Raw genomic sequence first — 57671 nt, forward strand, 5'->3', positions numbered from 1 at the left:
ATTTTGGGCATCCTTTTGACTGTTTGTGTTGGTTGTTTAATGATACACAAATTACTGAATTTTAGTAATATGCAGCGAGGATGCCCCTTATTATTTTAAATTAACTTTTTAAACATACCTTCTCATAATTAATAATTGATGCCACAGCTAATTACTACCTTGCTTTCCCCCCTGTGATAACAGTATATTTCGAGTCTTAATTTTTTTATTTTTTGATATTGGGATGTATAGCTTTGAGAAGATTGTTATCTATAATCTCACTGACATTTTTGGTTTTATCGTGGGGAGTGAATGGTCAGGCTAATTTTACATCTGCGGGCGGAGGTGCATACCGCGATGGTGACCTTGATTACCTTGAGCAGTCACAAACCCGCAGGATAATTCCCCTTACAGGGAAGTGGAGTGTACGCTTTGCTGATGAGCCTTCGGGTTCCACCAGTCAGGTTGACATACCTTCTTCATTTGAATCTGAATCTGAACTCGTTTTTGAGAGAACGCTTCCATTTACACCGGGAGGCGACAAAAACTACAAACTTACATTTCTTGGCGTATCCAACAAAGCAGAGATTTCGTTAAACGGAAGAATGATTTACCGTCACCTTGGCGGAACATTTCCTTTCTCATTCCTTCTGCCGAGAGATATTTTAAAGAAAGACGGAAACAATGTAATCTCCGTTAAAGTGGATGGAAACCTTGATAAAAAGGAGACATTTCCATTCAAAATGAGCTTCCTTTATCCTTACAACAACAAAGGGATATTCCGGGAGGTTTTCATTCAGGAGCTGCCAAACATCTTCATTGGTGATTATTCAGTGAATTATAAAGTATCACCAAACGGCAACCGTGTCGAGCTAAATCTTTCCGCTTCGATAAGCAACCGGAACTACGGAAAAGTGATAAACGACAGTCTCGGAAACAAGTTCGATCTTACTGTTACCATCAGAAAAAGGGAGAGTGATGGTGAAAAGGCTGCCTCGTCGGTTGAAAAATTTACGATTGCTGCGGGCAAGGACAGGGAGTCGGTGCTCAATATGGTGCTTAACGACCCTAACTTGTGGACGCCGCAGTCACCCGATCTGTATGATGTTACTTTTTCACTTCATTCCGGTTCAGTTCTGGTTGATGAGGCGGTAATTCCCGTCGGCTTCTTCCTGTTTAAAAGTGGAGACAACACATTCAATTTAAACAACAACAAGTTTTCTCTTCGCGGTGTAACATATGTTCCTTCTCTTTCAAAAACCGGTGGAATGCTTACTTATGAAGAGATGACCCGGGATATCCGCATAATCAAAGCTGCCGGATTTAATGCAGTCCGTTTTGAAAGAAGCATACCCCATCCCTTTCTGCTTCACTTGTGTGCAAAAGAGGGGCTTCTCGCATTTGTTGAGACACCCATAGCGAATCTTCCTGCCTCTTTCGCCGATGATCCTCTCCTTACCGAGAATCTGATAAGTTTCTCGAAGCTTTACTTGAAAGGGTACAAGAATTTTTCAACCGTGGCTGCTTTCGGTCTTGGCACCGGGTACCTTGGGAATACCAAAAATTCTATTGATCTACTGAAAAAACTAGCTGCTGAGGTGAAAAAAACTACGAGCAAGATGGTATACGCTTCATTTGCCAAGATGCCGGTGGAACCAATCGAAGGAATAGATGCCTATGGCCTTGAGTTTGTAAACAGATCGTCGGAAGAGGTGGTCAGAGTATACCAGCAGGCTGCAAAAAAGATTGGGACCGGAAGGGTGATGATTGCTGGCGCCGGCTACATTATCGATCCTGAAAAAGGGAAGACGGGAGGGAAGCATTCAGCAGAGGCTCAGGCAAAATTCTTTGAAGATCTTTTGATGTACGCCGGAGACAATCCCGGATTTTCTTTCTTCTTTACAACAATGTTCGACTACAAGAGCAACTATCAGTCGATAGTTTCGGGAGCCCAAAGTGAGAAACTTGTCTATCTCGGTTTATTACCCGAAGACAGACGGGCGGGCAGGTTGTCATATAAAGTGGTGGATGCCCTGTTAAACGGCAGGGAACGGGTTACCATTTCTCTCGGCTTTGATGGCGATGACGCACCGATGATTTTTATACTTTTTGGATTGGGACTTGCGCTTCTTTCTGCGATGCTTCTTAATACCGGAAAGAAATTTAAAGAAGATGCACTTCGCGCCATGCTGAGGCCCTACAACTTCTATCAGGATGTGAGAGACTACAACCAGTTGTCTCCGTTTTTGACCACATATGTCGGACTCCTGATTTGCGCCGTAATGGCACTTCTGACTTCGAGTCTCCTTTTTTACTGGAGATATGATCCCTTCCTTGAAAGGATTCTTTTAAGTTTTGGATTCGAAAATCTACTTTCGTTTGTCAGTTATCTGAGCTGGAATCCGGTCGAATCCCTGTTTATCCTGACTGCCGTCAACTTTTTGCTCGCACTTTTTTCCACACTGCTTGTGAAATTTGGTTCGCTGTTCGTTGTGAACAGGGTGACCATTGTGAAAAGTTATCTTGTGGTAATGTGGGCTTCACTTCCATATATAGTGGCACTTCCCGGAGCGATACTTCTGTACCGTATTTTGAATTCCGGTGTTGCGAATGAGATTATTTATGTGATTTTAGGAATATTTTTTGTCTGGAACCTGCATCGTCTTCTCAAGGGGATGTATGTCGTCTATGATGTGCCGGCATTCAAAGTTTACTTTTTTTCGATTCTGCTGGTCTTGGTGGTTACCGCTTCGTGGTTGTTCTATTATCAGATGACCAATTTCAGTGTTGAGCAGATAATTCAGGTTTACCTGGAAAGCAAAGCCGGGTAATAAATTGTACTTATCGAAGCTCGAGATATTAGGATTTAAATCGTTCGCTCAAAAGACTGTAATCCACTTTAACAAGGGGATTACGGCGATAGTTGGACCGAACGGTTGCGGGAAGACTAATATAGTCGATGCTTTACGCTGGTGCATTGGGGAACAGAAATCCTCAGTTCTCCGCTCCGACAAGATGGAGAATGTTATTTTCAACGGCACTTCTGCCCGAAAACCGCTCGGAATGTCGGAGGTGGCTCTCACAATTCAGAATGACAAGGGGATTCTTCCTGTCGATTACACAGAAGTGATCATTACACGAAGAATTTTCCGTTCGGGAGAGAGTGAATATCTTTTAAATAAAAACATCGCCCGTTTGAAGGATATAACCAGTCTTTTCATGGATACCGGCATGGGGGCAAATGCTTATTCAGTCATCGAATTAAAGATGGTTGAATCGATTCTCAGCAACAAGGCTGATGAACGAAGAACTATGTTTGAGGAGGCTGCCGGGGTAAACAAGTACAAAATCAGAAGAAAACTTACTTTAAAAAAGCTTGAAGAGGTAAGATCAGACCTCTCAAGAGCGAATGATCTTATTTCTGAAATCGAGAAAAAAGTAAATTCACTTGAGAGACAGGCGAAGAAAGCTGAAAAATATCAGCAGCTCGCAAACCGGTTAAAAGAAATAGATATGAAATCGGCAGCCTGCGACCTCTTCGTGATGCTAAATGAACAGGCGGTTTGGCAGCAACAGCATTTCGACGCCACAATTCAAAAAAATGAAATTGAGATAACTCTCAGCAGGCTGGACGAGATTTTTGCGGGAATTCGTGAGAAAACCTATATCACCGAAAATGAGCTTAAAGAAACAAGAAAAAAAATCAGTGCTCAGACCGAATTGATTTACAAATCAGAGCGAAATATCTCAGTGGCACAGGAGTCACGCCGTTCGCTCGAGAATAATATTAAAAGGTTTGAGTCGGAGATTACCGAATTCGAAAATCAGATTGAGGAATCAGAGGGAAGCCTTGAGGATTTAAACTTCGATCTGGATGAGAAGAATCTTGAAGAAGAGAAGCTGGTTGCAGAGATTGCCGCGGTTAAGAATGAAGTGGAAGAGAAAAGGGGAAAACTCTCGGAAGCAAGGGAAAGCATAAAGCTGTTTTCTGCATCTGTTCTTTCGAAGGTACAGGGCTCGGCAGAGCGGAAGAACGAGTTGAGCAACCTCGAGAAATCGCTCATCAGAACCGGACAGACATCTCAGAAGAACGCCGGTAGATTGAACATTCTAAATGAATCGATTTCCAAAAACTCGGCATTTCTTTCAGAGATTAATTCTGAAATTGCCGAGACTTCCGATAATCTCAGGAATGCTGAAACCGTTTTTAATGAGACCACTCTGAAAAAAGAAGCTCTCGAGAAGGAACTCGACAATCTCAGGGAAGAGGAATTTGAAATAAAATCATCCATTAATGATTTGAAAACCAGAATCGACTTCCTCAACGATCTGATTAACAATCTCGAAGGTTTTTCGCTGGCTTCAAAAAAGCTAATGGAAGACAAGTCATGGTCGGGTGAAGAAAAGAGATTGATATCTGATTTCGGAGAACCCGTTGATGAATTTAAGTTTGCTGTCGAGGCTGCTCTAAAAGCTAACTTTAACAGTTTCATTGTCTCCGAAGTATCCGAGGTTGAGGCAGGCATCAATCTTCTTCTTTCATCGAACAGCGGAAAAGCCTCTTTCATCGTAAAACTGGATACGACTGAAAGAGCAAAATCACTGGTTGATAAAATTGCCAGGTTTGCAAGCAAAAGAATAGTAAAACGGCTTGCAAATGAAGAGGGATTTGTAGATTTTGCTCACAGACTGGTGAATGTGCCCGTGGCATACGAACCATTTTTCGAACTGCTGCTGGCAAATGTTGTGGTTGTAAAAAATCTTTCGGCTGCACTTCGACTCGCAGGCAGATATTCAGGTTTCAGATTCATTACACCTGACGGGGATATTGTCGGTGACAACGGGTCAGTGGAAGCGGGTTCCCGCCTTAAGGATGAGGATACTCTGTTCGGAAAGAAGACTCAGCTTGAGAACCTGAGGAAGGGAATAAAACCGCTCGAGGATCAGCTTGGAGCATTGAAGCAGAAGATATATTCAGTGGAATATGATCTTCATCTTATCGATCTGAAAGATATGGGAGATGCGATAAGGATATATCAGAATGACCTGATGCAGTTGGAGAAACAGGCTGCGCAGCTCGAGTTTGAAGTGAAAAAGGCTTCGGAAGAAAAATCACTTCTTGATTCAGAGGCGACCACACTCAATGACCAGATGTCACAGCTTGAGAGTGAGATATCCCGGCTAAGAACTGAAACCGCTGAGGACGACAAGCACAAAGAAGAAACTGCTGCAAAACAGAGAGAACTTGAAACGGTCACGCTCGAAACAGAGAAGGAATTCAATGTTTCATCGCGTGAGTACAATCAAAAAATACTGGATCTCGAAAGAGTAAAAGGGGAGAAGAAGAACTTCGTCAACTCAATCGAACGGGTAAGTCAGTCGCTTATTTCATTGAAGAACTCGATCGAGAGAAGAAGAAGGGAAATTGAAACAGCCCGGACGGAAATAGAGATTCTGACGGGAACAATTGAAGACGGCGAATTTGATCTTGAGGAGCTTAAGCAGGCAAGGGAGATTCTTCGGGGGAAAGAGAAAGAGATAGAAACCGTTTATTTGCAGGAGCGGGAAGAACTCGATAATCTTGAGAAGGAAAAAACCTCCATCAGGAAAAATCGTGATAAAATAAGTGAAGATCTGCATCGATCGGAACTCAAGTATAACGAATATACTATCAACATAAAAAACCTCAAAAGAAGGATAAACGAGAAATATGAACTTGAGGTCAGTCCGGTTGAGCCAACAGAGGAGGAACTCGAACAGCTTGACGGGTGGCGTGCCGAAGTAAGGGAAATTGAACACCAGCTTCATCAAATCGGTCCTGTTAACCTTCTCGCGTTTGAGGAGTATGATGAAGAGAAAAAGAGATTTGATTTTTTTGCCGGACAAAGAAGCGACCTTATACAGTCGGAAAAAGATCTGATCAAAACAATAGACGAAATAAACACAACCGCCCAGAATCTCTTTTTTGAGACATTCGAAGCAATCAGGGAAAATTTTCAGAAAATATTCAGAAGTCTGTTCAGGCAGGAAGATGAAGCCGACCTTCGACTCGAAGAGGGGGTTGACCCGTTGGAAGCCAGAATAGAAATTATTGCCAAACCCCGGGGGAAAAGACCTACATCCATAGAGCTGCTTTCAGGTGGTGAGAAAACACTTACTGCAATTGCACTTCTTTTTGCTATCTACTTGGTGAAACCGTCGCCATTCTGCATACTTGATGAGATTGATGCTCCTCTTGACGATGCGAACATCGACAGATTCACGAAGATCATCAGAGAATTTAGCGAAAACACGCAATTTATAGTGGTTACTCACAACAAACGAACAATGGAAGCTGCGGATACGATGTATGGTGTCACCATGCAGGAAGAAGGCGTCTCAAAACTTGTGAGCGTCAGATTTAACGAAGATTTCAACATCGTAGCGTAGGAGAAATTTCACTATGAGACCACTAACAACGATTTTTATAATCTGCATTCTCTTTTCAGGATTTAGAGCGGATGCACAATGGAATCCCGACCCCAACTCGCCGAAACAGATTGTTACTGCATCCGTATCGCCACAGAATATCTATCCTGTAAAGAACGGAAGTGAAGGGTTTTTTCTCGTCTGGGAAGACAAACCTGCAAACGGGAAATCACGCATTCTCTTCAATCATTACAACTTAAGGGGAGAAGTGGCGAGAACTGCAAACGGGGTTGAGACTGAAGGAGTGATAAATTCGCAGACATCTCCGAAAGTTACCCAGTCGATTTCCGGCAGAATTTCCGTAATATGGTCTGAAGAAACCGAGCCCGGGAAAACTGCGTTGCTCATGCAACAGGTTAATTCACGGATAAATTTTTTGTGGACTGACAGAAGCGGCAAGGAAATAACCACGGCAGCAGCCGGCAACATTTCCGAATATTCCGTGGCACTCGACAGGAGAATGAATACACAGATTGCATGGATCGAGAAGAGCAGCAATCCTTCGGGTTATTCTGTAATGGTGCAGCGGGTCGATAAAAACGGGAATTTGAGCTACGGTGACGGCATTAAAGTTGAGAAGGGAAGCTATCAAAAATCATCCCTCAAAATTCTGACCGGCTCAAATGGCGGAGCCTCGGTCTGCTGGATTGATGCACAGGGGGGAAGCTCTCTGATAAAATTTGCAACAATCGACTCCACCGGGAAAATGCAGGGTGATGTTTCAGTGCTTGCGAGTGTTGAGGGTATACTCAAGACGATGGATATAGTAACCCTTTCCTCGGGCGATCACTATCTCGTTTGGGAAACTGCAGGAAAAACGAGAGAAATTTTTCATCTGCTTGTTAATGCAAAAGGTGATGCAAAATGGGGCAAAGGCGGAAGACAGGCTGTCTCAAATCAGGGGGTTAATTCATCACCCGTTGCAGTTGAGGGGGGTGACTCGACAATAGTAATATCCTGGATTAATGAACTTAACGGTGACGAAAACATTTTCCTTCAAAAATTTGACAGGAAGGGAACTGCTGTTTGGGGTATCAACGGCGTTACGATCGGGAGTATAAAAGGGAGACAGTTTGCTCAGGCACTCGACTCTGACAAGTCTGGAGGAATTTATATAACCTGGCTCGACAGAAGGAGTGGCAAAGCAGAGATTTATGCTCAAAAGCTAAGTCCGGCAGGCAAGGAAGAGTGGGATGAAGAGGGTGTGCCGGTATCCAAAACCCAAAGCCCTGAAAAGAGTTACCTGGATATTTTCTTCGACTCGAAAGATGGTGCCATCCTGATCTTCAAAGAGAAAAATAAAAAGGACGAGGGCATTTTTGGGCAAAGACTTGCGGGAGTTAGACCAAAGGTTCAGGGAATCGTGGAGGCATGGCTCTCAAATAATGAGGATGAAGTAAAGATCAGTTGGACAGCGACGAACGAGAAAAATGTAATCAGCTATTTCATTCACAGAATGGAACCTCGCGGGAAGGATACTGCGTGGACAGAGATTGATAATGTGGTCGCACATCCAAATGCACAAGGCTCTTACTATACATTTGATGCTCCTGATAATGAAGGGAAACTCGTATATAGAATTACACAGATATCGAAAGATAACAAAGTCGTCTCCCAAAAAATGGTGGAAGGTGAATTTACAAGGAAAACCAGTCAAAAAATCTATGTTTCACAAAACATTCCGAATCCTTTCTCGGGAGAGACAACCATTGCTTATAATGTGACTGGTGTCCCTGTTGTTAAATTCGAATTTTTTGATTCAAATTTTAAACTTGTGAAAGAGGAATCGATAAAAGTAGTGAAAGAAGGCAAGAGTGCATATGTCTTCAAAGCCGAAGGGCTTAAACCCGGCATCTACTTCTACCGTTTCACTGCAGGCACATATGTTGAAGTAAAAAAGATGGCGATTATTTAGGGTGTCAGCCGATATGGATTTGGAACTCATCAGGAGTAAAAACAGGCTTGAGACCGGTGGTATTGCCGGTGATTCCATTGAAAACCGGATTGATCCTTCCCTCGTAAAGGTGTTCATCGACTTCGACGGAACAATTTCGTTAAAGGATGTCGGAGCAAATATCTTTATTGAATTTGGGGAGAAAGAGAAGGCTTACGAGATTATTTACGGTTTCAGAGACGGGAAATATACTGCAACCGAGACATGGGATGAGCTCCTGAAAACCCTTACTGTAACTGATGAGGAGAAAATCAGGGAATATACAGCGTCGTTTGCGATGGATGATCATTTTCCTGAATTCATCTCTTTTCTGAGGCAGCAGAGCATTGAGCACTATATAATTAGTGACGGATTCAGATTCTACATCGAATCCATTCTGGAAAGAGAGGGGCTTGAAATTCCGTTTTTCGCCAACAATCTCGTCTTTACGGATGGAGAAGTAAAAATGGATTTCCCTTATACCGATGAACACTGTATCAAATGTGCGAACTGTAAACGGAATCATGTCGTTTCCCTTAGCGCCGATCATGAATATTCTATATACATCGGAAACGGGAATTCGGATATCTGTGCCGCACTTCACTGCGACTACATTTTTGCGAAGGATTCACTGTTGAAGTATTGCGAGTTAAACCGGGTTTCCTATTACCCGTTCAAAGATTTCAGGGATGTGCAGACAAGAATTTCGGAACTGCTCGGCAAAAAAAGGCTTAAAAAAAGGCATCAGGCAGAATTGAACAGACGCAAACTTTACATGCAAGGCTGACCGGGCGATATGGGCAGAAATTTTCTGATAATTGCAGGTGAGGCGAGCGGAGACCTTCACGGTGCTTCACTTGTAAAAGCAATTCGCAGGGCAGAACCGGATATCGGGCTGTTTGGTGTGGGTGGGGAAAGAATGAAAGCCGAGGGTTTCGAAACGCTTTTTCATATAAATCAGATGGCATTTCTTGGGTTCGGGGAAGTGGTAAAACATATTCCATATATACTGAGAGTCCAGAAAAAGTTGTTGAGCGAGGCAAAAGCAAGAAATATCGATGCCGTGGTTCTGATAGATTATCCGGGTTTCAACCTTAATATCGCAAAGAAATTCAAGAAGCTTGGAATCAGGGTAATATATTACATAGCTCCGCAGATTTGGGCTTGGGGGCAGAAGCGGGTGAAAAAATTGAAGGAAAGGACTGATACAGTACTTGCCGTTTTCCCTTTTGAAGAAAAGTTTTTCAGAGAGAAGGGGGTGAATGTAAAGTTTGTGGGGAATCCACTGGCGGAGAGAATCAGTGAATACAGTTTCATATCTGAAGAGGATTTCAGGGAAAAGTGGGGACTGGACAGCAAAAAGGAGATACTTGCAGTGCTGCCCGGGAGCAGAAAACATGAAGTGGAGCTTTTGCTAAAACCGGCACTCGAAGCTGCTTTCAAGATTGCAGAGAAATTCGGATTTCAAATTGTTGTCGGATGTGCCGGAACCATAGGTGAAGATTTGATAAGAGAGATTTCCCCCGGTTCCGGTTATACCATTATCAAGGGATATGAGTTTGAGATAAAGAAATATTCAAGGTTTGGAATTGTAAAATCGGGGACTTCTACCATGGAGTCGGCGCTTCTCGGAATGCCAATGGTGATCATCTATAAAACTTCATCCTTGACTTATCAAATAGGGAAAAGGCTGATCAAAATCGGTAATCTGGGGATGGTGAACATTATCGCAGGTGAAACGATATCTCCCGAACTGATTCAGGATGAAGTGACTGGAGAGAGAATAGCCTCCGAAGTTTCAAAGGTGCTTGAATCGCCCGATTTGCTCGAAAAACAACTCAGGGGATTTGCGCGGATTAAGGAAAATCTTGGAAGACACAAGGCTTCTGTGACGGCAGCCCGGATGATTTTGAATGAAACTGAGTGAGAAAAACAAGGAACGGTTGAGGAAAGCAGGATTTGTACTCTTGAATCCTCTTCTCTCATTTGTTTGTTTCTCGCTCATAAAGAAGATCAAAAATTACGAGTCCCTGAAGCAACTGGATGCGGACGGGAAAAAATATGTAGTCGCCTTCTGGCATGGAAAAATGCTGTTCGGCTGGTATTATTTTAAGAAAAAAGGTTTTGCAGGTCTGACAAGCCAAAGCAAGGATGGGGACATACTGGCGTCAGTTCTCGAGAAATGGGGGTACAGTGTTGTGAGAGGTTCCAGTTCAAAAGGGGGAAGTGAAGCCCTGAACAGGATAGTTGATGAGATAAACTCAGGGAAGTGTGCGAGCATGACACCTGACGGTCCAAAGGGGCCCCCTCATGAAATGAAAGCCGGTGCCGCAGTGGCAGCAAAAAAAACGGGCGTCCCGCTCATTTTGATGGGAATCAGTTACAAAAGAAAAACACGGTTGAAAAGCTGGGACAGATTCGAGATTCCACATCCTTTCAGTTTTGTAAAGGTGGTGTTTTCCGATCCTCAGTACTTCGATCCCTCACTTCAGAAAGAGGAGTTGTCGGCAATGTTGCCGGATATAGAAAAGGAATTCCACAGGGTACAAAAAGAAGCTGACAAACCGTTTTTCAGATAGAACCGGCAGCGATGAAAGAATTTGGGTATCAAATCCCGTTTAGCAGAGTTATTGAGTAAATAGAGAACAGATGAAATCTTTAGACATTTTAAGAGTTTTTATGTTGCCGGTTGTGCCGCTGTATGCTGTTGCCATGTGGCTGCGCAACAAACTCTTCGATCTTAAGATTTTTAAGAGTGACAAGGTAAGCAGACCGGTCGTTTCAGTCGGTAATTTGACAGTAGGCGGATCAGGAAAGACTCCCCTCGTCATGTATCTTGCAGATCTGTTTAAGAAATGCGGTCTCGAACCGGGGGTTGTAAGTCGCGGATATGGGAGGGAGACCAGCGGTTATCTGCTCGTTGCTGACAGCACGGGTGCAATAAGAACTCCCGAAGAGAGCGGTGACGAAATTTATCAAACAGCAGTCGAGTGTGGTGTTCCGGCAGCAGTGGGTGAGAAAAGAGTGGAGGCAGCGGCAAATCTGATTAAGGAAACCGGGGTGAAAACGATAATCCTCGATGATGCGTATCAGCACAGGTGGATTTATCGTGATGTGAACCTGCTGATAATCGCCCAAAGGTTTCTGGTGGATGAGAATCCATTAAGACGGTCACTTTTTCCGACGGGTAATTTGAGGGAATTCTTTAACGGAGCCGACAGGTCTGATGCTGTCATCATCAACCGGAAGTTCACTGAAAAAAAAGATATCCCTTCAAAGCTGATAAAACATTTTTCACACAAGCCGGTATTCCACGCTTATTATGAACCACTCTATTTCGTGGATGTGAAAACAGGGAAACATTATGATTATAAAGATTTTACAGGTCAAAAAAGTTTGTGTGTGAGTGGTATCGCCAACCCATTCTCTTTTTTCTCTGCTCTCGAACAGTTGAAAATAGATACAGGAAACAGGCTGATATTCATCGATCACAAATCGTATTCCGGTAAGGAAGTGGAGAAGATGAGAAAGCTCTTTTATTCCACGAATGCCTACTCGGTAATTACAACACAGAAGGATGCCGTAAAACTCGTGAAATTTTCGCGGGAGCTGGACGACATCGACATCTATTATCTAAAGATTCGCTTGAGACTCGATGAAGAGAAAAAATTTGAACAGTTCATACTGAACAGACTTAAAGCGACAAATCCAAAAAAATCCTAAAACAGGAGGAAGAATAAAATGGCAAAGAAGGACATAAAATATGTCTATTTCTTCGGCGGTAAAAAAGCCGACGGTGATGCAAAGATGAAAAACCTCCTCGGCGGAAAAGGTGCCAACCTCGCCGAGATGATCAATATGGGATTGCCTGTTCCTGCAGGTTTCACCATAACCACTGAAGTATGTACATACTACTATGCCAATGGAAGAGAATATCCAAAACAGTTGGCAAAACAGGTAAAAGAAGCCATCAAGAAGATGGAAGAGGCAATGGGAAAGAAATTTGGCGATGCCAAAGACCCGCTCCTTCTTTCGGTCCGTTCGGGTGCCAGAGCTTCAATGCCCGGCATGATGGATACGGTTTTGAATCTTGGACTCAATGACAAAGCTGCAGAGGCACTTGTAAAGATTACCAACAACCCCAGATTTGTTTACGATTCATACAGAAGATTCGTTCAGATGTACGGTGATGTGGTTCTCGACCTGAAACCAAGAGATAAAAAAGATCACGATCCGTTTGAAGTGATTATCGATGCAAAGAAAAAAGCAAAAGGCGTTGAATTCGATACGGACCTTACTGCTGACGATCTGAAAGAACTCGTGGCAGAGTTCAAAGCTGCAATTAAAGAAAAAACCGGAAATGATTTCCCTGACGATCCTGAAGAACAGCTTTGGGGATCAGTTGGTGCCGTTTTCAATTCATGGATGAACGAAAGAGCCATTGTTTACAGAAAACTTAACAACATTCCTGAAGAATGGGGTACTGCTGTGAATGTTCAGGCGATGGTGTTCGGTAACATGGGTGACGATTCAGGTACCGGTGTTGCTTTTACCCGCGACCCTGCTACTGGCGAGAATGTTTTCTATGGTGAATATCTCTTCAATGCACAGGGAGAAGATGTGGTTGCAGGTATCAGAACCCCGCACCCTATCAGCAAACTTCGTGAAGAAGCTCCAACAATGTACGAACAGCTTGACAAGATTCGTCACAAACTCGAAAAAGAGTACAAGGACATGCTTGATGTCGAGTTTACAATTCAACAGGGAAAACTCTGGATGCTCCAGTGCCGTGTGGGTAAAAGAACCGGTCTTGCAGCAGTAAGAAACGCCGTTGAAATGTATAACGAAGGACTTATTGACAAGAAAACCGCTCTCATGAGAGTTGAACCAAATCAGTTGAATCAGCTTTTAAGACCAATTTTCGATCTCGATGAGAAGAGAAAAGCCATCGCAGAAGGCAAACTTCTTGCAAAAGGTTTGAATGCCGGTCCCGGTGCTGCAACAGGTAAAGTTGCGTTCTCTGCACATGATGCCGAGGAAATGGCTAAAACTGGCGAACCTGTTATTCTCGTCAGAATTGAGACTTCACCTGAAGATATTAAAGGTATGAATGCCGCAGAAGGTATCCTTACTGCCCGTGGCGGTATGACCTCACACGCTGCTCTCGTTGCCCGTCAAATGGGTAAAGTTTGCGTTGCAGGTTGTGGAAAACTCCTCATTGACTACCATGCCGGTACGATGAAAGTTGAAGGAAGACCCGAATTCCTCGTAAAAGAAGGTGACTACATTTCAATCGATGGTACCACCGGTGAAGTAATTGTTGGCAAGATTCAGACCAGACCTTCAGAGGTTATCGAAGTTCTTCTCAACAAGACAAGAAAACCTGAAGATTCACCAATGTATCAGATCTACAACACACTGATGACATGGTCGGATGAATTCAGAAAAATGAACATCAGAACCAATGCAGATCAGCCTGATCAGGCATCGAATGCCATTCAGTTTGGTGCAGAAGGTATTGGACTTTGCCGTACAGAGCACATGTTCTTCGGTGAAAACAAGATCAAGTCGATGAGAAAAATGATTCTTGCTGATACAGAAGCTGAAAGAAAAGCAGCTTTGGCAGAACTTCTCCCGCTTCAGAGAGAGGATTTCGCTGGAATCTTCAAAGCAATGAAGGGCTTCCCTGTTACAGTAAGAACACTTGATCCACCACTTCACGAGTTCCTTCCGAAGAAAGAATCGGAGATCAAAGAACTCGCGGCTGAGATCGGTGTTCCCGTTAAAAGTGTGAAAGACAAGATCGCCAGCCTTCATGAAGAAAATCCGATGCTCGGATTCAGAGGCTGCCGCCTTGGTATCGAATTCCCCGAAATCACTGAAATGCAAGCCCGTGCAATACTCGAAGCTGCTGTTGATGTGAAAAAAGAGGGTTATGAAGTTCACCCTGAGATCATGATTCCACTCGTAGGTCATGTAAACGAATTAAAGCTTCAGGAAGGAATCGTAAGAAGAGTTGCTGAAGAAGTATTCGCTGAAAAAGGTCTTAGAGTTGACTACATGGTTGGAACAATGATCGAGCTCCCAAGAGCCGCTCTCGTTGCTGACAAGATTGCTACCGTTGCCGAATTCTTCAGCTTTGGTACAAACGATCTTACACAGACAACATTCGGTCTCTCAAGAGATGATGCCGGTAAATTCCTTCCAAACTATGTTGCAAAAGAAGTTCTGCCATCAGATCCTTTTGAAACCATTGATCAGGAAGGTGTTGGTCAGCTCGTGGAGATCGGTGTTCAGAGAGGCAGAAGTGTAAAACCAAAACTTAAAGTTGGTATCTGCGGCGAACATGGTGGCGAGCCTGCATCAGTTGAATTCTGTTACAGAACAGGACTTGACTATGTAAGTTGCTCACCTTTCAGAGTGCCGATAGCGAGACTTGCAGCCGCACAGGCAGCACTTCGCGAAAAACTTGCTAAAGAAGCAAAGAAAAAAGCTAAAAAAAGCGCTAAATAAATCGAAATCGATTAAATAACGATTACATTGCAAATATTTCCGCCTGTGGTTGTGAAATGCCGCAGGCAGGGAATATTTTGATTACAAAGGACACGAGGTGAACATTAGATGAAATTATCTGATTTCAATTACAATCTCCCCAAAGGACAGGTAGCTAAATATCCTTACCAGAAAAGGGATGAAGCCAGGCTGATGGTTTTGAACCGGGAGACAAAGAGCATTGAGCATAAACAATTCAAAGATGTGACCTCATTGCTGAACAAGGGTGACATTCTTGTGGTTAACGAATCAAAGGTTTTCCAGGCAAGGCTCCTGGGGAACAAAGAAAAAACCCAGGCTAAAATTGAAGTTTTCCTTTTAAGAGAGCTGAACTCCAAGGAAGCCATCTGGGATGTTATAGTTGATCCCGCAAGAAAAGTCAGAATCGGAAACAAAATCTATTTTTCTGACGATCTCTGGTGTGAAGTTATTGATAACACCACTTCCCGCGGAAGAACAGTTAAATTCAACCAGGTCGGGAATATCTACAGAGCGGTGGAAAATATCGGTTTGACGCCACTTCCTCCGTACATTAAAAGAAATGCAGAACCACAGGATAAAGAGTATTATCAGACTGTATATGCAAGAGTGGATGGTTCAGTAGCTGCACCAACCGCCGGACTTCATTTCACCCCTGAACTCATCGATGAGTTAAAGAAAAAAGGTGTGATTGTGGTTCCTGTCATTTTGCATATTGGTTTGGGTACTTTCAGGCAGGTGGAGGTGGAAGACCTGACAAAACACAGGATGGATTCGGAATACTACGAGATAACAACTGCTGTTGCCGAACAGATAAACAAAGCCCTTGAAGCAGGTGGTAAACTCACGGCTGTCGGAACCAGTACGGTTCGTGCACTTGAGTCGAGTGTCACGGCTGAAGGATTCATACGGGCACAGAAGGGGTGGACTGACAAGTTTATCTACCCTTCATACGGTTTCCGCATAGTTAAACAAATGATCACAAATTTCCATATGCCTCAGTCGACCCTGATAATGCTGGTGTCAGCGTTTGCTGAAACTGAATTCGTGATGAAGGCATATAAAGTTGCAGTAAAAGAAAATTACAAGTTTCTCAGTTATGGCGATGCAATGATGATCTTATGAGAACGGTTGCCATAATTCCTGCAGCAGGGTCCGGTTCCAGAACGGGGAGTGAAATCCCGAAACAATTTATTCGATTTAACGGCAAAGAGCTAATAGCTTACACTCTTGAAGTGTTTCAGAGGTCTGCACTTGTCGATGAAATTGTGGTTGCAACTTCAGGATCCGGATTTGAACAGCTTGAAGAGATCAAAACGAAATATGGAATTTCAAAAATCTCAACGGTTGTTCAGGGCGGGAAGGAAAGGCAGGACTCTGTAAGAGCCGCACTAAAGGCGGCGAAAATGTCTTTTGATGACCTTGCCGCAGTGCACGATGCGGCAAGGGCTCTTTTACCGGTTGAAGTGCTCAACAAGGCGATACTCACAGCCTCTGAAAAGGGGAGTGCTCTTGTGTGCACTCGTGCAAAAGATACAATCGCATTTATTGATGACAATCAACTTGACTATATCGACAGGAGTAAAATCCTGATCGTGCAAACTCCGCAGATTTTCAAGTATGGTGAGCTGATGCATGCCTTCGATGAGGCATATTCCGAAAACTTTTATGGTACAGATGAGTCATCACTGATGAGGCGGGCGGGTTTCCCGGTAGTGATTTCCGACGGCTCTGCATACAACTTTAAGGTGACTACAAAAGAAGATTGTGAACTGGTCGAACGGTTGATTGCGGTTAATCGTTTTGAACAAGAGGGACTGTAAAAGTAAAACTCGTCCCCTCACCGGGTCTGCTCGTAACAGAGATTGTACCTCCACCTCTTTCAACAAATTCCTTACAGATCAGCAAACCAAGTCCCGTTCCCTTTTCGTTTTTGGTGCCGTCCTTCGAGAAAACCACTTCTTTTTTGAAAAGTTTTTCAGTCTCCTCACCGGTCATTCCTTTCCCGGAATCGCTGATGGTTATGGATGCGAGATTTTCGTGAACGGAAGTGGAAATGGAGATCATTCCTTCTTCTTCTGAAAATTTAATGGCATTTGAGAGCAGGTTTTGGAGGATTGTCTGGAGCATTACACGATCTGCGAAGACCTCTGTCTCTTCCTGAATTTCCACGATGAGCTCAATTTTTTTAGCCTTCAGGTTTGCTTCAAGTATTGCCTGGGTTTCCCGAACAGAGGGGAACAATCCGGTTGGAACAGGGTCGTAGTTTACTCTGCCCATTTCAATCCTGAACCAGTTTAGTACATTATCAATTGTAGCAAAGAGGCTTTTGGAGACGGCATAAAGACTTGAGAGATAGAAGTTTCTTTCTTCCCTGTTGAGATCATCAATATCCTCATTAAGAATCTGAAGGTAGCCAAGAATGGCGGTGAACGGACTTCTTACATCGTGTGCGAACATCGAGAAGAATCTGTTTTTTGAAGCGTTGGTTTCTTGAAGTTCCAGGTTGTTTCGTTCAAGTTCATCCTTTTTCAACTCGAGTTGTTTCGTGCGGCTCTCCACGATTCGTTCCAGCTCTTCATTTCGTTTCCGGATTCCCTCCGTTTTCCTTTTGTAGCCAATATAAATCAAGGAAAACAGCAGTATGGTAGCTGAGACCCGGAACCACCAGGTTTTCCAAAAAGGAGGATTTATGATGATATACAGTTCGGCAACATTTTTGGATCTGGAACCGTCCCGGTTTATCGTAGCCACCATAAATTTGTATGACCCGTGATCTAGATTTGTGTAGATTGCCTTTCTCGACGATGCAGGGGCAGACCACTCTTTCTCAAATCCCTCCAGAATAAATGAGTATCTTGTGCTGGAACTTACATTGTAGTTGAGTGCGGTAAACTCGAGAGAAAGACTGTTTTCATCATAATCGAGAGTAATCACTTTTTTTAGATGGATAGCTGAATCGAGGATTATCCTGTCGTTATATTCACCAACGGGAATCTCTCTCGAGAAGAGGCTCATACTTGTAACAGCGAGGTTGGGGTTGAGTGAATCGCCGGCAACTGTTTCAGGATTAAAGATGGAGAACCCCTTTACACCTCCAAAAATCATGTTCCCGTCTCTTAGTTTCAGGTATGCTTTGGAGTTGAATTCATTTCCCGATAGCCCTTCACTTTCAGTATAGTTAAAAAACTTCCCGGTGTGGGGATCGAATCTTGAAACTCCGAGATTGGTGGAAAGCCACAGTTTCCCTGAATTGTCTTCCAATACCGAGTAAACGAGATCATTGGGTAATCCGTCAGACATTGTATAGGTTTTAAGTTTGTTCCTTTTGGTGTCGTAAATGCAAAATCCTGAATTGGTTGCGATGTAACAGGTATCATCATTCTTGAAGAGGAGTGCTCTAATATCGTTTGACGGGAGAGAACTTGTGGTGGTTCCCGAAGATAAAAAGGAAGAAAAATCCCCCGTACGGGGATTGAACTTCACGATACCGTTTCTTTCGGTACTTAAATACATTGACCCTGAATGCTCATCGATATCGTAAATGACTCCGAAAGAAACGACAGAATCGGTTCCGATTGCGGGAGGGAAATATTTAAGAAAATTTGTTTTTGTATCGAGTGAATGGAGCCCTCTTTCAGTGGCAATATAAAGCAGGCTGTCACTTCCCCAAAAGAGGGAGCTTACAAATCCACCCCGTAAAAAATCACCTTTTGTGTTGAGATCATTGAAAGATTTGATTTTTTTCGTTTCGAGAGAGTAAATGAAGAGTCCACCACCTTCACTTCCCACCCACAATAAATTGTTTGGTTCCTGCCTGTCTTCGGCAATTGAATAGACAGATAATGTCAGACCGACAATTTTATCGATGATTCCGCTGTTCAGGTTCTCTATGGAATAGTCGGAACGCACACGACTGAATCCCCGGTAACCGGAAAGGATTACTGATCCGTCCCTGAGTTGAATCATGGAGCGGATGCTTTTCAGACTTGGGCTGAAATTGGTAAATCTTTTGAAGAGGTTATTGTGCGGGCTGATGGATTGTATACCCCAGCCGTTCGATCCACACCAAAGAGTGCTGGATCTGTCGATAAACAAAGAGATAAAATCGAATTTTTGATCGAGGGTGTCAGTTGCGGTTGCGTCCCTTAAATAAATACCCGAGTCATTTTTAAATGAATATTTCATCAGTCCCTTGCCAAGATATGCAATATACACTTCCCCTTTTGACGCTTTGATTATGGTTGTCGGGATAGTGCTTGCCTCATCGTTTTTTACATTCTTCAATTTCATGCCGTTCTCATCAAAGGCGTAAATGAAATAGAAGTCGGCAATGAAGATTTGTCCCTCTCCGTCATCGGCAATCGATGTGACCGGCAAGACTTTCCGGTTGTCTTCGGAACTGTATGAAACGAATATGTTTCTCGTTAGGTTTTTTACCGGCTCGTGGATGAAAAGTCCTTCACCGCCTGTGCCAATCCAGATATCTCCTTTTACTGATTCAAACAGGGTTCTGATACTTCTTTCGTTTACAGAGAGGTCTGCCTTAAGTTCAAAAACCAGGCTGTTGGTTTTGGTCTCCGGGTAGTATTTGATCATACCGGCTTTAGTTGCATAATAGAAAAAATCTTTTTGATTCCGGGGGACGAGAATGCTGGTGACAGATCTAAACCCTTTATCGGGGGAGTTGGAGTTATAGATCGGAATTCGTGAGAAAGTCTGCGTTACGGGGTCGAAAATATTCAGACCGTCGTTTGTTGCAATCAGAAGTTTCCCGTCGTGCGATTCTTTTATGTCGTTTATGATATTGTTGGATATCGAATTGGGGTTGTCACTCTTGCGTCTGAAAACAAGGAAAGAGTATCCATCGTACCTGTTGAGCCCGTCGGCAGTACCAAACCAGAGGAAATTCGATTTATCCTGAATAATTCTGGTAACGCGTCCCTGGGAGAGCCCGTCCACAGTATTCAGCGAACTAAATGAGTATGTCTCGATTTTCTGTGCCAAAACCGGATGACATAGAAGCAGAATGATTAAAATCGATAATAGTTTCAGAATTTTTGGCATGGATTATATAATCGAATATTTATTACTTTAAATTACGAATTATTTAATTTTATTTGGTGGTGAAATAAATAAAAACCCGTGAAAATCGAATAAACACAAATTTATTGTGATTTTTGATTCATTGTTTGGTAAGTGTTTTTATTTATCTTAACGAAGTGTAATAATTTAATTTTTGAATAGCTGCAATACTGTCCGTCACACGGTTTTTTTTGACGAGTCAAAACACAAGTAACCATTAGTTTACAGGAAATTGAGATGTTAGCTTTAGCTGCAATTTTAGTTCTCTCATATTTAGTAGGAGCCATTCCCTTTGGAATAATAGTTTCAAGGCGAAAGGGAGTTGATATCAAGTCACACGGCAGTGGTAACACAGGTGGCACGAATGTCTTCAGAACGCTTGGTCCGAAATACGGACTTACAGTAATCGCACTCGATGCCATAAAAGGTGTGGTTGCCGTGGTGTTTATCACCCAGCTTTACTATCTGAATCCTGTTGTACTTAATAACCGGACACCATTTGAAGATATCACAATTATCAGAATTATGGCAGGAATATTTGCCATAATTGGTCATATATGGAGCGTGTTCGCATCATTTAAGGGTGGAAAAGGAATCGCTACAGCCCTTGGTATGATGCTTTCTATCACCACAATTGACATGCTTGTGGCTCTTGGCATATTCATACTGTTTGTTGGCATTTTTAAGTATGTCTCGCTTGGTTCCATTATGGCATCAATAGCTGTGCCTCTGACACTTTTTATTCGTCAGAACATTTTTCATGCCGAAGTTCAGGGCTACGGGACACTGCTTCCCTTCGTTGCTGGAGTTTCAATATTGTTGATTTACACTCACCGTTCAAATATTAAAAGGCTTTTAACAGGGAGCGAGAACAAGATATCCTTCGGTAAAAAGAAGTAATTTTTATGAAGATATCTGTGTTGGGTGCAGGTGCCTGGGGCACCACCCTGGCTATTTTACTGAGCGACAATGGTCACGAGGTTACTCTCTGGGAGTATAACGAAACCTACGCCAATCTCCTTGAGGAGAAGCGGGAAAATATCATATACCTTCCCGGGATACCGTTTCCGCCTGCATTAAAAGTCTCGAAAGACCTTCTCGAAGCGAGCAGGAACAAGGAAATAATCGTTACTGCAATTCCAACCCAGTTCACCAGGAATTCCCTGCAAAAAATTCCGTTCGAAAATGTAAAAAACACAATATTTGTCTCGGTTTCAAAAGGTATTGAAAAGGGACATCTTCTCACCGTCAGTCAGATCTACAAGGATGTATTTCCCGGGCTTTCTGATCATCAGACAGGTGTGCTTTCCGGTCCGAGCCACGCCGAGGAAGTCAGCAAAAAAATTCCAACCACGGTTGTCGCAGCCTGCAGAGATCACGATACATCAAAAATAATTCAGAATGCGTTCATCAACAGATATTTCCGTGTTTATTCATCCACTGATGTTGTTGGTGTCGAGTTAGGTGGAGCATTCAAGAATGTTATTGCAATCGGAGCCGGAATTCTTGACGGGATGGGAATGGGCGACAACACCAAAGCTGCAATCATGACGAGAGGAACCGCTGAAATTACCCGTCTGGGTCTTGCAATGGGCGCCCAGCCGCACACTTTCTCAGGGCTTTCCGGCATGGGTGACCTGATAGTAACATGCATGAGCCGTCACAGCCGGAACAGGTATGTGGGTGAAAAAATCGGTAGCGGTATGAAATTGAGTGAAGTACTCTCTCATATGACAGCTGTAGCCGAGGGAGTGGAAACCTCAAATTCCGCGATGCAGCTCGCCATAAAATATGGTGTTGAAGTGCCGATAACGACTGAAGTTTACAAAATTCTCTTCGAAGACAAAGAACCTGCGCAGGCAATTCATGATCTCATGACCAGAGACAGGAAAGAGGAGTACAGAGTTTAGTTATGAGTTGTGAGTTATGAATTATTAGTTGTATGTCTATCTTCCGTAGTTCTTAAGTTCCCGCCAAAAGAGAAATTTACCACTTAAACAATAATCCCGCCCGAATACCAACATATTTTGCAATTTGCACAATTCATTTACAAAAGGTTAAAGAATGTCAGAAATTGTCAGCAGCAGTAATTTAACAAAGATATATTCCGGAAAATTCAAGGTGAGAGCACTCGAAGATTTTTCCATTTCTGTGATGCCTGGACAGGTTTTTGGACTTCTTGGGCAGAACGGTGCAGGGAAAACCACATTCATAAAAATCCTGCTGGGTGTAACCAAACTTACATCAGGCACTTACTCTCTTTTTGGTTCAAATGAGTATAATCATCTTTTGAAACAAAGAATCGGATATCTTCCCGAGAATGTACAGTTTCCCGAAGTTTTCTCGGCGAAACAATCGATGGAGGCATTCGCAAGGTTTTATGAAATGGAGTCGTCACTGGTAAAAAAGAGGACAGATGAACTGTTCGAACGGCTGGGACTTTCGAAGATTGCCAACAGAAAGGCAAAAACTTTCTCCAAAGGACAAAACCAGCGACTCGGGCTTGCTCGTGCCCTGCTTCACGATCCTGATCTGATAATTCTTGATGAACCTACTGACGGTATAGATCCGGTGGGAAGAAAAGAGATCCGTTCTCTTCTGCTTGACCTGAAAAGTCAGGGTAAGACCATTTTCCTGAACAGTCATATTCTCTCAGAAGTTGAGATGGTAACCGATTCAGTTGCCATACTGCATAAAGGAAAACTCCTTAGATCCGGTACACTTGATGAACTTACTCACGAGAACACCAATTATGAACTTAGGATTTCGCGACCGCTCAGACAGGAAGAGGAAAACAGCATTATTTATCTTGAGAAAAAAGAGGATAACATCTACCGGTATAATGGTTCCGACCTCGAGAAGCTCAACAAAATAATTGACAAAGTCAGGATACTCGATATTTTTATCGAAGAGATTTCCCTGAAGCGCTCGAATCTTGAAGAACTGTTTATTAATACAATCACCGCTGACGACAGGGGGAACAAATGAAAGGCATAACACAATCGGTTTCATTCTTTTTTGATCATATCTGGAGAAGCAAGTCAATCTGGGTGACGGTCGCCGGTGTACTGGTGATGATAGCCATCTCTGCACTGGTGTCATATACAGTTTTCGGCAACATTGAACCCGGGACAGCGAAAGCAAAAATAGAGCAAAGCTACGATTTTACGCTGATAAACCTGTTGAATAGCACAGTGCAATTGATGGTCTTTATCGGTTTGTTTACTGTAGCCATATCTGTAAACTCAATTTTGAAAAGGGGCGTGTTCGATCTCTTTTTGTCGTTGCCGGTAAAGCGCTGGCAAATATTGACAGGCGCATTCATTAGCGGGATCCTGTTTCAGGCTGCCGTACTTTTCGCGCTTATAATGGGAGTCTGGCTCACGCACTCTGCTATTTTCGGAATCTTTTATGGTGAAGTGCTGGTGTGGGGTTTCCTTAGCCTGCTCGGTTTCATCATAATGTTTCATTTTGTCCTTTTTGTTTCATTCAGTTTTAGATCGCCGATAGCCGGATTACTGACAGCGATAGCTTACAGTGTTGTGGTATCATCGATCCTGTTCGTATTCCATGAGATGGTTCAGACCTCCACAAATGTATGGTTGAGGGAGACGGTTAATGTAATCTACTGGATATTGCCAAAAAGCACGGAGTTCTCAAGTTCCTTCTTCCTGGCGGATCAGGCGCTTCCTGAAGGTCAACTGTTAAAACTGATTATTAGCACTGTTTTGTTTATTTTTACCGTTTTCGGTTCTACAATTATTATTTTTGAGAAAAAAGACTATTAAAAGACTGAAAAAACGGTGAATATGCGCCAAAAACGATTGGCATCATAATTGCTTGTAAATAAGTGCAAATTGTTTTACTAAGGAATGGACAGATGCAGGAAGACAATATAAACATTGATGAAATACTAAAAAGATCGGTTTTGTCGGAATCTTTTGATTCTATAAACCGTGTTGGAATTATTGGTGCCGGCGTTATGGGCCAGGGCATTGCTCAGGCTATTGCTGCAAACGGCATTGAAGTCATTATCGTGGAAAAGACTACTGACAGGATTGATTATGCCAAAGCAAGTTTGTCTGACAGCATCGATAATGAAATAAAAAGATGGGCGATGACTGCATCCGAGAAAAAAGCAATCACCAGCAGAATAAGCTGGGTGACCGACATGAAACTCGTTGCAGGATGCGACCTCATTGTGGAAGCAGTCGATGAAGAATTCGATCTGAAGAAAAAAATCTTCATGGATATCGACAAGATTGCAAAGAAGGAGACAATTTTTGTTTCCAACACTTCCACTTTAAGTTTGACGAAGCTCGCAGAATGTACAGGGCGACCTGACAAGGTTATCGGGATGCACTTCCTGAATCCTGTGCCAAAGAGACCCCTGGTAGAGGTTATTAAATGTCTGCACACATCTGCGTCAACTTTGAAGATAATAAAGGAATTCGCCAACCGGCTGGGCAAGACTTCCATTGAAGTTTATGAATATCCGGGATATGTGACCACAAGAGCCATTGTTCCTCTTTTGAATGAAGCGATGCACATCCTTCTCGAGGGAATAGCTTCTGCAAAGGATATAGACACCGCAATGAAAATCGGGTTCAATTTTCAGCATGGTCCGCTTGAAATGGCAGACATGATGGGGTTGGATGAAGTGCTTGCATGGATGGATACACTTTGGAAGACTCTCGGAGAACCAAGGTATAGAGCATGCCCTATTCTCAGGAAACTTGTACGCGAGCAGAAGCTTGGAAGAAAAACGGGTCAGGGCTTTTATGTTTATGACTCAAATGGTAAAATAATCTCGTAGGCGAAAATGAAAGTATTAGTATTAAATTGCGGCAGCTCGTCGATCAAGTATCAATTCTATGATACTGTTCAAAGGGTTGCACTCGCAAAAGGTCTGGTTGACAGAATCGGAATGTCGGGAGCTGTGCTCACTCACATCAGGTATGATGGTGACAAGATTAACATAGTTGGCGAGATTCTCGATCATGCAATCGGTATAGAGTATGTTCTTGCTGTTCTTCTCTCCAAAAATCACGGAGTGATAGAAGATAAAAGTGAAATAGACGCCGTCGGACACAGAGTTGTGCACGGTGGTGAGACCTTTGCAGGTTCTGTTCTTATTACGCAGGAAGTAATTAAGGTTTTACAGGATAATGTCGGTCTGGCACCACTTCACAATCCACCAAACATCAAAGGTATTCAGGCTGTCACGAGAGTGCTTCCGAATATACCACAAGTTGGTGTTTTTGATACTGCTTTCCATTCCAAGATGGAGCCAAAAGCATATCTGTACGGAATCCCGTATGAGCTTTACAAGAGTCATCAGATTCGCCGGTATGGTTTTCACGGTACTTCGCACAGGTTTGTAGCGGGCAGGGCAGCAAAAAAGCTCGGGAAACCATTGAATGAGTTGAAGGTGGTAACTGCTCACCTCGGAAACGGATGCAGCATGGCTGCAGTCGATCATGGCACTTCGGTTGATACCTCAATGGGATTTACTCCCCTTGAAGGACTTCTTATGGGTACAAGATGCGGTGATATTGATACATCAATCATCCTGCATATCATGGGTAAGGAAGGATTACAGCTTTCTGAAGCCAACACCCTTCTCAACAAACACAGCGGTCTCGTTGGTATCAGCGGTGAGTCATCCGACATGCGTGAAATTATCTCGGCAATGAAAGATGGTCACAAACGCTCGAAGTATGCTTTTGATGTCTTCTGTTACAGAATCACAAAATATGTCGGTGCCTATGCAGCGGCAATGGGTGGAATTGACGCCCTCGTATTTACGGGTGGTATCGGAGAGAACTCTCCGGATGTCCGTTCCGCAGTCTGTAAAAGTCTGAAGTTCATGGGTATGGATATTGACGAAGCAAAAAATGCCGCCGGTGATGAAGATATCTCTCCCGAGGGCTCGAAAGTGAAAGTTTTCAGAATCCCCACAAATGAGGAACTTGTAATTGCTCTCGATACAGAAGTAATTATCAAGGGAATCGAAGTGGATATCTGATAATTTTCTTAAGAATTGAAAAAAGCTGTCGCTGATCATTCGGTGACAGCTTTTTTTGTGGCTAAATGGACTCATGAATAAGATGATTTAATAACTTAATGTCTTGAGAAACCAAGTTTTAATTCGAGAAGTCCATATAGTAATTTTCATCATCAATTTTGTAAAAGGTCACATTATCCCTGCCGTATCTTTTAAGGTCTGCATTTTGGATGAATGCACCTGAGGCAACCCCAAGCCTGTTTCGAAAGTACTCTCCTAACAAGCTGTTGTTATGGGGTGTATGAATAGCTGCACCCCAATTGTTCTTTTGAGCCCGTGTGCAGATAAGTGTTTTGCCATCGTCAGTGATAACAGTGAAATGAGTGCCTCTTATTGGGAAGAATTCACTTTTATAAACTTCAGGCGGAAGTTGGATGTAGGCTTGATTGTGATTCCGCCCACTTCTTTGTCCCCAATTCAATCCACCAACCTTTTGGATAATACCGGATTTCGGGATTAATGAAATAGTAATATTCTCAAGACTTTGATTACTGTAATCTGATACCTTCGCTACGGGTAACTTATCCCTCTTTCTTTTTTGTTTCGGTATTGTGCGCGATGAATCAGTATAAATTAAGACAGAAGTTTCCACATCAGGATGATCACAATAGATAGAGTTTTTTTCTAAATCATTAAAATAGTCAAGTGCAATATCCCTGTCACATCCTGCAAGTATCTCCATCTGTTTTAATCCATTAAAAGCCTTCTGTGTGTAATTTGCAGATCCCAAATAGCTCTGAACAGGTCTGCCGTCTTTAAGCCATATATACAATTTGGAATGGACCGGGGGTAAATTTTGAAGATAGCTACACTGGAAGCAATCTTTGAAAATATCCCCCATTATTTTTTTGAAGCCTTTATGTCCGGTTAATGAGATTCCCTCTTGAGGAGTCATTCCGACAATTAGATTTACCTTAATATTAAGATTCATATCTGATAGAACACTTAAATGTCTAAATGCCATAGCTGGTGTTGCGTATCCGGAAACAATCCTTAGTTCGTCTGATATTTGAGCCGGCTTAATCAGTACCTCTTCAAATAGTGCTGTCGTAATCATATAACCTCGCAAAATGTTTAAACTATATTAATTTGATCAAAGAGGTTCAATTCCACATCTTTGGAAAACCTTAATCCGAAAAATCTTTTTTTATGGTTATCATGGATGAGAGGATTAATGTTATTTGGTACCCAGTCATATTCGACACCTGCAAAACTTTTGAGAATTGCTTCAAATATTACTTGTGCTCCTCTTGCAGGAACTGCCATTCCGATTTGTTTCCGCACACTTTCCTTCGATCCAATAAAAACAAAATCATCAGGAAAAGTCTGTATTCGAGCCCTTTCTCTATTTGTTAGAGCACGGTCTTCCTGCCAATGGTAAACATGTGTTCCCCCTCCACCACTCCCGGTAATCGTATAACTCGGTTTGTCAGGGACCAATCTTTTATAAATTTGACTTATTTGGGCGGCTTTCACATTAAGCCGGAGATTTTCCGGAATATTGGCTGTAAATGCATTTTCACCAGGTTTTATATGCTTTAATCTTTCAATTACTTGTTGAGATTGCCGGGTAAGCTCATTATTGGTGGCATCAAGTTGAATAGGTGGATTTTCTATAGCATTCTTAACGGATATATCAATTTTTCTAAAAGGCCGGGTTGATGGGACACGATACACGACATCTAAGTCTTTTCTTATACCTATAATAAGAATTCTTTGCCGATTTTGAGGAACACCATATTCATTAAATTTATACAAGTGTGGATAAACGGAATAACCCATATCGTAAAATGTGGAAAGAATTTTTTTGAATGCATCACCTTCATTGGCATTTTTTAATCCAGCAACATTTTCCGCTAGAAACCATTTAGGTTGAAATATCTCCATGGTTTTTGCGCCGTATGAATAGAGTGGCCCATAAACACCATCCATTCCTTTTTGCTCACCCACTATACTAAAATCATTGCATGGGAAACCAAATCCTAGGGCATCTATTTCGGAAATTTTGCGAAGAGAGGCGATGTCTAATTGTCGAATATCTTTACATACAACACTCTTCGGATTTTCGGGACAAATATTATATGTATAAGTCAGGCATGAATCACGATCATAATCGGTTGACCAGGCATGCTCAATACTGAATTCCTCGTTGTTATGAGACAATTTAGCAGACTTTGCAGCCAATCCTAGTCCACCAGGACCGCAAAACAACTCACCGAATTTAAATTTCATAAAAAACTTTCAAATTGAATACCGAATCTAAAAAAAATGTCCGTAACTATCAATGTTAGAATTACTGCCGAGAAACTAATGTATCATTTCTCTGCAATCGAATGAGTAGAACCCTGATCAATCTATCATTCGATACAATGCATTTGCAATTACCAAAATCGAAAGACCAAAAGGTTCTATACTTATGATACGACATATCAAACTGATTAAATATGCACAAATAATATATTTTAAAATACATTATTTATACCATTTTGTCGAAATAAGATAAAATTTAAGATTTTATGAGATTATTTTGGGTGTTTTTTTTTTTTTTCGGTTTGTTTTTGTCGGAATGAAACTCAATGTTATTGATTAAAAATTTTCAGAACAATGAACTTATATTCTCCGGGTTCAATCCCGGGAAGATCACTTCAAAGAGATTAAATCTGGCAGTGTCTGAATTATCTTAAAAATTCAGAAGCCTGCAGAGTAGGCAAACAGGGAAGCAGGCACAAACTTAAGATTCAGCCCTCCTGATTCATTCGCACCGGTTTTGTCGATTGTGGTGACGAGAGCTTCATTTAGATTATTTTTTTTGCAAAACAGTGACAAACTTTTCAATTCAGACGGGTTGTTGAAATACCGGTTACTCCATTTGATTTCAATTGCGAATTTTGGTTTTAGCTTAAAGTCATCAAGCAAAACCAGATCCACCTCGCCGTTGCTCCTGCCCTGACTCCACCTTGCATAATAAGGTTTGATCCCGTCCTTATAAAACAACTGTGACATGACAGCAGTTTCAACCATGTTGCCGAACGAATCATCCATTTGTGATACTGGTGTGAAAAGGGCACTTCTCAAAGAGGGGTTCGTAAGATAAATCTTATAGAAGGTTGCCCTCCTGAATTTTTTCCCTGAATCATCAACTCTGTTTAAAATTCTGATGAGAAATGCAGCTTCAAGATACTCGAGGTATCTCTTGAGGAGATTTTTATCGACGCCACTTGTTGAGCTGAGACTTTCCAAAGAAAGTTCATTTCCTGAATTGTAGGCGAGTGTTGTGAAAAAAGAGTTAAGTTCCTGAACATCCCTTATGCCATAGAGACCCGGCAAGTCACGGAGCAGGACTTTATCGATAATATCGCTTTTAATATATCTTCCCGGGTCAGACTGAATCCTTTTACTGAAAATGGCTTCAGGATAACCGCCGAAATTTATGTAGTTTATAAACTGCCGGTTTAGTTCACCTAAATTGGGCGAGGTGAATCCGGTGTTTGGAAATGCAAGACTGTCGTCACTAATTTTTTCAACCAGATAATCAAGATTCAGAAGGGTAAGGTACTCCCGGAAAGAGAGTGGGGGGAGCTTAAAATCAGTGAATCTGCCGGCACCGCTTTCCATGCTTTTTAACTTAAGGGCAGCTGAAGCTGAGCCGGAGACAATGAATTTTGTTTGAGGATAGCTGTCGACCAACGATTTTAAATGGACTTCCCAGTCTTTCAGGTACTGAATCTCATCGAAAAAGATGAGGCATCCTTTCGGTTCTTTTCTGCCGCTTGCTTTGAGAGAGAGATGAAACAACTCTTCAAGCCCTCGATAGTTGTATATCGGGTTTTCAATGCTAATATAGAAAATTTGATTGGGGGGTATTCGTTGTCTCAGCAATTCACTTATTGACTGGTGCATCAAAACTGTTTTCCCAACCCGCCGGGGTCCCATAAGGATAACCGCTCTTCTGACAGAAGTTTCTTCAACCAAAGCCTGGAAATCAGAGAAATGAAGCCGTTTATCAAAAGTGACAAAGAATTCGGAGGGTCGCCCGGTTGTCCACCACGGATTTTCGAATTGAAGTCGTTGAATAATCAACTCTTCAGATACCAGATTAAATCGGATTTTTTTATTCATAACACTGCAAATATACAAATAATATATTTTAAAATACATTATTTATACCATTTTGTCGAAATAAGGTAAAATTTAAGATTTTATAAGATTATTTTGGGTGTCATTTCTATCGAGTCGAGTTGGTGTCATTTCTATTGTGTTCTTACTGTAAAAAATGTGACGAGGGAAAAAATTGTGAAAGAAGGAGTTCTTTATTATATTACCTCGTGGTTTCAAAGATAATTTGAGACCGGTTTCGCTAACTTCAAATATGAAAGAGAATAAAAATGGCTTCAATTCAAAAAGGTTCACTCGTGACGATGCATTATACCGGCACCTTTGCAGACGGCGAAGAATTTGAGACATCGTACGGTAAAGAACCACTCGTTTTCAGGGTTGGTAACAATGAAATCATCCCCGGATTGGAGCTTGCAGTCCTTGGGATGGAAGTTGGTGAGAAAAAGGATGTGGCAGTTCCCCCTGAGCTTGGTTACGGTGAATATCGTGACGCTCTGGTGGTGGAGGTGCAGAGAGCCCAGTTGCCCGATATGGAGGTGGAACTTGGAGACCGGTTGGAACTCGATGGAGAAAATGGTGAAAACATAATCATGACAGTAATAGAATTGAATGATGAAACCATTACTCTTGATGCCAACCATGACCTTGCAGGAGAAATCCTGAACTTCGCAATAGAAATTGTGGAAGTTAAGTAGGAATTTATCATCTAATGTCCCGGGCGTCCGCAGGTGGACCCCCGAAAATTAAACCGGGAGGAAAACGCCATGCTTTTCAAGTATTTGAGTTTTATAAACATTTTCGTAGTATCTTTGCTTTGGGCACAAACAAACCCTGTAACCTTTTATCCGGCAAGTGATACACTAAACCACAGGTCCGGCGAGATAGTTGCTTTAACCGGCAATCAGTATTTGGCACTTCATTCGGAACATTTCTATCCCGGCAGGGTTCAATATTTCCTTTCGAAAAGCAGCAATTCAGGAACTACCTGGGGCACTCCTTCACTTCTCTTTGATACAACAGTTTCAACCCTGTCAGCGGAAGACAGTCTTTCGGTTCCGTTTCTTGTAAAAACTGCAAACAACCGGATGCTGGCAATTTTCAGAGTCGGAGGAGGAGTTTATAAATATAAAATCTCTGATGATGGAGGAAACAACTGGGGAATCAGCAGATATTTGAAACTCTATAATGGAATATCCGTCGAAAGTCAGCTTAAAATTACATCGGCGATTTACAACGGTGGCAATGAGATAGTGCTCGGGATATCACAGAATCAGAATTCAATCGGGTTTTCAAAAAGTACGGATAATGGAATCACTTTTTCCCAGTATCAGGTTCTGACAACAGGCGGGTTTTCCAATCCGACACTTCTTCCGTCGGGTAACGGTGACATGATTCTTGCTTGTCAGGAAAAAAATGTGGCGAACAGGAAAATAATGTTGATGAAATACACTGCTTCCACAGGTCAGTGGAAGGACACCACCACTGCACTCTCCTCAGTTGATGAGATCAGAAATCCAAAATTTTATAAAGACTCGCAGGGGAATCTCCACATCTTTTACCGTCAGGTCAGGTACACGATCGGTGCATTCAGAAATTCTGATTTTTTCAGGATTTCAAGTACCGATAACGGGGTTAGCTGGCAGTCACCCGTTCAATTGACAAAATATGCCGGTGATGATGCTAATCTGAACATCAATCCTCAATCTGTGTCGCCTGACATTGTTTTTTCCAGTTTGAGGTCGTCCCCGACAGGGAAAACAAGACTTTGGTGGGGGAACGGTCTGACAATGGGTGATAATGAAGCACCTCCTGTAATCTTCTCAACGAAAATGCTGCCTGCCGTGCCTGCCCTTGGTGATTCGATATTTTTCCTCGTGTATGCCGGTTATCATCTTTCGGGTCTGAACGGGAAAATAAGGGGCACACTAAACGAAGTACCTGTGGAATTTAACCTTTATGATGACGGACTTCATAACGATTCCACAGCCGGTGACGGTATTTTCAGAGGATTTGTAAAAGTTGCTTCACCCGGGGATTTCGGCAGGTTGAGTGTCCTGATGAACGGCGGGACTAATTATCTTTCATCTGCTGATTTTACATTTGCCTTTTTGATTGATGGAGTAAAGGTAATGGACAGTTTTACAACGGGAGCTTTGTGGGTACCTTTTGACAGAAATGGCGTAATCGGAGATGTCAGCATAGACGGTAAATCTTCGATCAGATATGATTCGATCCCCATCATTTTTTCGAATGGTTTTTCACTTTCGGGATTCAAAGACGGGGCAGTCTGGTCTGCGAGTGTGATGTCCGCATCGAGAATTGACGATTATCAAACAGGACCTGTGGGTTCACAACCGGAAGATCCCCGAAATGGAATTTACCGGGTGGCAGCAGAGGATTCGGCATTCGGGGCAAGCTGGCAGGTTTGGAAGTATGCGGTTCAGTCAGGTGCAAGATACTGGGACGGAAATCAAAACGGGATATATGATCCAATTGATCTGAACAATAACGGAATTTGGGAACCAAACGAGGACATGCCCGAGATTTTGGGTGAAATCTCATATTATTGTGTCTATAACGATGCTGTCCCGAGAGATCGGAGAAGATTCTCAGAATATCCTTCGGGGATAGAAGTGAGACAGACTGTTTACGCGTTTCCAAATTCCCCTTCGTATGCAGTTAGGGATGCAATATTTATCCGGTATGAAATTGTAAACAAAGGGACTGTTACGCCGAATATTCCCGGAGCAATTTTTTCTGCATGGAGCGACACCGATTTGGGTGATTATGTGGATGATCTTTTCGGAACTGATACGATAAGAAACAGCAGTTATATCTGGAACGAGGGACCTGACGGCTCTTTCGGTGTGAATCCTCCCGCCGTCTTTCAGACAATATTGTTTGGTCAGCCTGTATTTATTCCCGGGATATCATTTCAGGATATGAACGGAAACAATATTTATGATCCGGGTTTGGATATTCCTCTTGATACCGCCATTGTTCCGATGGGGAGACCCTTCCAAAATAAAAGAATCCCGGGAGCTTCGAATCTGGGAATGACATCATCACAGCATTATATCGGGTCGCACCCGACTCACGGGGATCCGACTTACTCCTCTGAACTGCGAAACTACCAGAAGGGAAGACAAAAGACCGGTTCCGTGATCGATCCCTGCACATGGCCCTTCGGGCAGTTTTATGGCGGGGTTCCCTGCAGCACCGCTTCAAAGATATTTATATACTCGGGTGAGCCTGTGACAAACACGGGGTGGTTGAACAATACTCCCACCGATCAGAGAAGCTTAGCCAATTCGGGACCATTCGACCTGAGAGCAGGTGATACCATAACTTTTCACAATGCAATAGTTGCAGGCAGGGGAACGGATCATTTAAATTCGATCACGGTAACCAGGGCAAGAATCGATCAGATATTCCAGCATTTTGGTGCGAAATACCACTATTACCCGACAGGTATTGAGAAAGATGAGACTTCTGTGCCCGGGGAATTCAGGTTGTGGCAAAATTATCCCAATCCCTTTAATCCTGAAACAGTGATAAAATTTTCGCTGAAAGAAAAGAGCATCGTTTCTTTGTCGGTTTATAACATCGCCGGTCAGAGGGTTACAGAACTGTTATCGGGCGAAATGGAAAAGGGTTTTCACGAAAAAAGATTTGACGGTTCAAAGTTTTCGTCCGGCGTTTACATATTCAGGCTAAATGTGCAATCACCGGAAAATGGGAACACAGTTTACACTCAGACGGTGAAATCAGTGTTGTTGAAGTAGTTTTTTTTAGTTGTCAGTTATCAGATTTGATTTATTAGTTGAGGAGAAGAAAATAATTTAAAATTATTTCACTTGACTGCTTGCATTTAAATTAAAAAAATCTTACTTTAGAAGTCCCTTTCAGAAAAATTCTGGAACGGAATCGATAGTTGGGCGGACGCCGAAGTTGGAGAGTCGGGGCGGACTGTAAATCCGTTGGCTTACGCCTTTGGGGGTTCGAATCCCTCGCCGCCCACAAAAGGATGGAGAATTGCGGGAGTAACTCAGTGGTAGAGTCACAGCCTTCCAAGCTGTTGGTCGCGGGTTCGAGTCCCGTCTCCCGCTCTGAGACAAAGCAATGAAAGTGAGCCATTGGCTGCTTTCATTTTTTTTATGTTTAATTAAGCTGACGTAGCTCAGTTGGTAGAGCACATCCTTGGTAAGGATGAGGTCATCGGTTCAATCCCGATCGTCAGCTCAACTTTTTATTTAAGGTAGAGATATGAGAGACATAATCACCCTGGAATGTACTGAATGTAAGAGAAGAAATTACTCTACAACGAAGAACAAAAGATTACATCCTGCCAGAGTAGAATATAAAAAATATTGCCGCTGGTGTAACAAGCCGGTAGTTCACAAAGAGACTAAATAATCCAATACGCTGGTAGCTTAATTGGCAGAGCAGCGGTCTCCAAAACCGCAGGTTGGGGGTTCGATTCCCTCCCAGCGTGCTTAAACAGTCCGAAAGTCCACAATGAAACAGAAAATAATTAAGCTATACGAAGATATCATCAAAGAGATGAAAAAAGTAACCTGGCCGACCCGGGAAGAGCTGAAGAGTTCCACTCAGGTAGTCGTAGCCTCGTCGCTTGTTTTTGCCGGTTTATGTTTCGTTATTGATAAAGGAATATCATTCCTTTTCAGCTTTTTGTATTAAGGAGCAAAATGGAACACAGATGGTATGTATTGCAGACCCTTTCAGGTCATGAAGCCAAAGTAAAAGGCTTGATTGAGCTGGGAGTCCGTGATAATACAAAACTTGGTGAGAAGATATCTGAAGTATTGCTTCCCCAGGAAAAGGTTTACGAGGTAAAGGACGGTAAAAAGAAAAGCAAAATCAGAAGCTTTTTACCGGGCTATATTCTTATTTGTGTAGATCTCGACGCTCAGGTTAAGGATTTTATAAACAACACACAGTCGGTTATAGGATTTTTAGGCGGTAAAAACCCCGCTCCTCTTCGCGATGATGAAGTAAAAAGAATTGTCGGCAGAGTGAAGCAGGAAGAGGATCTCGAAAGATTGGATACTGTATTCAGAACGGGAGATACAGTTAAGATTATTGATGGCCCGTTCAACAACTTCTCGGGTTCAGTGGAAGAAGTAAATGAGGAGAGGATGAAAATAAAAGTTCTCGTCTCAATCTTCGGAAGAAAAACCCCGGTCGAAATCGATTTTGTGCAAGCAGAATTGGTACATTAAAAAAAAACTTTATAATTAACAGGTCTATAAAATGGCAAAAAAGATAACCGGATATATAAAACTCCAGATTCCCGCAGGAAAGGCAAACCCGTCTCCACCGGTAGGGCCAGCCTTAGGTCAAAAGGGCGTGAACATAATGGAGTTTTGTAAACAATTTAACGCCAGAACAGCCGGCCAGGATGGATTGATCATACCAGTTGTGATTACTGTCTTTTCCGACAAGTCGTTTACATTCATTACCAAAACCCCTCCGGCTGCAGTTCTTTTAATAAAAGCTGCAGGCTTAAAGGGAGGATCAGCCGAACCCAACAGAACCAAAGTAGCAAAAGTTACCAGGAAACAGGTTGAGGAAATCGCTCAATTAAAAATGCCCGATCTTAATGCTAACACACTCGAAGCAGCCGCATCAATGGTTGCCGGTACTGCCCGTAGCATGGGCATCACGGTTGAAGGATAAGGAAGCTGAAAATGAAAATATCAAAAAGATACAAATCAGTATTGGCGAAAGTCAATGTAGATAAAGAATACACAGTTGCTCAGGCAATTGATGTTCTTAAAGGTGCATCAAATGTAAAATTTGTTGAATCACTTGAATGTGCACTCCGTCTCGGTGTCGATCCAAGACACGCAGACCAGATGGTTAGAGGCACCGTATCACTTCCGCACGGAACAGGTAAAACTGTGAAGGTGCTTGTTGTGGCACAAGGTCCAAAGATTCAGGAGGCACTTGATGCAGGTGCCGAGTATGCAGGTTTCCAGGAATACCTCACAGCGATCGAGAAAAATGAAGTTCCCGATGTTGATGTGGTAATCGCTACCCCTGATGTTATGGGACAGCTTGGAAAATTCGGTAAGATACTCGGACCAAAAGGTCTCATGCCTAACCCAAAAAGCGGTACAGTTACCATGGATGTAGCAAAAGCCGTAAAGGAAGTGAAGGCAGGAAAGATCGATTTCAGAGTTAACAAACAGGGTATCATTCATGCTGCGGTTGGAAAATTAAATTTTACCACCGAACAACTTGAAGAAAATGCCAAAGCACTGATCAATCAGGTTAACAAACTGAAACCTGCAGCAGCCAAAGGTACCTACATGAAGAGTGTATTTCTCTCTTCAACGATGGGTCCCGGCTTAAAGATAGCAAAAGAAGAACTTAATTAAAGTTTATTACGCACAAACAAAACGAACTGCTTCTATACCGACGAGGTATAAACAAACTGATTCGGGAGTTAAATGAACAGAGAACAAAAAGGTGAAGTCATTGCGGAAATCGTAGAGCTTCTAAACGATTCTACCGCTATATATCTTACTGACTACACCGGAGTTGATGTGGCTCAGATCTCCAAACTCAGAAATGAGTTCAGGAAAGAGGGCGTTGTATATAAGGTTATTAAAAACACCTTGTTCAAACGCGCTCTTGTAGAGTCAGGAAAATATCCCAAACTTGCTGAGAACATGGTCGGAATGACAGGATTTGTATTCGCTTTCGATAATCCTGTAGCACCTGCCAAGATCATCAAAAAATTCAATGATGATACTCAGAAATTCGGGTTAAAAGCCTGTTACATCGAGACACAGTACTATTCCGGCGAACAGTTGGATGTGTTGGCAAAACTGCCGACAAAGGCAGAAATTATAGCAGGTATTCTTGGCAGCATCAATGCGCCTGCTTCAGGTATCGTTGGCACACTCAATGCGGTCATGAGAGACCTCGTTAGCGTTATCGATGAAATTGCCAAAAAGAAAGCTGCATAATTTTTTAGAAAAAATTTAAAAATGGAGAACTAAAGATGTCAGAGAAAGTATCTCAGTTAGTAGAATTAATCAAAGCTTTAACCCTTGTTGAAGCTGCTGAATTGAAGAAAGCACTCGAAGATGAATTCGGTGTTACCGCTGCCGCCCCTGTAGTTATGGGTGCTGCTGCTCCAGCCGAAGCCGCTGCTGTGGTTGAAGAGAAAACAGAATTCGATGTTATTCTTGCAGAAGCAGGCGCTAACAAGATTGGTGTTATCAAAGTTGTTAGAGCTCACACAGGATTAGGTTTGAAAGAAGCTAAAGACCTCGTGGAAGCAGCTCCAAAGCCGGTTAAAGAACAGGTTTCAAAAGACGAAGCTGAAAAAGTCAAAAAAGAGCTTGAAGAAGCCGGTGCAAAGGTAGAATTAAAGTAATTTATCAATTTACTTTTATTCCTTAACCTGATTTTTGAGTGATAAGACGATAATCATCGTCTTATCGCTTTTTATTATTTATGTTCAGATCATGATTGCTAGCAGACGATTTGACAAAACAACTTTGAGGTTATTCAATTGAACAATGACAGAATTACCTTCGGTAATATAAATTCCGTACTGGAAATTCCGGATCTCCTTAGCGTTCAAAAGGAGTCCTTTTTTGATTTTTTACAGATGGATGTTGCCCCCTCCGAACGAGAGAACAAGGGCTTACAGCAAGTTTTTACAAGTAATTTTCCCATCCTGGACAATCCCGACAATCACAAGGCAAAATACCGCCTCGATTACAACGAATATTATATAGAGAAACCAAGATATTCCATCCAGGAGTGCAGAGAAAAAGGTTTAACCTACTCGGCGAGCATTAAAGCAAAGCTGACTTTATCATCCAAGGATCCTGACACAGGCGAGTGGGTAAATTCAGTGCAGCAGACGGTTTACCTCGGTACACTTCCATTTATGTCAGATCAGGCAACTTTTATCATCAATGGTGCGGAGAGAGTTGTGGTTTCACAGCTTCACCGTTCACCCGGCGTTGCTTTTTCACAGACGGTTCACCCCAACGGAACCCCGTTATATTCAGCAAGGATTATTCCTCTGAAGGGGTCATGGGTCGAGTTTACCACTGACATTAATTATGTACTCAATGTCTATATCGACAGAAGAAAAAAATTCCCCTCAACCACACTTCTAAGAGCTCTCGGTTACGAAATCGATGACGAAATCTTAAGCATATTTGAATTATATGAAACCATTGACCTGAACGAAACCGATCCAGAATCGCTTCTTTCAAGGAAAGTGGCAACTGAAGTGTTTGATACCAATACCGGTGAAATCTTCCTTAACCGTAACGATATTATCGATGAGGAAGCAGTTGAGATGATCAGAAATTCGGGTGTTGAGTCGATCAATTTGATCAGAACCGACCTGAACCTCGATCAGAATCTTATTTTAAATACTCTGGAAAAAGATACTACCCACAGCAAGGATGAAGCTCTTCTTTCAATCTACAGACAGTTGAGAACAGGTGAAGCACCTGATGTTGAAACTGCTGCCGGACTGCTTGAGAAGACCTTCTTCAATGACAAGAGATATGATCTCGGCGAAGTGGGCAGACACCGTATGAATGACAAGTTGAATCTTAAGGGTATTATCCCTGACGATTTGACAGTTTTGCACATTCAGGATTTCATTGAAATTATGAAATATATCATCAAGATGAAAGATGAAAACGCTGCATCGGACGATATAGATCATCTTGGAAACAGAAGAGTAAGAACCGTGGGTGAGCAGCTTCAAATGCAGTTCAACACAGGTCTTGCAAGAATGGCAAGAACAATTAAAGACAGAATGTCGATCAGAGATGCAGAAGGATTTGCACCTCAGGATCTTGTAAATGCCAGAACCATCAGCAGTGTAATTACATCGTTCTTCGGAACAAACCAGCTCTCACAGTTTATGGATCAGACAAATCCACTCTCGGAGTTAACTCACAAGAGAAGAATGTCTGCTTTGGGACCAGGCGGTCTTACCAGAGAGAGAGCAGGGTTTGAAGTTCGAGATGTGCACTATACTCATTATGGTCGTCTCTGCCCGATTGAAACCCCTGAAGGTCCAAACATCGGTCTTATTTCCTCACTCACGATTTTTTCGAGAGTAAACAAATTCGGATTTTTGGAAACTCCATACCGTGTTGTAAAAGACGGCATAGTTTCTTCAGATGTGGTATATCTTACTGCAGAGCAGGAAGACATGTACACCATCGCTCAGGCAAATGCTCCGATCGACGGGAACGGAAAGTTCGTAAGAGAAAGAGTTAAATGCCGCAGAAAAGGTGATTTCCCGATTGTGCATCCACAGGAAGTCGAGTTCATGGATGTGGCGCCAGCGCAGATTGTAAGTGCTGCTGCAGCTTTGATTCCATTCCTCGAGCATGACGATGCCAACCGTGCTCTCATGGGTTCGAACATGCAACGCCAGGCTGTTCCTCTGATAAAACCTGAAGCTCCACTCGTAGGAACAGGTCTCGAAGGAAGGGTAGCCCGGGATACAAGATCGGTAATAGTGGCTCAGGAAGATGGAGAAGTGGTTTATGTTGATGCCGATAAAATAGTTGTCGACTATAACATCGATCCTCTCTCATTTGAGGCTCTTACCGAGTTCAACGAAGTAAAGACTGTAACCTACAAGCTTATTAAATTCTCCGGTACCAACCAGGAAACCAGCATCACTCAGAGACCCATTGTTAAAATCGGACAAAAAGTGAAAAAAGGTGATGTTCTCGCAGATGGATTTGCCACAGATCAAGGTGAACTTGCTCTCGGCAGAAACATTCTGGTGGCATTCATGCCCTGGAGAGGTTACAATTTTGAGGATGCTATCATCCTCTCTGAAAAACTCGTTATGAACGATGTTTTCTCGTCGATACACATCGAGGAATTCGAACTTCAGGTTCGTGAGACCAAGAGAGGTGACGAGGAGCTTACCCGTGAAATCCCTAATGTTAGTGAAGAAACTGTAAAAAACCTCGACGAAAACGGTATCATCAGAATTGGTGCCGAAGTCAAGGAAAGTGATATCCTCATTGGTAAACTGACTCCGAAAGGGGAATCTGATCCAACACCTGAGGAGAAACTACTAAGAGCTATCTTCGGTGAAAAAGCCGGTGAAGTAAAAGACGCTTCACTTCGCGCAACTCCCGGACTAAGAGGAACGGTTATCAAGACCAGACTCTTCAGCCGCAGAAGGAAAGACGCCGAATCCAAAAAACTCGAGAAAAAACTTTCCGAGGAACTGGAAATTAAATATTCGAGAGAGAAAATCGCGCTTCGCGACAAGATGATTGACAGACTTGCCAAAATCTGCGAAGGAAAGAAAACTCTCGGTGTAAAAGATGAACACGGAATCACGGTTATCAAGTCAGGCACTGTCATCGACCGCTCTGTTTTGGAGACCGTTGATACAATCGAGAGACTTGATGACAAGCTTGGCTGGTTTGAAGATGAGAGATCGAATGAGTTCGTAAGGGCTCTGATGAAAAATTATCTCAGAAAGCTTGCCGATGTTGATGAAGATTACAAACGCGAAAAGCAAAAAATACAGATTGGTGATGAACTTCCACCGGGAATCATTCAACTGGCAAAAGTTTATGTTGCCAAAAAGAGAAAGATTTCCGTGGGTGACAAGATGGCGGGAAGACACGGAAACAAAGGTGTCGTTGCCAAAATTGTTCCTCAGGAAGACATGCCCTTCCTCCCGGATGGCACTCAGGTTGAAATGATCCTGAATCCTCTCGGCGTACCTTCCCGTATGAACCTTGGTCAGTTGTATGAAACTGCACTGGGGTGGGTTGGCAAGAAACTTGGTGTCAAGTTTGCCACACCGGTATTTGACGGTGCCGAAGTGAAAGATGTGGATGGTTACCTCGAAAAAGCCGGTCTGCCTGTCGGTTGTAAAACCGAATTGCATGATGGCAGAACAGGTGAGCCTTTCGATCAAAAAGTTACATGTGGATATATCTACATGCTTAAATTGAGTCACCTTGTCGATGATAAACTTCACGCAAGGTCTATCGGACCATACTCGCTTATTACACAGCAGCCACTCGGGGGTAAAGCCCAGTTTGGTGGTCAGAGATTTGGAGAAATGGAAGTGTGGGCTCTCGAGGCTTACGGTGCTTCACATATTCTTCAGGAAATTCTCACAGTAAAAAGTGATGATGTAGCCGGCAGAACCAAAGTGTATGAGTCGATTGTTAAAGGTGAAAATATTCAAGAACCGAATGTGCCCGAAGCATTTAATGTACTCATTAAAGAACTTCAAGGTTTAGGCCTTGATGTCGACATTGAGTAGTTAAATAATTTGCAAACAGATACTCGGAAGGAGTTTTTTATATGTCATTAAGATTGCCGGAAAATGTAATAAAAGATGTTAATTCTATTACTATTACATTGGCGAGCCCCGATGATATACTTGATAGATCCCATGGCGAGGTAACGAAACCTGAAACCATAAATTATAGATCGTTCAGACCTGAAAAGGACGGGCTTTTCTGTGAGAAAATTTTCGGGCCCACGCGTGACTGGGAGTGTTACTGTGGCAAGTATAAAAGGATCAGATACAAAGGTATCATCTGCGACAGATGCGGTGTTGAGGTTACTCAGAAGAGTGTACGAAGAGAAAGAATGGGCCATATAGGTCTTGCCGTTCCCGTAGTACATATCTGGTTCTTCAAATCGCTGCCATCGAAAATTGGAAATCTTTTGGGCTTCAGCTCAAAGGAACTTGAAAAAATAGTTTATTATGAGTCTTATGTAGTTATGAATCCGGGACCAACAGGTCTCAGGGTAAACGATCTCATAACCGAGGATCAGTATTCAGAAATCCAGAAATCATTACCTGTTGGAAATGATAAACTGGCTGATAATGACCCGAATAAATTTTATGCCAAAATAGGCGGGGAAGCAATCCGCGAGCTTCTGAAGAACCTCAATGTAGAGGAGAAATTCTATGAACTCAAAGATCAGCTCAGCCGCGAAGGCTCACAGCAGAAAAAAGAAGAATTACTTAAGAGACTTAGAGTAATTGAAGCTTTCCGTACGAAGGAAGACAAACTTGAGAACAAACCTGAATGGATGGTTCTCAACTACATTCCTGTGATTCCACCCGAGTTGCGACCTTTGGTTCCCCTCGAAGGTGGAAGGTTTGCCACAAGTGATCTCAACGATCTCTACAGAAGAGTAATCATTCGTAACAACCGTCTCAAGAGATTGATTGACATTAAGGCTCCCGAAGTAATTCTCAGAAATGAGAAAAGAATGCTTCAGGAAGCTGTTGATGCCCTCTTCGACAACTCAAGACGCGGTTCTGCGGTAAGAAGTGATAACAACAGACCGTTAAAATCGTTGAGCGACATGCTCAAAGGTAAACAGGGTCGTTTCCGCCAGAACCTCCTCGGAAAAAGAGTTGACTACTCCGGCAGATCGGTTATCGTTGTGGGTCCTGAACTGAAACTTCATCAGTGCGGTCTCCCTAAAGACATGGCGTACGAACTTTTCAAACCTCTTATCATCAGGAAGCTGATCGAGAGAGGGCACAACAAAACCGTTAAGAGTGCCAAGAAGGTAGTCGAGAGAAAAGATCCAATTATTTGGGAAATTCTCGAAAAAATTATCGACGGACATCCAGTGATGCTGAACCGTGCTCCCACGCTTCACCGTCTTGGTATCCAGGCATTCCAGCCAAAACTCATCGATGAGAAAGCCATCAGGCTCCATCCGATGGTTTGTACCGCTTTTAACGCGGATTTTGACGGTGATCAGATGGCTGTGCATGTGCCTCTTTCAGATGAAGCCAAGCTTGAAGCACAACTTCTTATGCTTTCGAGCCACAACATCCTTTCTCCACAGAACGGAAGCCCGATTGTTGTTCCTACACAGGATATCGTATTGGGTGTTTACTATCTGACCAAAAAGAAAGATGGCGATCTCGGCGAAGGAATGGTTTTCAGCAATGATGAAGAGGTGGAAATAGCCTATAACAACAAAGTAGTCGGTCTCCATGCCAAGATCAAGGTAAGAATTGACGGCAAAATGATCGAAACCACTGTTGGAAGGGTTATCTTCAACAAAATTGTTCCCAAAGAAATGGGATTCTATAACCAGTTGCTCGTGAAGAAATCATTCGGTGCATTCGTAAACCTTATGTTCATGAGGCTTGGAAATAAAGTAACTGCCAGGTTCCTCGATGATTTGAAAGATCTCGGTTTCACATTCGCCATGAAGGGTGGACTTTCCATCTCCTTTAGTGATCTTGTGGTTCCCGCAGAAAAAGAATCGATTATCGGCGAAGCCAACAGAAAAGTTGAGCAGGTACTTAACGAACATGAAAACGGTTTTATCACAGATACCGAGAGATACAACAAGATCATCGATATCTGGACACACGCAACCAATGATGTTGGCAAGGTTCTTATGGAGAAACTCAGAGAATCGAACCAGGGATTCAACCCCATTCACATGATGGTTGACTCGGGTGCGAGAGGTTCTTCGGAACAGGTTCGCCAGCTTGCAGGTATGCGTGGTCTTATGATGAAACCTCAGAAATCACTTACCGGTCAGGCAGGTGAAATTATCGAGAACCCGATCATAGCCAACTTCAAAGAAGGTCTTTCGGTACTCGAATACTTCATCTCCACTCACGGTGCCCGTAAAGGTCTTGCAGATACAGCTCTTAAAACAGCAGATGCCGGTTACCTTACGAGAAGGCTCGTGGATGTTGCCCAGGATGTGATTATCACCCAGATTGACTGCGGTACCATTCTTGGTATCGAAATCTCCGCTCTTAAAGAAGCCGGAGAAGAACGCGAACCGCTCACCGAGAGAATTGTCGGTAGAGTTGCCCAGGGCGATATTTACGATCCAAGAACCGATGAACTGATTTGTGAAAACGGTTTAATGATTACAGAAGAAATCGCCGCCGTCATCGAAGACGCCGGACTCGATTCTGTCTATATCAGAACAGTACTTACATGTGAAGCTAAACATGGTGTCTGCGCCCATTGTTATGGAAGAAACCTTACAAACGGCAAACTCGTTGAAATTGGTGAAGCTGTGGGCGTTATTGCTGCACAGTCAATCGGTGAACCGGGTACACAGCTTACACTCAGAACTTTCCACCTTGGTGGTACCTCTGCCCGTATTGCGACACAATCACAGGTTGATACACCTGTTGAAGGTATTGTAAGATACAACAGAGTAACATTTGTTGAGAAAGATTCAATCTTCGGAAAAGTAAAAGTGGTTACCGGACGAAGAGGAATCGTTGAAATAGTTGACAATAATGAAATTCTTCTCAGGAAGTTTGATGTTCCCTACGGTGCAGAACTGCTCGTGGATGAAAATCAAAAGGTAAGGAAAAAACAACCCCTTTACTACCATGATCCTTATAATGCTCTGATTCTTTCAGATATCACCGGTGTAATCAAGTTTGTCGATCTTATCGATAAATTTACATACGAGCAGATTACTGATGATCAGACAGGCCATGTTCAGAAGGTTGTGATCGAACCTAAGGACAAATCTCTCTCACCATCCATCGTTGTAGAAAACGCTGATGGCGAAAAGAGATCGTTCAACATCCCTGCAAAAGCCTTCCTCTCTGTCGAAGAGGGTCAGGAAATACCTGCAGGTACAATTCTTGCCAAGATAGCCAAGCAGGCTTCGAAGACACGGGATATCACCGGTGGTCTTCCAAGAGTAACCGAGCTGTTTGAAGCAAGAAATCCGCAGGATCCTGCAATCATCGCAGATATCGAAGGTGTTGTATCGTTCGGTGCGAAGAGAAAAGGTACCCGTGAGATTATCGTAACCGCTGTTGACAAGTCTGACGAGAAGAAATACAATGTACAGATTAGTAAACACACACTCGTGCAGGAAGGTGATGAAATACCTGCCGGCGAGAAGATTATAGATGGTCCGGTTGATCCGCATGACATCTTGAGAATCAAAGGTACAAACGCAGTACAGGAATACCTCGTAAACGAAATACAGGAAGTGTATCGTTTGCAGGGTGTTAAGATCAACGACAAGCATATCGAGGTAATTGTGCGTCAGATGCTTCAGAAGATCAAAGTTGTGCAGCCGGGTGACACCAGATTCCTCGAGGAGGATGTTGTTGACAAAGCCGAGTTTATGGAAGAGAACGAAAAAATGATCGAGTCAGTTATTGTAACCGACGCCGGTGGTTCTATTCTTAAACCCGGACAGCTCATCTCCAGAAAGAAGTTGTCTGAGATTAATCTGGAACTCAAAAAGAGAAGCAAACCGGAAATTCAGTATCGTGACGCTGAACAGGCTACTTTCGATCACATGTTGCTCGGAATTACCAGAGCCGCGCTCGAAACTGAAAGTTTTATCTCTGCCGCTTCATTCCAGGAAACCACAAAAGTACTGGCAAACGCAGCGATTCAGGCGAAGAGAGACACCCTTAGAGGATTAAAAGAGAATGTTGTAATGGGTCGTCTTATTCCGGCCGGAACAGGATTGAGAAAATACCGTTCACTCATCGTAAGAGATGAGGATGAAATGGCAATGGAAGCTTTGGAGAACGAAGCAGCCAAAATACCTTCAATCTGACATATTTTTAAGGGTCCCCGGAATGGATCGGGGACTCCCTCCTTTACTGATACCCCTCGGAATGGATCGAGGGTGTTGCTTCTGAGCAATTCAGAAGCCATAAAATAGTTTTATTTTTTAAAGTCAAGTGAAAAACCTTGACAATTAATTTATTTTATCCTATATTTGAAGTCTGAATTTTTTTAAGTTTTGGACAAAATCAGGAGTTCATTTTGCCTACAATCAATCAGTTGGTGAGGAAAGGTCGTAAGATCGTGCTTTCAAAAAATAAAGCACCGGCCCTTTCTGCCTGTCCTCAAAAAAGAGGGGTTTGCACCAGAGTTTACACAACAACTCCGAAGAAACCAAACTCGGCATTACGCAAAGTTGCGAGAGTTAGACTAACTAACCACATAGAAGTCTCAGCCTATATACCCGGCGAAGGCCACAATTTGCAAGAGCACTCGATCGTTTTGATCAGGGGCGGCAGGGTTAAAGACCTTCCCGGTGTCAGGTATCACATCATTAGAGGAACGCTCGATTCCAATGGTGTATCTGACAGAAAACAGGGAAGATCCAAGTACGGAGCCAAGAGGCCCAAACAACAAAAAGGCAAGTAATCAGTTATGAGAAAAAAGAGAGCACCAAAAAGATATATAAAACCAGATCCAAGATTCGGTGATCATTCGCTGGCTAAATTCATAAATGCAATTATGGAAGATGGTCACAAGGAAACCGCAAGAACTCTGGTATATGATGCTTTTACAATAGTTGAAGAAAAAACTTCGAAACCGGGAATTGAAATCTTCAAAAAGGCGATTCAGAATTGCCAGCCCGTAATTGAAGTGCGCAGCCGCAGAGTCGGTGGAGCTACCTATCAGGTTCCGATGGAAGTCCGCCCTGAAAGAAGAATGGCTCTTGCTATCAGATGGATAAAAAAATATGCAACTGACAGAAAAGACAAATCGATGGCAACAAAGCTCGCAAACGAGTTTATTGATGCATCGAACAATCAGGGCAACGCAATAAAGAAAAAAGATGATACCCACAGAATGGCCGAAGCCAACAAGGCTTTCGCTCACTTCAAGTGGTAGTGATTAAAAAGTAACAGAATAGATAATGAGCAAAAAGACACCTATAGATAGAGTTCGTAATATCGGAATCATGGCACACATTGATGCCGGTAAAACGACAACGACTGAAAGGATACTGTATTATACAGGCCGTTTGCACCGGATCGGCGAAGTACATGATGGTGCTGCGACTATGGACTGGATGGAACAGGAAAAGGAAAGAGGCATTACCATCACAAGTGCTGCAACCACATGTTTATGGAATGACCACCAAATAAATATTATTGATACCCCCGGGCATGTCGACTTCACAGTTGAAGTTGAGAGATCGCTCAGAGTACTTGATGGAGCAATAGCTCTGTTTTGTGCTGTAGGCGGAGTTGAACCACAGTCTGAGACTGTGTGGAGACAAGCTGATAAATATGGTGTTCCAAGAATCGCATTCATCAACAAGATGGACAGAATTGGCGCCGATTTTTACAACGCACTCGAAATGATTCGTGAACGGCTCGGAGCAAACGCCATTCCACTGGCTCTGCCTATCGGTGCCGGAGATATCTTCGCAGGGGTAATTGATCTTATTGAATTCAAAGCCATAATGTATCATGATGATTCACTTGGAAAAGAATTCGATATCATCGAGATTCCTAAAGATCTTATAGAGATTGCACAGAAATACAGAACCGAGATGCTTGAGGCTGTCTCTGATGTCGATGATACCCTTTTGGTTAAATACCTTGACGGGGAAGAGATATCAGCCGCTGAAATAAGAACGGTTCTCAGAAAAGCTACAATTGATAATGTTATTATACCGGTTTTGTGCGGTGCCTCCTTCAAGAACAAAGGCATTCAGATGCTTCTTGATTCGGTAATCGATTTTCTGCCGTCACCAAAAGATGCAGCCAAGATTGAAGCCCACCACATCGGCATTAATGACCAGGTAACAAGAAATGTTACCGAAGACGAGAAGTTTACAGCGCTTGCATTCAAGATCATGAACGATCCTTATGTAGGAAAGCTGACCTTCTTCAGAGTTTATACAGGTAAACTTGAAGCCGGATCGTATGTTTATAACTCCGTATCCGGGAAAAAAGAAAGAATCAGCCGTTTGTTGCAGATGCATGCCAACCACCGTGAGGAAATTACACAGGTAAGGGCAGGCGACATTGGAGCAGCAGTCGGGCTTAAGTTTACAAGAACCGGTGATACCCTTTGCAGTGAAGATGATCCTGTGGTTCTTGAAAGAATGGTATTCCCTGAACCTGTAATTCAGATTGCCATTGAGCCCAAAACAAAAGCTGATCAGGATAGACTTTCTGAATCTCTTTCAAAACTCGCTGATGAAGATCCGACCTTCAGAGTCCATGTTGACGAAGAAACAGGACAGACCATCATCGCCGGCATGGGTGAGCTCCATTTGGAGATTATCGTTGACCGTCTTAGAAGAGAATTCAAAGTTGACGCAAATGTAGGCAAGCCACAAGTGGCTTACAGAGAGACTATTACTGAAAGTGTTGAAGCTGAAGGTAAATTTGTTAAGCAGTCCGGTGGTAGAGGTAAATTCGGTCATGTATGGCTCGAAGTCAGCCCCAACGAACCCGGCAAAGGTTTCGAATTTATCAACGGTATCGTCGGTGGAGTTGTTCCTAAAGAGTATATCCCTGCAGTTTCTGCCGGTGTTCAGGAAGCAATGCGTAATGGTGTTGTCGCCGGATATCCAATGGTAGATATAAAGGTGAGACTTTTTGACGGCTCATATCACGATGTCGATTCCGATGAAATATCATTCAAGGTAGCCGGTTCGATGGGCTTCCAGATTGCAGCTAAAAAAGCCAAACCTGTTATATTGGAACCAATAGTAGCGGTTGAAGTGGTTTCTCCCGAAGAATATCTCGGAGATGTCATGGGCGATCTGAACTCGAGAAGGGGAAGAATCGAAGGATTCTCAGCCAGAAAAGATGCTCAGGTAATCAAGGCTAAAGTTCCTCTTTCGGAAATGTTCGGCTATGCAACAGTTCTCAGGTCGATGACCCAGGGACGCGCAATATACACTATGCAGTTCTCGCACTATTCTGATGTGCCTAAATCAATTGCTGAAGAGATATCGGAAAAATCTTCCGGTAGAAGATCAGCTTCAACTGTCTGATAATTAAACCAAGCAGAAAAATTAATAGGAGATAAGCAGATGGCCAAAGAAAAATTTGACAGGTCTAAACCGCATGTCAACATTGGAACCATCGGTCATGTTGACCACGGAAAAACAACTTTGACAGCCGCCATTACGATGGCATTAGCAAACAAAGGCTTGTCGCAGGTTAGAACATTCGATTCTATCGACAACGCCCCTGAAGAAAAAGCAAGAGGTATAACAATCGCTACTGCGCATGTTGAGTACTCGACAGAGAACAGACACTATGCGCATGTTGACTGCCCGGGTCACGCGGATTATGTAAAGAACATGATCACCGGTGCTGCTCAGATGGATGGTGCCATCCTCGTTGTTGCTGCAACTGACGGACCGATGCCACAGACCAGAGAGCACATCCTCCTCGCAAGACAGGTTGGTGTTCCCCGTATTGTAGTGTTCCTCAACAAAGTTGACATGATGGAAGATGAAGAACTTCTCGAGCTCGTGGAAATGGAACTCAGAGAACTTCTCCAGAAGAATGAATTTGATGGTGACAACACACCAATCGTTAGAGGATCAGCTCTCCAGGCTCTCGAAGCCGGCGCAAGCAACGCTCCAACAGATGATGAAAGATACGGCTGTATCTGGAACCTCATGGCAGCAGTTGACGAGTGGATTCTTCTCCCTGAAAGAAGTGTTGACAAACCATTCCTGATGCCGGTAGAGGATGTTTTCTCGATCACAGGTCGTGGAACAGTTGCTACAGGTAGAGTTGAAAGAGGCGAAATCGAGCTTGGAAAAGAAATCGAACTCGTAGGCCTTGGCCAGCACAAGAAAACCGTTATCACCGGTATCGAGATGTTCAGAAAAGAACTTGATAAAGCTCAGGCTGGTGACAATGCCGGTATCCTTATGCGCGGTGTTGGTAAAGATGAAATCGAGAGAGGAATGGTACTTGCTAAACCAGGATCGATCACTCCTCACACCGAATTCGAGTGCCAGGTTTATGTACTTTCGAAAGAAGAAGGTGGCCGTCACAAACCATTCTCGAATGGCTACAGACCACAGTTCTATTTCAGAACAACAGATGTGACCGGCGTAGTAACACTTGAAAACGCTGACGACATCGTAATGCCTGGTGACAACAGGTCAATGAGAGTTAAACTGATCTCCGAGATCGCTATGGAAGAAGGACTCAGATTCGCTATCCGTGAGGGTGGAAGAACCGTGGGTGCCGGAACCGTAACCAAGATCATCGAGTAAGAGAATCTTTATTGCATCACAGACGGGGAGGGTATCCCTCCCCTTTTGTGTCTTAAAAAACGAGGAAAATCAAAGTGGCCGGTAAGAAAATTAGAATTAAGTTAAAATCGTACGATCATATACTTATAGATAAATCGACCGAAAAAATAATTAAAACAGTTAAAAGTACGGGAGCTTCGGTTTCCGGTCCGATACCGTTGCCTACCCGTAAAACGATATACACGGTATTACGATCACCTCATGTCGATAAAAAATCGCGTGAACAATTTGAGACCCGTACACACAAAAGAATTATAGATATCCATAATTCTAGCGCTAAAACAATCGATTCTTTAGGTAAACTAGATATCCCTGCCGGAGTTGACATAGAGATTAAACTCTAAGGGATTGCGGAGAATATATGTTAGGAATACTTGGTAAAAAAATTGGAATGTCTGCTATATTTGACGATAATGGCAACAGAATACCTGTGACCATCATCGAGGCAGGCCCCTGCACCGTAACTGATGTAAAAAGTGTTGAAATCAACGGCTACAACGCAATTCAGTTAGGCTTTGGTCAGGTTAAAGAGAAAAATTTGACCAAACCGGTCTTAGGTCACTTCAAAAAGAACAACCTCGAGCCGGTGCGTCATCTCAGAGAATTCCGCGTAGATTCCGTGGCAGAGTATAAAGTGGGTGACAGCATTGATCTCGGTATCTTTACTGTTGGAGAGAAGATAAAAGTCTCCGGCAAAAGTAAAGGTAAAGGATTTCAGGGCGTTATGAGAAGGCACGGTTTCGGTGGAGTCGGCGGAACGACACACGGTCAGTCTGACAGGTTAAGAGCACCCGGTTCTATTGGTGCATCATCTTATCCATCCAGGGTTTTCCCGGGTCAGAGAATGGCAGGAAGAATGGGAAATGATAATGTCTCGGTAAGAAATCTTCAGGTCATTAGAATCATCGCAGAGAAAAACATAATTTTAGTTAAGGGCGCTGTTCCGGGTGCCATAAATTCAATTGTAGAGTTATACAAAAAATAGTTCAGGTTAGAAATGTTAGTCGATGTTTATAAAACAGACGGTACAGTCTCCGGACAGGTAGAATTGAATGATGGAGTTTTCTCGGTAGAACCCAATCATCATGTACTCTACCTCGCTTCCAAAGTGTATCTTGCCAATCAAAGACAAGGTACTCATAAAAGCAAAGAAAGAGGCGAAATTAGAGGCGGCGGCAAGAAGCCTTGGAGACAAAAAGGAAGAGGCGGAGCGCGTGCCGGTACAACCAGATCACCATTGTGGGTGGGTGGCGGAAGAATCTTTGGCCCAAAACCAAGAGACTACCGGTTAAAAGTGCCGCGCAAAGTTGCGATGCTCGCAAAGAGATCTGCTCTTTCGCTCAAGAATTCTGAAGAAAGATTGGTTGTTGTAGAAAACTTCACATATGAAGCACCCAGAACTAAAGACTTTGTTTCTTTGCTCCAGGCTTTAAAACTTGATGGTAAAAAGGTTCTTGTTCTTACTTCTGAACACAATGAGAATGTTTACAAATCAGGTAGAAATATCGAGAGAGTAAAAGTTCTAAGTGTAAACAGTGTTTCTACATACGACATATTGAATAGCCAGGTATTGCTCCTTCAGTCAGGAGCGGTAGAATATTTTAACAATACTTATTCTAAAGAAAAGGCAGCGGCTGAGTAGATGAAAGAAGTATTAGTAAAGCCACTATACACTGAAAAAAGCGTTAAGATGCTTTCCGCCCGCAAATACGGGTTTGAAGTAAGCTGGAGCTCGAACAAAATTGAGATAGCGAACGCGATTGAAAAAAAGTTCGGTGTGAATGTAATATCGGTAAACACAATTAAAAACAGAGGCAAGGTAAAGACATCTTTCAGGAAAACCGGAAGGTTCACCGGAAAAACGCCTCGGTTCAAGAAAGCCTATGTTACTCTTAAACAGGGCGATAAGATTGAATTATTTGAACAAGCTTAGAAGCAGACCGGAGTTTGAGCAATGGCAATAAGAAAATATAAGCCCACTACACCCGGGACGAGATTTAGATCGGTTTCAGATTTTGCTGAGATTACTAAATCGACACCGGAGAAGTCTTTACTTCTTCCGTTGGACAAGTCGGGCGGTAGAAACAATCATGGCCGCGTGACTTCAAGACACAAAGGCGGTGGGCACAAAAGACAATATAGAATAATTGACTTCAAGAGGAACAAATTTGGTGTACCCGCAAAAGTCTTTTCTATTGAATACGATCCAAACCGTACCTGCAGAATAGCACTGCTCCACTATGAAGACGGTGAGAAAAGATATATTCTTGCTCCCGCTGGTATCAAAGTTGGTCAGAAGGTAACCTCTGGTCCGGGATCTGAAATTAAAGTTGGTAACGCACTCCCTCTCAGAGAGATCCCTGTGGGAAGTTTTATTCACAATGTTGAATTAAAACCGGGTAAAGGCGGACAACTTGCAAGAAGTGCCGGATCATCCATACAGTTAATCGCAAGAGAAAAAGAGATGGCCACTTTAAAACTCCCTTCTGGTGAAGTAAGAGTGGTAAGAGTCGAATGCATGGCAACCTATGGTACAGTCGGAAATTCAGATCATGAAAATATAAGTTTAGGAAAAGCCGGCCGCAACAGATGGCTGGGCAGAAGACCGTTAAGCAGAGGCGTTGCCAAGAATCCGGTCGATCACCCGATGGGTGGTGGAGAAGGAAAGACTTCAGGCGGTGGTCACCCTGTTTCACCATGGGGTCAGGCTGCTAAAGGTCTGAAGACCCGTAAACGGAAAAATCCTTCCAACAGATATATTGTTAAACGCAGAAAGTAGTAGAGAGTAAGTATGCCAAGATCCATAAAAAAAGGCCCATTTATTCACTATAAGCTATTGAAAAAAGTACAGTCGCTTAATGAATCAGGACAGAAGAAGATCATTAAGACCTGGTCGAGAGCTTCGATGATAACACCGGACTTTATAGGACACACAGTTGCAGTGCACAACGGTAACAAAATGATTCCTGTATATGTCACTGAAAACATGATCGGGCACAAATTCGGTGAATTTGCTCCCACAAGAATTTTCAGGGGACACCCGGGTACCAAAGCAGAAAAAGCCTCAAGAGCTAGATAGGACGAAAGAAAATGGAAGCAAAAGCAACATATAGATTTATCCCATCCTCGCCAAGGAAAATGAGACTCGTTGTAGATCTCGTAAGAGGCATGAATGCTGTGAAAGCAATGGAGTCGTTACAGTTCCAGCCAAAACACGCTTCAAAAGATGCTTTGAAAGTTATCAAATCAGCAGTTTCGAACTTGATAAACAACAACGAAGAAGCCAGAATTCAACCGGAAAATGTTTACATAAAAGAAATTTTTGTGAACAATGGTCCTGCGATGAAGAGGGTACTGCCGGCACCAATGGGTAGAGCTTACCGCGTAAGAAAAAGAATGTGCCACCTTACGGTAGTAGTATCATCAATCAATATTAAAGGACAGGAGGCTTAAATTGGGTCAGAAAACTCATCCAATTGGAATCAGAGTTGGAATTATCAGAGGTTGGGAATCGAACTGGTTTGAAAACAAAAGTTATGCTGTAAAGCTTAAAGAGGATGATCAGTTAAGAAGCTATGTAAGAAGAAGACTGAAATCAGCCTCTGTTTCTCGCATCGTGATCGACAGAACCACAAAAAATGTTATCGTTACGATACATACTGCAAAACCCGGTCTAGTAATCGGAAAAAGCGGTTCTGAAATTCAGAAGCTTGAAGAAGAATTGAAGCAGATTACCAATAAAGAAGTTAAAGTACAAGTATCCGAAATCAAAAAACCGGAACTCGATGCTTATCTCGTGGCAGAAAATGTTGCCCGTCAGCTTGAAGGAAGAATATCTTTCAGAAGAGCGATGAAGACATCACTTTCATCCACAATGAAAGCAGGCGGTGAAGGGATAAAGATAATGTGCGCGGGTCGTCTTGGCGGAGCTGAGATGGCAAGAACAGAGCAGTACAAAGAAGGAAGAACTCCACTTCATACTCTCAGATCGGATATTGATTACGCCAACGGCAGAGCCGAAACCATTTATGGTTCCATCGGCATCAAGGTATGGATATGCCGCGGCGAGATTTTAGGTAAAAGAGTATCAGACTAAAATTCGGAGAATGCTGTCATGTTAATGCCAAAAAGAGTTAAATTTAGAAGAGCCCAACGAGGACGAATGACCGGTAAAGCCTATCGTGGCTCGTCGGTTTCGTTCGGAGATTTTGGTCTGAAAGCACTTGAACCGGCCTGGATTACCAGCCGTCAGATAGAAGCATGCCGTATCACTCTTTCAAGAAAAATGAAAAGAGACGGTAAAGTATGGATCAGAATATTTCCCGATAAGCCGGTATCCAAAAAACCTTTGGAAACTCGTATGGGTAAAGGTAAAGGCGCACCCGAGTTTTGGGTAGCAGTTATCAAACCGGGAAGAATTATGTTTGAAGTAGCAGGAGTAAGTGAAGCGATAGCCAAAGAAGCTTTGGGTACTTGCTCTTATAAACTCCCCATTAAAACCAAGGTCGTAGCCAGACCCGATTTCGAACAGGAGTAGAGAAATGAAGTTGAAAGAGATCAGAGAACTGACATCCGAAGAACTTAAAACCGCACTTGCTGAAAACTATGAAGCTTTGAACAACTTAAAGTTCAGAAATGCGCTGAAGCAAGAAGCAAATCCTGCTGCAATAAGCAACACAAGAAAAACTATTGCACGCCTTCTTACCATTAAGAAAGAGCGTGAATTAAAAGCTCAGAATAATTAATCACCAGGAGCTTCTTAGAGAATGGAAAGAAATAACAGAAAAACCAGAATCGGTAAAGTAGTCAGTAACAAGATGGACAAGACTGTGGTCGTGGCTATCGAGAGAAGGGTTGCTCATCCGATCTACAAAAAGTACTATAAAAGTACAACCAGACTGATGGCGCACGATGACCTTAACGGTTGCCAGATTGGCGATATTGTTAAGATTATGGAAACCCGCCCTCTCAGCAAAAATAAAAGATGGCGTTTAGTTGAAACTTTGATCAAAGCAAAGTAGCTTTTACCGGAGAAAAAAATGATTCAGGAAGAAACAAATTTAGTAGCTGCCGATAATTCCGGTGCTAAAAGATTGAAATGTATTAGAGTGCTTGGTGGCAGCAATAGAAGATACGCCAGCGTAGGAGACCTTATTGTGGTTTCCGTGAAGGCTGCCATACCTAACGCCGGGGTTAAAAAAGGTGATGTATCAAAGGCTGTTATCGTTCGCACAAAGAAGGAAGTAAGACGCAAAGACGGCTCTTACATTCGCTTTGATGAGAATGCTGCCGTACTTCTTAATAACCAGGGCGAACCTAAAGGTACCCGTATCTTTGGACCCGTTGCAAGAGAACTTAGAGAAAGAAACTACATGAAAATAGTTTCTTTGGCTCCTGAAGTTTTGTAGAGGATAAAATGGCTAAAATAAATCTTAAAAAAAACGATAAAGTTGTAGTTATTGCCGGAAACGACAAAGGTGCCAAAGGCAGAATTCTGAAAATCTTCAAGAAAACTGACCGTGTCATCGTCGAAGGTGTTAACTTAAGAAAAAGACATACAAAACCTAATCAGGCTAACCCTCAGGGTGGCATTATTGAAAAAGAAGCTCCAATCCATGTTTCGAATGTGATGATTATCGATTCGAAAACAGGTGAGCCTTCAAGATTGGGCGGAAAGCTGATAGTGGACGAAAAAACCGGTAAAGAGAAAGTAGTCCGCGTCAGTGTTAAAAGCGGTGAAATGATATAAACAAGGACCAAGGTTTCAGAAAATGGCAGAAAAAACAAAACAAAAACCTGAAGTTAAAGAAAAAAAGGCCGCAAAGGAAACTGCTGAACCGGCAGTAAAGATCCCCTGCAGACTTTTTGAATTTTACAAAAAAGATGTGATGCCTGCGCTCACGACCAAATTTCAGTATAAAAATGTAATGCAGGTTCCAAAGCTGGAGAAAATAGTTGTAAACATGGGCGTTGGTGATGCTATTGCCGATCCCAAGATTCTTGAAGAAGCCGTAAAAAATCTTGAGGCTTTTACAGGTCAGAAACCAACCATCAGAAAAGCCAAACAGGCTATTTCTAACTTCAAGCTTAGAGCCGGTATGAATATCGGGGTAAAAGTTACCTTAAGAAGAGACAGAATGTATGAGTTCTTCGACAGACTTGTAAACATCGCCCTCCCAAGGGTAAGAGATTTCAAGGGCTTGTCTGACAAATCATTCGATGGCAGAGGAAACTACACCTTCGGAGTGAAAGAACAGATTATATTCCCTGAAATTGATGTTGACAAGGTAACACGCATTTTAGGTATGGATATTACAATTGTGACCAACGCAAAAACCGATGCCGAAGCTTTCGAATTATTGGCTGCGTTTGGATTCCCCTTCAGAAAAAAAGGTAACTAACAGTTAAACTGAGGTTTTATTAATGGCAAGAAAAAGTCTTATAGCCAGAGAAGCAAAAAGAGAAAGATTATACGAACAGTATAAAAAAATCAGAGAAGAATTGAAAGCAGCCGGCGATTATGAGGGTCTGCAGAAGCTTCCTAAAAATTCCTCTTCTGTCCGTCTTCACAACAGATGTATGATGACAGGAAGAGCGAGAAGTTATTACAGAAAATTTGGCGTGTCCAGATTGGTCTTCAGAGAAAAAGCTTTGCGTGGTGAAATACCCGGCGTGAAGAAATCAAGTTGGTAAAAGGAGATTCTTAAAAAATGACAATGTCTGACCCAATAGCCGATTTCTTGACCAGATTGAGAAATGCAATCAAGGCTAACAAGAGAAGAGTTGAGATTCCTTCATCGAATATGAAAGTAGCTATCGCCGGGCTTCTGAAGAAATATGGCTATATCTACGATTTTGAAGTAATTCCCGACAACAAACAGAATGTTTTAAGAGTTCTCTTAAGATATTCGCAAGGCAAGCCGGCAATAAACGGCTTGAAAAAAGTAAGCACCCCGGGTCTTCGGGTTTACAAATCCGTGGATGAACTCCCAAGAGTACTCAACGGTTACGGAATAGCAATTTTATCCACATCCAGTGGAATAATGACAGATAAGCAGGCAAAGCGCGCCAATGTAGGCGGCGAAGTCCTCTGCTATATTTGGTAAAATCATAAACGGAGCAATAAAGTGTCACGAATAGGTAAAAAACCGGTAGAAATACCAAATGGCGTTACTGTTACCATTAATGGTAATACTGTGACCGTAAAAGGGCCGAAAGGACAGCTCGAGAGGTCTTTCAGAGATGCTGTCGAAATCAAGCATGAGAATGACACTCTGGTTGTTACCAGAAAAGATGATCAGAAAGAAAGCAGAGCCCTGCACGGATTGACCAGATCACTGATTCAGAACATGGTAACCGGCGTGAGCGCAGGTTATTCCAAAACTTTGGATATAGTGGGTG

52 protein-coding genes and 4 tRNA genes (1 of these 56 running past the window's edge) are annotated in these 57671 nt (G+C 42.7%); 52 read left to right on the top strand and 4 right to left on the bottom strand.

Annotated elements, in window-relative coordinates; translation table 11 throughout:
* The first annotated feature begins 233 nt into the window (after positions 1-233).
* From LCH52_11760 to ispD, 10 genes are all read left to right on the top strand, one after another.
* The gene (locus LCH52_11760) at positions 234-2810 is read left to right on the top strand and encodes a hypothetical protein (protein MCA0389158.1); all 2577 of its coding nucleotides are present in this window, start codon (positions 234-236) and stop codon (positions 2808-2810) included.
* Positions 2811-2814: 4 nt separating this feature from the next.
* Entirely contained in the window at positions 2815-6408 is a 3594-nt protein-coding gene (gene smc / locus LCH52_11765) for a chromosome segregation protein SMC (GenBank protein ID MCA0389159.1), read from the top strand.
* A 13-nt stretch (positions 6409-6421) separates the two neighbouring features.
* Positions 6422-8362 carry a hypothetical protein gene (locus LCH52_11770; GenBank protein MCA0389160.1) on the top strand — a complete coding sequence of 647 codons (1941 nt, stop codon included), beginning with the start codon at positions 6422-6424 and terminating at the stop codon, positions 8360-8362.
* Between the two features lie 13 nt (positions 8363-8375).
* Positions 8376-9167, top strand: coding sequence for an MtnX-like HAD-IB family phosphatase (locus LCH52_11775; GenBank protein ID MCA0389161.1), 792 nt, complete (start codon positions 8376-8378; stop codon positions 9165-9167).
* Positions 9168-9176: 9 nt separating this feature from the next.
* Complete coding sequence (gene lpxB / locus LCH52_11780) at positions 9177-10307, top strand: lipid-A-disaccharide synthase (protein ID MCA0389162.1); 1131 nt, start codon at positions 9177-9179, stop codon at positions 10305-10307.
* A complete protein-coding gene (locus LCH52_11785; protein ID MCA0389163.1) occupies positions 10294-10959 on the top strand; it encodes a lysophospholipid acyltransferase family protein in 666 nt (221 codons plus the stop codon). The genes lpxB and LCH52_11785 overlap by 14 nt, the downstream gene beginning before the upstream one ends.
* 70 nt (positions 10960-11029) lie before the next feature.
* Complete coding sequence (lpxK, locus tag LCH52_11790; GenBank protein ID MCA0389164.1) at positions 11030-12103, top strand: tetraacyldisaccharide 4'-kinase; 1074 nt, start codon at positions 11030-11032, stop codon at positions 12101-12103.
* Positions 12104-12121: 18 nt separating this feature from the next.
* Positions 12122-14893, top strand: a complete 2772-nt coding sequence (gene ppdK, locus LCH52_11795; protein ID MCA0389165.1) for a pyruvate, phosphate dikinase — start codon at positions 12122-12124, stop codon at positions 14891-14893.
* A 108-nt stretch (positions 14894-15001) separates the two neighbouring features.
* Positions 15002-16036, top strand: a complete 1035-nt coding sequence (gene queA / locus LCH52_11800) for a tRNA preQ1(34) S-adenosylmethionine ribosyltransferase-isomerase QueA (GenBank protein MCA0389166.1) — start codon at positions 15002-15004, stop codon at positions 16034-16036.
* Positions 16033-16734, top strand: a complete 702-nt coding sequence (gene ispD, locus LCH52_11805) for a 2-C-methyl-D-erythritol 4-phosphate cytidylyltransferase (GenBank protein ID MCA0389167.1) — start codon at positions 16033-16035, stop codon at positions 16732-16734. Before queA ends, ispD begins: the two co-directional genes overlap by 4 nt.
* On the opposite strand, the gene LCH52_11810 is transcribed toward ispD, so the two are convergent.
* Entirely contained in the window at positions 16706-19918 is a 3213-nt protein-coding gene (locus LCH52_11810; protein ID MCA0389168.1) for a hypothetical protein, read from the bottom strand. The two genes, ispD and LCH52_11810, sit on opposite strands and share 29 nt — an antisense overlap.
* Positions 19919-20233: 315 nt before the next feature.
* On the opposite strand from LCH52_11810, the gene plsY reads away from it, so the two are divergent.
* From plsY to LCH52_11840, 6 genes are all read left to right on the top strand, one after another.
* On the top strand, positions 20234-20896 hold the full coding sequence (gene plsY / locus LCH52_11815; GenBank protein ID MCA0389169.1) for a glycerol-3-phosphate 1-O-acyltransferase PlsY: 663 nt from the start codon (positions 20234-20236) through the stop codon (positions 20894-20896).
* Between the two features lie 5 nt (positions 20897-20901).
* Entirely contained in the window at positions 20902-21906 is a 1005-nt protein-coding gene (locus LCH52_11820; protein MCA0389170.1) for an NAD(P)H-dependent glycerol-3-phosphate dehydrogenase, read from the top strand.
* A 154-nt stretch (positions 21907-22060) separates the two neighbouring features.
* Complete coding sequence (locus LCH52_11825) at positions 22061-22984, top strand: ABC transporter ATP-binding protein (protein MCA0389171.1); 924 nt, start codon at positions 22061-22063, stop codon at positions 22982-22984.
* Positions 22981-23784 (top strand): ABC transporter permease, encoded by an 804-nt coding sequence (locus tag LCH52_11830; protein MCA0389172.1) that lies wholly within the window; start codon positions 22981-22983, stop codon positions 23782-23784. The genes LCH52_11825 and LCH52_11830 overlap by 4 nt, the downstream gene beginning before the upstream one ends.
* 92 nt (positions 23785-23876) lie before the next feature.
* Positions 23877-24812, top strand: coding sequence for an NAD(P)-binding domain-containing protein (locus LCH52_11835; GenBank protein MCA0389173.1), 936 nt, complete (start codon positions 23877-23879; stop codon positions 24810-24812).
* 6 nt (positions 24813-24818) lie between these two features.
* The gene (locus tag LCH52_11840; GenBank protein MCA0389174.1) at positions 24819-26024 is read left to right on the top strand and encodes an acetate kinase; all 1206 of its coding nucleotides are present in this window, start codon (positions 24819-24821) and stop codon (positions 26022-26024) included.
* 118 nt (positions 26025-26142) lie between these two features.
* Here the strand turns inward: LCH52_11840 and LCH52_11845 are convergent, their stop codons facing one another.
* The 3 genes from LCH52_11845 to LCH52_11855 all read right to left on the bottom strand — a co-directional run bounded on the left by LCH52_11845 (position 26143) and on the right by LCH52_11855 (position 30182).
* Positions 26143-27120 carry an NgoFVII family restriction endonuclease gene (locus LCH52_11845; GenBank protein MCA0389175.1) on the bottom strand — a complete coding sequence of 326 codons (978 nt, stop codon included), beginning with the start codon at positions 27118-27120 and terminating at the stop codon, positions 26143-26145.
* Between the two features lie 17 nt (positions 27121-27137).
* Positions 27138-28295, bottom strand: a complete 1158-nt coding sequence (locus tag LCH52_11850; protein MCA0389176.1) for a DNA cytosine methyltransferase — start codon at positions 28293-28295, stop codon at positions 27138-27140.
* A gap of 456 nt (positions 28296-28751) precedes the next feature.
* The gene (locus tag LCH52_11855) at positions 28752-30182 is read right to left on the bottom strand and encodes an ATP-binding protein (protein ID MCA0389177.1); all 1431 of its coding nucleotides are present in this window, start codon (positions 30180-30182) and stop codon (positions 28752-28754) included.
* A 266-nt stretch (positions 30183-30448) separates the two neighbouring features.
* Here LCH52_11855 and LCH52_11860 point away from each other — a divergent pair, with 266 nt between their 5' ends.
* The 36 genes from LCH52_11860 to rplF form a co-directional block, all read left to right on the top strand.
* Entirely contained in the window at positions 30449-30874 is a 426-nt protein-coding gene (locus LCH52_11860; GenBank protein MCA0389178.1) for a peptidylprolyl isomerase, read from the top strand.
* 69 nt (positions 30875-30943) lie between these two features.
* Entirely contained in the window at positions 30944-33964 is a 3021-nt protein-coding gene (locus LCH52_11865) for a T9SS type A sorting domain-containing protein (GenBank protein MCA0389179.1), read from the top strand.
* A 151-nt stretch (positions 33965-34115) separates the two neighbouring features.
* Positions 34116-34199, top strand: a tRNA-Tyr gene (locus LCH52_11870).
* A gap of 17 nt (positions 34200-34216) precedes the next feature.
* Positions 34217-34288 (top strand) — tRNA-Gly (locus LCH52_11875).
* A 60-nt stretch (positions 34289-34348) separates the two neighbouring features.
* A tRNA-Thr gene (locus LCH52_11880) sits at positions 34349-34421 on the top strand.
* A 24-nt stretch (positions 34422-34445) separates the two neighbouring features.
* A complete protein-coding gene (gene rpmG / locus LCH52_11885) occupies positions 34446-34595 on the top strand; it encodes a 50S ribosomal protein L33 (GenBank protein MCA0389180.1) in 150 nt (49 codons plus the stop codon).
* 6 nt (positions 34596-34601) lie between these two features.
* A tRNA-Trp gene (locus LCH52_11890) sits at positions 34602-34674 on the top strand.
* A gap of 23 nt (positions 34675-34697) precedes the next feature.
* Positions 34698-34880, top strand: a complete 183-nt coding sequence (secE, locus tag LCH52_11895) for a preprotein translocase subunit SecE (GenBank protein ID MCA0389181.1) — start codon at positions 34698-34700, stop codon at positions 34878-34880.
* A gap of 8 nt (positions 34881-34888) precedes the next feature.
* Positions 34889-35422 (top strand): transcription termination/antitermination protein NusG, encoded by a 534-nt coding sequence (gene nusG / locus LCH52_11900; GenBank protein ID MCA0389182.1) that lies wholly within the window; start codon positions 34889-34891, stop codon positions 35420-35422.
* A 31-nt stretch (positions 35423-35453) separates the two neighbouring features.
* On the top strand, positions 35454-35879 hold the full coding sequence (gene rplK, locus LCH52_11905) for a 50S ribosomal protein L11 (GenBank protein ID MCA0389183.1): 426 nt from the start codon (positions 35454-35456) through the stop codon (positions 35877-35879).
* Between the two features lie 11 nt (positions 35880-35890).
* The gene (rplA, locus tag LCH52_11910) at positions 35891-36583 is read left to right on the top strand and encodes a 50S ribosomal protein L1 (GenBank protein ID MCA0389184.1); all 693 of its coding nucleotides are present in this window, start codon (positions 35891-35893) and stop codon (positions 36581-36583) included.
* Between the two features lie 72 nt (positions 36584-36655).
* On the top strand, positions 36656-37177 hold the full coding sequence (gene rplJ / locus LCH52_11915) for a 50S ribosomal protein L10 (protein MCA0389185.1): 522 nt from the start codon (positions 36656-36658) through the stop codon (positions 37175-37177).
* A 35-nt stretch (positions 37178-37212) separates the two neighbouring features.
* Positions 37213-37590, top strand: a complete 378-nt coding sequence (gene rplL / locus LCH52_11920) for a 50S ribosomal protein L7/L12 (GenBank protein ID MCA0389186.1) — start codon at positions 37213-37215, stop codon at positions 37588-37590.
* A gap of 138 nt (positions 37591-37728) precedes the next feature.
* Entirely contained in the window at positions 37729-41505 is a 3777-nt protein-coding gene (gene rpoB / locus LCH52_11925; protein ID MCA0389187.1) for a DNA-directed RNA polymerase subunit beta, read from the top strand.
* 41 nt (positions 41506-41546) lie between these two features.
* Positions 41547-45788 (top strand): DNA-directed RNA polymerase subunit beta', encoded by a 4242-nt coding sequence (rpoC, locus tag LCH52_11930; GenBank protein MCA0389188.1) that lies wholly within the window; start codon positions 41547-41549, stop codon positions 45786-45788.
* Between the two features lie 212 nt (positions 45789-46000).
* Positions 46001-46387, top strand: coding sequence for a 30S ribosomal protein S12 (gene rpsL, locus LCH52_11935; protein ID MCA0389189.1), 387 nt, complete (start codon positions 46001-46003; stop codon positions 46385-46387).
* 6 nt (positions 46388-46393) lie between these two features.
* On the top strand, positions 46394-46861 hold the full coding sequence (gene rpsG, locus LCH52_11940) for a 30S ribosomal protein S7 (GenBank protein ID MCA0389190.1): 468 nt from the start codon (positions 46394-46396) through the stop codon (positions 46859-46861).
* A 25-nt stretch (positions 46862-46886) separates the two neighbouring features.
* Positions 46887-48986: an elongation factor G gene (gene fusA, locus LCH52_11945; protein ID MCA0389191.1), complete on the top strand. Its 2100-nt coding sequence runs from the start codon at positions 46887-46889 to the stop codon at positions 48984-48986.
* A gap of 39 nt (positions 48987-49025) precedes the next feature.
* Positions 49026-50231: an elongation factor Tu gene (gene tuf, locus LCH52_11950; GenBank protein MCA0389192.1), complete on the top strand. Its 1206-nt coding sequence runs from the start codon at positions 49026-49028 to the stop codon at positions 50229-50231.
* Positions 50232-50305: 74 nt separating this feature from the next.
* Complete coding sequence (gene rpsJ, locus LCH52_11955) at positions 50306-50614, top strand: 30S ribosomal protein S10 (protein ID MCA0389193.1); 309 nt, start codon at positions 50306-50308, stop codon at positions 50612-50614.
* A 17-nt stretch (positions 50615-50631) separates the two neighbouring features.
* Positions 50632-51255 (top strand): 50S ribosomal protein L3, encoded by a 624-nt coding sequence (gene rplC, locus LCH52_11960; protein MCA0389194.1) that lies wholly within the window; start codon positions 50632-50634, stop codon positions 51253-51255.
* A 12-nt stretch (positions 51256-51267) separates the two neighbouring features.
* Positions 51268-51912, top strand: coding sequence for a 50S ribosomal protein L4 (gene rplD, locus LCH52_11965; GenBank protein MCA0389195.1), 645 nt, complete (start codon positions 51268-51270; stop codon positions 51910-51912).
* A complete protein-coding gene (gene rplW, locus LCH52_11970) occupies positions 51913-52203 on the top strand; it encodes a 50S ribosomal protein L23 (GenBank protein ID MCA0389196.1) in 291 nt (96 codons plus the stop codon).
* A gap of 21 nt (positions 52204-52224) precedes the next feature.
* Positions 52225-53049, top strand: coding sequence for a 50S ribosomal protein L2 (gene rplB, locus LCH52_11975; protein ID MCA0389197.1), 825 nt, complete (start codon positions 52225-52227; stop codon positions 53047-53049).
* Between the two features lie 12 nt (positions 53050-53061).
* A complete protein-coding gene (rpsS, locus tag LCH52_11980; protein ID MCA0389198.1) occupies positions 53062-53349 on the top strand; it encodes a 30S ribosomal protein S19 in 288 nt (95 codons plus the stop codon).
* 11 nt (positions 53350-53360) lie between these two features.
* Positions 53361-53723, top strand: coding sequence for a 50S ribosomal protein L22 (rplV, locus tag LCH52_11985; protein MCA0389199.1), 363 nt, complete (start codon positions 53361-53363; stop codon positions 53721-53723).
* Position 53724: 1 nt separating this feature from the next.
* Entirely contained in the window at positions 53725-54366 is a 642-nt protein-coding gene (gene rpsC / locus LCH52_11990; GenBank protein ID MCA0389200.1) for a 30S ribosomal protein S3, read from the top strand.
* A gap of 18 nt (positions 54367-54384) precedes the next feature.
* Positions 54385-54807 carry a 50S ribosomal protein L16 gene (gene rplP, locus LCH52_11995; GenBank protein ID MCA0389201.1) on the top strand — a complete coding sequence of 141 codons (423 nt, stop codon included), beginning with the start codon at positions 54385-54387 and terminating at the stop codon, positions 54805-54807.
* A 4-nt stretch (positions 54808-54811) separates the two neighbouring features.
* A complete protein-coding gene (gene rpmC / locus LCH52_12000) occupies positions 54812-55015 on the top strand; it encodes a 50S ribosomal protein L29 (GenBank protein MCA0389202.1) in 204 nt (67 codons plus the stop codon).
* 21 nt (positions 55016-55036) lie between these two features.
* Complete coding sequence (rpsQ, locus tag LCH52_12005) at positions 55037-55291, top strand: 30S ribosomal protein S17 (GenBank protein MCA0389203.1); 255 nt, start codon at positions 55037-55039, stop codon at positions 55289-55291.
* Between the two features lie 18 nt (positions 55292-55309).
* On the top strand, positions 55310-55678 hold the full coding sequence (gene rplN / locus LCH52_12010) for a 50S ribosomal protein L14 (protein MCA0389204.1): 369 nt from the start codon (positions 55310-55312) through the stop codon (positions 55676-55678).
* An 8-nt stretch (positions 55679-55686) separates the two neighbouring features.
* Positions 55687-56019: a 50S ribosomal protein L24 gene (rplX, locus tag LCH52_12015; GenBank protein MCA0389205.1), complete on the top strand. Its 333-nt coding sequence runs from the start codon at positions 55687-55689 to the stop codon at positions 56017-56019.
* 22 nt (positions 56020-56041) lie between these two features.
* Positions 56042-56671: a 50S ribosomal protein L5 gene (gene rplE / locus LCH52_12020; GenBank protein MCA0389206.1), complete on the top strand. Its 630-nt coding sequence runs from the start codon at positions 56042-56044 to the stop codon at positions 56669-56671.
* Positions 56672-56693: 22 nt separating this feature from the next.
* On the top strand, positions 56694-56963 hold the full coding sequence (gene rpsN / locus LCH52_12025) for a 30S ribosomal protein S14 (protein MCA0389207.1): 270 nt from the start codon (positions 56694-56696) through the stop codon (positions 56961-56963).
* 17 nt (positions 56964-56980) lie between these two features.
* Positions 56981-57376, top strand: coding sequence for a 30S ribosomal protein S8 (rpsH, locus tag LCH52_12030; GenBank protein ID MCA0389208.1), 396 nt, complete (start codon positions 56981-56983; stop codon positions 57374-57376).
* Between the two features lie 21 nt (positions 57377-57397).
* Positions 57398-57671, top strand: partial view of a 50S ribosomal protein L6 gene (gene rplF / locus LCH52_12035; GenBank protein ID MCA0389209.1) — the 5' portion only. It continues 269 nt past the right edge of the window; only the first 274 of its 543 coding nucleotides appear in the window; its start codon is at positions 57398-57400; its stop codon lies beyond the right edge, outside the window.

Source organism: Bacteroidota bacterium, from assembly GCA_020161395.1.
Taxonomy (GTDB): domain Bacteria; phylum Bacteroidota; class Ignavibacteria; order Ignavibacteriales; family Ignavibacteriaceae; genus UTCHB3.

Coding starts and splice junctions, on each gene's coding strand:
- LCH52_11770 (MCA0389160.1), top strand. CDS start 6,422: ATGAGACCACTAACAACGATTTTTATAATCTGCATTCTCTTTTCAGGA.
- LCH52_11775 (MCA0389161.1), top strand. CDS start 8,376: ATGGATTTGGAACTCATCAGGAGTAAAAACAGGCTTGAGACCGGTGGT.
- lpxB (MCA0389162.1), top strand. CDS start 9,177: ATGGGCAGAAATTTTCTGATAATTGCAGGTGAGGCGAGCGGAGACCTT.
- LCH52_11785 (MCA0389163.1), top strand. CDS start 10,294: ATGAAACTGAGTGAGAAAAACAAGGAACGGTTGAGGAAAGCAGGATTT.
- lpxK (MCA0389164.1), top strand. CDS start 11,030: ATGAAATCTTTAGACATTTTAAGAGTTTTTATGTTGCCGGTTGTGCCG.
- ppdK (MCA0389165.1), top strand. CDS start 12,122: ATGGCAAAGAAGGACATAAAATATGTCTATTTCTTCGGCGGTAAAAAA.
- queA (MCA0389166.1), top strand. CDS start 15,002: ATGAAATTATCTGATTTCAATTACAATCTCCCCAAAGGACAGGTAGCT.
- ispD (MCA0389167.1), top strand. CDS start 16,033: ATGAGAACGGTTGCCATAATTCCTGCAGCAGGGTCCGGTTCCAGAACG.
- plsY (MCA0389169.1), top strand. CDS start 20,234: ATGTTAGCTTTAGCTGCAATTTTAGTTCTCTCATATTTAGTAGGAGCC.
- LCH52_11820 (MCA0389170.1), top strand. CDS start 20,902: ATGAAGATATCTGTGTTGGGTGCAGGTGCCTGGGGCACCACCCTGGCT.
- LCH52_11825 (MCA0389171.1), top strand. CDS start 22,061: ATGTCAGAAATTGTCAGCAGCAGTAATTTAACAAAGATATATTCCGGA.
- LCH52_11830 (MCA0389172.1), top strand. CDS start 22,981: ATGAAAGGCATAACACAATCGGTTTCATTCTTTTTTGATCATATCTGG.
- LCH52_11835 (MCA0389173.1), top strand. CDS start 23,877: ATGCAGGAAGACAATATAAACATTGATGAAATACTAAAAAGATCGGTT.
- LCH52_11840 (MCA0389174.1), top strand. CDS start 24,819: ATGAAAGTATTAGTATTAAATTGCGGCAGCTCGTCGATCAAGTATCAA.
- LCH52_11845 (MCA0389175.1), bottom strand. CDS start 27,120: ATGATTACGACAGCACTATTTGAAGAGGTACTGATTAAGCCGGCTCAA.
- LCH52_11850 (MCA0389176.1), bottom strand. CDS start 28,295: ATGAAATTTAAATTCGGTGAGTTGTTTTGCGGTCCTGGTGGACTAGGA.
- LCH52_11855 (MCA0389177.1), bottom strand. CDS start 30,182: ATGAATAAAAAAATCCGATTTAATCTGGTATCTGAAGAGTTGATTATT.
- LCH52_11860 (MCA0389178.1), top strand. CDS start 30,449: ATGGCTTCAATTCAAAAAGGTTCACTCGTGACGATGCATTATACCGGC.
- LCH52_11865 (MCA0389179.1), top strand. CDS start 30,944: ATGCTTTTCAAGTATTTGAGTTTTATAAACATTTTCGTAGTATCTTTG.
- rpmG (MCA0389180.1), top strand. CDS start 34,446: ATGAGAGACATAATCACCCTGGAATGTACTGAATGTAAGAGAAGAAAT.
- secE (MCA0389181.1), top strand. CDS start 34,698: ATGAAACAGAAAATAATTAAGCTATACGAAGATATCATCAAAGAGATG.
- nusG (MCA0389182.1), top strand. CDS start 34,889: ATGGAACACAGATGGTATGTATTGCAGACCCTTTCAGGTCATGAAGCC.
- rplK (MCA0389183.1), top strand. CDS start 35,454: ATGGCAAAAAAGATAACCGGATATATAAAACTCCAGATTCCCGCAGGA.
- rplA (MCA0389184.1), top strand. CDS start 35,891: ATGAAAATATCAAAAAGATACAAATCAGTATTGGCGAAAGTCAATGTA.
- rplJ (MCA0389185.1), top strand. CDS start 36,656: ATGAACAGAGAACAAAAAGGTGAAGTCATTGCGGAAATCGTAGAGCTT.
- rplL (MCA0389186.1), top strand. CDS start 37,213: ATGTCAGAGAAAGTATCTCAGTTAGTAGAATTAATCAAAGCTTTAACC.
- rpoC (MCA0389188.1), top strand. CDS start 41,547: ATGTCATTAAGATTGCCGGAAAATGTAATAAAAGATGTTAATTCTATT.
- rpsG (MCA0389190.1), top strand. CDS start 46,394: ATGAGAAAAAAGAGAGCACCAAAAAGATATATAAAACCAGATCCAAGA.
- fusA (MCA0389191.1), top strand. CDS start 46,887: ATGAGCAAAAAGACACCTATAGATAGAGTTCGTAATATCGGAATCATG.
- tuf (MCA0389192.1), top strand. CDS start 49,026: ATGGCCAAAGAAAAATTTGACAGGTCTAAACCGCATGTCAACATTGGA.
- rplC (MCA0389194.1), top strand. CDS start 50,632: ATGTTAGGAATACTTGGTAAAAAAATTGGAATGTCTGCTATATTTGAC.
- rplD (MCA0389195.1), top strand. CDS start 51,268: ATGTTAGTCGATGTTTATAAAACAGACGGTACAGTCTCCGGACAGGTA.
- rplW (MCA0389196.1), top strand. CDS start 51,913: ATGAAAGAAGTATTAGTAAAGCCACTATACACTGAAAAAAGCGTTAAG.
- rplB (MCA0389197.1), top strand. CDS start 52,225: ATGGCAATAAGAAAATATAAGCCCACTACACCCGGGACGAGATTTAGA.
- rpsS (MCA0389198.1), top strand. CDS start 53,062: ATGCCAAGATCCATAAAAAAAGGCCCATTTATTCACTATAAGCTATTG.
- rplV (MCA0389199.1), top strand. CDS start 53,361: ATGGAAGCAAAAGCAACATATAGATTTATCCCATCCTCGCCAAGGAAA.
- rplP (MCA0389201.1), top strand. CDS start 54,385: ATGTTAATGCCAAAAAGAGTTAAATTTAGAAGAGCCCAACGAGGACGA.
- rpmC (MCA0389202.1), top strand. CDS start 54,812: ATGAAGTTGAAAGAGATCAGAGAACTGACATCCGAAGAACTTAAAACC.
- rpsQ (MCA0389203.1), top strand. CDS start 55,037: ATGGAAAGAAATAACAGAAAAACCAGAATCGGTAAAGTAGTCAGTAAC.
- rplN (MCA0389204.1), top strand. CDS start 55,310: ATGATTCAGGAAGAAACAAATTTAGTAGCTGCCGATAATTCCGGTGCT.
- rplX (MCA0389205.1), top strand. CDS start 55,687: ATGGCTAAAATAAATCTTAAAAAAAACGATAAAGTTGTAGTTATTGCC.
- rplE (MCA0389206.1), top strand. CDS start 56,042: ATGGCAGAAAAAACAAAACAAAAACCTGAAGTTAAAGAAAAAAAGGCC.
- rpsN (MCA0389207.1), top strand. CDS start 56,694: ATGGCAAGAAAAAGTCTTATAGCCAGAGAAGCAAAAAGAGAAAGATTA.
- rpsH (MCA0389208.1), top strand. CDS start 56,981: ATGACAATGTCTGACCCAATAGCCGATTTCTTGACCAGATTGAGAAAT.